This window comes from Streptomyces caelestis (genome assembly GCF_001279005.1).
In the GTDB taxonomy this organism is placed as follows: domain Bacteria; phylum Actinomycetota; class Actinomycetes; order Streptomycetales; family Streptomycetaceae; genus Streptomyces; species Streptomyces heliomycini.
On the sequence record NZ_LGCN01000240.1, the window covers coordinates 173,015 to 230,685 of the forward strand.

Annotated in this window: 44 protein-coding genes (2 of these 44 running past the window's edge); 15 read left to right on the top strand and 29 right to left on the bottom strand. The window is 75.1% G+C overall.

Annotated elements, in window-relative coordinates; translation table 11 throughout:
- The 9 genes in view from ADK41_RS32425 to paaA are tightly spaced (at most 39 nt apart) and all read right to left on the bottom strand, a layout consistent with a single transcriptional unit that may run on beyond the window.
- Positions 1 to 420: the 5' end (the start) of a kynureninase gene (locus ADK41_RS32425; protein WP_030823944.1), read on the bottom strand. Its footprint begins 840 nt before the window's first position; only the first 420 of its 1,260 coding nucleotides appear in the window; the start codon lies at positions 418 to 420; the stop codon falls past the left edge of the window.
- Positions 417 to 1,265: an alpha/beta hydrolase family protein gene (locus ADK41_RS32430; protein ID WP_030823947.1), complete on the bottom strand. Its 849-nt coding sequence runs from the start codon at positions 1,263 to 1,265 to the stop codon at positions 417 to 419. Before ADK41_RS32430 ends, ADK41_RS32425 begins: the two co-directional genes overlap by 4 nt.
- Positions 1,255 to 2,103 (bottom strand): tryptophan 2,3-dioxygenase, encoded by an 849-nt coding sequence (locus tag ADK41_RS32435; RefSeq protein ID WP_030823950.1) that lies wholly within the window; start codon positions 2,101 to 2,103, stop codon positions 1,255 to 1,257. Before ADK41_RS32435 ends, ADK41_RS32430 begins: the two co-directional genes overlap by 11 nt.
- Before the next feature lie 25 nt (positions 2,104 to 2,128).
- Positions 2,129 to 2,905, bottom strand: coding sequence for an SDR family oxidoreductase (locus ADK41_RS32440; RefSeq protein ID WP_030823953.1), 777 nt, complete (start codon positions 2,903 to 2,905; stop codon positions 2,129 to 2,131).
- A gap of 39 nt (positions 2,906 to 2,944) precedes the next feature.
- Positions 2,945 to 4,093: a ferredoxin--NADP reductase gene (locus ADK41_RS43995; RefSeq protein ID WP_106979421.1), complete on the bottom strand. Its 1,149-nt coding sequence runs from the start codon at positions 4,091 to 4,093 to the stop codon at positions 2,945 to 2,947.
- Positions 4,090 to 4,599 carry a 1,2-phenylacetyl-CoA epoxidase subunit PaaD gene (gene paaD, locus ADK41_RS32450; protein ID WP_380957410.1) on the bottom strand — a complete coding sequence of 170 codons (510 nt, stop codon included), beginning with the start codon at positions 4,597 to 4,599 and terminating at the stop codon, positions 4,090 to 4,092. The genes ADK41_RS43995 and paaD overlap by 4 nt, the downstream gene beginning before the upstream one ends.
- Positions 4,593 to 5,381 carry a 1,2-phenylacetyl-CoA epoxidase subunit PaaC gene (gene paaC, locus ADK41_RS32455; RefSeq protein WP_030823962.1) on the bottom strand — a complete coding sequence of 263 codons (789 nt, stop codon included), beginning with the start codon at positions 5,379 to 5,381 and terminating at the stop codon, positions 4,593 to 4,595. Before paaC ends, paaD begins: the two co-directional genes overlap by 7 nt.
- Positions 5,382 to 5,391: 10 nt before the next feature.
- Positions 5,392 to 5,703: a 1,2-phenylacetyl-CoA epoxidase subunit PaaB gene (paaB, locus tag ADK41_RS32460; RefSeq protein ID WP_030823965.1), complete on the bottom strand. Its 312-nt coding sequence runs from the start codon at positions 5,701 to 5,703 to the stop codon at positions 5,392 to 5,394.
- On the bottom strand, positions 5,700 to 6,731 hold the full coding sequence (paaA, locus tag ADK41_RS32465; protein WP_037803824.1) for a 1,2-phenylacetyl-CoA epoxidase subunit PaaA: 1,032 nt from the start codon (positions 6,729 to 6,731) through the stop codon (positions 5,700 to 5,702). The genes paaB and paaA overlap by 4 nt, the downstream gene beginning before the upstream one ends.
- Positions 6,732 to 7,065: 334 nt before the next feature.
- Between paaA and ADK41_RS32470 the strand changes: the two genes are divergently transcribed.
- The 3 genes from ADK41_RS32470 to ADK41_RS32480 are packed head-to-tail and all read left to right on the top strand — an operon-like array spanning position 7,066 to position 9,603.
- Positions 7,066 to 7,314 (top strand): acyl carrier protein, encoded by a 249-nt coding sequence (locus ADK41_RS32470; RefSeq protein ID WP_030823970.1) that lies wholly within the window; start codon positions 7,066 to 7,068, stop codon positions 7,312 to 7,314.
- Complete coding sequence (locus ADK41_RS32475; protein ID WP_030823973.1) at positions 7,314 to 8,798, top strand: class I adenylate-forming enzyme family protein; 1,485 nt, start codon at positions 7,314 to 7,316, stop codon at positions 8,796 to 8,798. Before ADK41_RS32470 ends, ADK41_RS32475 begins: the two co-directional genes overlap by 1 nt.
- 22 nt (positions 8,799 to 8,820) lie before the next feature.
- Positions 8,821 to 9,603, top strand: coding sequence for an enterobactin synthetase (locus ADK41_RS32480; RefSeq protein WP_158717660.1), 783 nt, complete (start codon positions 8,821 to 8,823; stop codon positions 9,601 to 9,603).
- 48 nt (positions 9,604 to 9,651) lie between these two features.
- Here the strand turns inward: ADK41_RS32480 and ADK41_RS32485 are convergent, their stop codons facing one another.
- The 4 genes from ADK41_RS32485 to ADK41_RS32500 all read right to left on the bottom strand — a co-directional run bounded on the left by ADK41_RS32485 (position 9,652) and on the right by ADK41_RS32500 (position 23,762).
- The gene (locus tag ADK41_RS32485; protein WP_030823979.1) at positions 9,652 to 9,846 is read right to left on the bottom strand and encodes an antitoxin; all 195 of its coding nucleotides are present in this window, start codon (positions 9,844 to 9,846) and stop codon (positions 9,652 to 9,654) included.
- Between the two features lie 68 nt (positions 9,847 to 9,914).
- Positions 9,915 to 11,144: a crotonyl-CoA carboxylase/reductase gene (ccrA, locus tag ADK41_RS32490; RefSeq protein ID WP_030823982.1), complete on the bottom strand. Its 1,230-nt coding sequence runs from the start codon at positions 11,142 to 11,144 to the stop codon at positions 9,915 to 9,917.
- A gap of 47 nt (positions 11,145 to 11,191) precedes the next feature.
- A complete protein-coding gene (locus ADK41_RS32495; protein ID WP_199822370.1) occupies positions 11,192 to 15,049 on the bottom strand; it encodes a type I polyketide synthase in 3,858 nt (1,285 codons plus the stop codon).
- Positions 15,050 to 15,083: 34 nt separating this feature from the next.
- Positions 15,084 to 23,762, bottom strand: a complete 8,679-nt coding sequence (locus tag ADK41_RS32500) for a non-ribosomal peptide synthetase (RefSeq protein ID WP_030823987.1) — start codon at positions 23,760 to 23,762, stop codon at positions 15,084 to 15,086.
- 466 nt (positions 23,763 to 24,228) lie between these two features.
- Between ADK41_RS32500 and ADK41_RS32505 the strand changes: the two genes are divergently transcribed.
- Together ADK41_RS32505 and ADK41_RS32510 are read left to right on the top strand one after the other, a co-directional pair.
- Positions 24,229 to 25,548, top strand: a complete 1,320-nt coding sequence (locus ADK41_RS32505) for a phthiocerol/phthiodiolone dimycocerosyl transferase family protein (RefSeq protein ID WP_037803886.1) — start codon at positions 24,229 to 24,231, stop codon at positions 25,546 to 25,548.
- 64 nt (positions 25,549 to 25,612) lie between these two features.
- Positions 25,613 to 26,131, top strand: a complete 519-nt coding sequence (locus ADK41_RS32510; protein WP_030823993.1) for an RNA polymerase sigma factor — start codon at positions 25,613 to 25,615, stop codon at positions 26,129 to 26,131.
- Between the two features lie 96 nt (positions 26,132 to 26,227).
- Here ADK41_RS32510 and ADK41_RS32515 read toward each other — a convergent pair whose 3' ends face one another.
- Positions 26,228 to 26,902 carry a PAS domain-containing protein gene (locus tag ADK41_RS32515; RefSeq protein WP_030823994.1) on the bottom strand — a complete coding sequence of 225 codons (675 nt, stop codon included), beginning with the start codon at positions 26,900 to 26,902 and terminating at the stop codon, positions 26,228 to 26,230.
- 669 nt (positions 26,903 to 27,571) lie between these two features.
- On the opposite strand from ADK41_RS32515, the gene ADK41_RS32520 reads away from it, so the two are divergent.
- Positions 27,572 to 28,840 carry a helix-turn-helix domain-containing protein gene (locus ADK41_RS32520; protein WP_030823996.1) on the top strand — a complete coding sequence of 423 codons (1,269 nt, stop codon included), beginning with the start codon at positions 27,572 to 27,574 and terminating at the stop codon, positions 28,838 to 28,840.
- Positions 28,841 to 29,093: 253 nt separating this feature from the next.
- Here the strand turns inward: ADK41_RS32520 and gap are convergent, their stop codons facing one another.
- From gap to tap, 4 genes are all read right to left on the bottom strand, one after another.
- Entirely contained in the window at positions 29,094 to 30,092 is a 999-nt protein-coding gene (gap, locus tag ADK41_RS32525) for a type I glyceraldehyde-3-phosphate dehydrogenase (RefSeq protein WP_030823998.1), read from the bottom strand.
- Between the two features lie 96 nt (positions 30,093 to 30,188).
- On the bottom strand, positions 30,189 to 31,145 hold the full coding sequence (locus ADK41_RS32530; protein WP_030824000.1) for a GlxA family transcriptional regulator: 957 nt from the start codon (positions 31,143 to 31,145) through the stop codon (positions 30,189 to 30,191).
- A 153-nt stretch (positions 31,146 to 31,298) separates the two neighbouring features.
- Positions 31,299 to 31,856: a telomere-protecting terminal protein Tpg gene (tpg, locus tag ADK41_RS32535; RefSeq protein ID WP_030824002.1), complete on the bottom strand. Its 558-nt coding sequence runs from the start codon at positions 31,854 to 31,856 to the stop codon at positions 31,299 to 31,301.
- 12 nt (positions 31,857 to 31,868) lie between these two features.
- On the bottom strand, positions 31,869 to 34,082 hold the full coding sequence (gene tap, locus ADK41_RS32540) for a telomere-associated protein Tap (protein WP_030824005.1): 2,214 nt from the start codon (positions 34,080 to 34,082) through the stop codon (positions 31,869 to 31,871).
- Between the two features lie 836 nt (positions 34,083 to 34,918).
- Here tap and ADK41_RS32545 point away from each other — a divergent pair.
- Positions 34,919 to 36,226, top strand: coding sequence for a phosphatase PAP2 family protein (locus ADK41_RS32545; protein WP_030824010.1), 1,308 nt, complete (start codon positions 34,919 to 34,921; stop codon positions 36,224 to 36,226).
- 88 nt (positions 36,227 to 36,314) lie between these two features.
- Here ADK41_RS32545 and ADK41_RS32550 read toward each other — a convergent pair whose 3' ends face one another.
- From ADK41_RS32550 to ADK41_RS32565, 4 genes are all read right to left on the bottom strand, one after another.
- Positions 36,315 to 37,319 carry a MerR family transcriptional regulator gene (locus tag ADK41_RS32550; RefSeq protein WP_030824013.1) on the bottom strand — a complete coding sequence of 335 codons (1,005 nt, stop codon included), beginning with the start codon at positions 37,317 to 37,319 and terminating at the stop codon, positions 36,315 to 36,317.
- A 3-nt stretch (positions 37,320 to 37,322) separates the two neighbouring features.
- Entirely contained in the window at positions 37,323 to 37,994 is a 672-nt protein-coding gene (locus tag ADK41_RS32555) for a HEAT repeat domain-containing protein (RefSeq protein ID WP_030824016.1), read from the bottom strand.
- Positions 37,995 to 38,499: 505 nt separating this feature from the next.
- The gene (locus ADK41_RS32560; protein ID WP_030824019.1) at positions 38,500 to 39,096 is read right to left on the bottom strand and encodes a hypothetical protein; all 597 of its coding nucleotides are present in this window, start codon (positions 39,094 to 39,096) and stop codon (positions 38,500 to 38,502) included.
- A 217-nt stretch (positions 39,097 to 39,313) separates the two neighbouring features.
- A complete protein-coding gene (locus tag ADK41_RS32565) occupies positions 39,314 to 39,745 on the bottom strand; it encodes a hypothetical protein (protein ID WP_030824021.1) in 432 nt (143 codons plus the stop codon).
- 180 nt (positions 39,746 to 39,925) lie between these two features.
- Between ADK41_RS32565 and ADK41_RS32570 the strand changes: the two genes are divergently transcribed.
- Positions 39,926 to 40,270, top strand: coding sequence for a hypothetical protein (locus tag ADK41_RS32570; RefSeq protein ID WP_030824023.1), 345 nt, complete (start codon positions 39,926 to 39,928; stop codon positions 40,268 to 40,270).
- Between the two features lie 339 nt (positions 40,271 to 40,609).
- Positions 40,610 to 40,816, top strand: coding sequence for a hypothetical protein (locus ADK41_RS32575; RefSeq protein ID WP_037803827.1), 207 nt, complete (start codon positions 40,610 to 40,612; stop codon positions 40,814 to 40,816).
- Positions 40,817 to 40,955: 139 nt separating this feature from the next.
- Here the strand turns inward: ADK41_RS32575 and ADK41_RS32580 are convergent, their stop codons facing one another.
- On the bottom strand, positions 40,956 to 41,492 hold the full coding sequence (locus ADK41_RS32580) for a 2'-5' RNA ligase family protein (protein WP_037803889.1): 537 nt from the start codon (positions 41,490 to 41,492) through the stop codon (positions 40,956 to 40,958).
- Positions 41,493 to 41,599: 107 nt separating this feature from the next.
- Entirely contained in the window at positions 41,600 to 41,857 is a 258-nt protein-coding gene (locus ADK41_RS32585) for a hypothetical protein (protein ID WP_030824026.1), read from the bottom strand.
- Between the two features lie 431 nt (positions 41,858 to 42,288).
- On the opposite strand from ADK41_RS32585, the gene ADK41_RS32590 reads away from it, so the two are divergent.
- Entirely contained in the window at positions 42,289 to 45,105 is a 2,817-nt protein-coding gene (locus ADK41_RS32590; RefSeq protein ID WP_030824027.1) for a SpoIIE family protein phosphatase, read from the top strand.
- Between the two features lie 117 nt (positions 45,106 to 45,222).
- Here ADK41_RS32590 and ADK41_RS32595 read toward each other — a convergent pair whose 3' ends face one another.
- The gene (locus ADK41_RS32595; RefSeq protein WP_051843087.1) at positions 45,223 to 47,283 is read right to left on the bottom strand and encodes an AfsR/SARP family transcriptional regulator; all 2,061 of its coding nucleotides are present in this window, start codon (positions 47,281 to 47,283) and stop codon (positions 45,223 to 45,225) included.
- A 154-nt stretch (positions 47,284 to 47,437) separates the two neighbouring features.
- On the opposite strand from ADK41_RS32595, the gene ADK41_RS32600 reads away from it, so the two are divergent.
- On the top strand, positions 47,438 to 48,319 hold the full coding sequence (locus ADK41_RS32600; protein ID WP_030824033.1) for an alpha/beta hydrolase: 882 nt from the start codon (positions 47,438 to 47,440) through the stop codon (positions 48,317 to 48,319).
- Positions 48,320 to 48,404: 85 nt separating this feature from the next.
- On the opposite strand, the gene ADK41_RS32605 is transcribed toward ADK41_RS32600, so the two are convergent.
- On the bottom strand, positions 48,405 to 49,649 hold the full coding sequence (locus ADK41_RS32605) for an MFS transporter (protein WP_030824035.1): 1,245 nt from the start codon (positions 49,647 to 49,649) through the stop codon (positions 48,405 to 48,407).
- A gap of 131 nt (positions 49,650 to 49,780) precedes the next feature.
- Between ADK41_RS32605 and ADK41_RS32610 the strand changes: the two genes are divergently transcribed.
- Together ADK41_RS32610 and ADK41_RS32615 are read left to right on the top strand one after the other, a co-directional pair.
- Complete coding sequence (locus ADK41_RS32610; RefSeq protein ID WP_030824037.1) at positions 49,781 to 50,716, top strand: LysR family transcriptional regulator; 936 nt, start codon at positions 49,781 to 49,783, stop codon at positions 50,714 to 50,716.
- 364 nt (positions 50,717 to 51,080) lie between these two features.
- Positions 51,081 to 51,608, top strand: coding sequence for a hypothetical protein (locus tag ADK41_RS32615; RefSeq protein ID WP_030824039.1), 528 nt, complete (start codon positions 51,081 to 51,083; stop codon positions 51,606 to 51,608).
- Between the two features lie 282 nt (positions 51,609 to 51,890).
- On the opposite strand, the gene ADK41_RS32620 is transcribed toward ADK41_RS32615, so the two are convergent.
- From ADK41_RS32620 to ADK41_RS32630, 3 genes are all read right to left on the bottom strand, one after another.
- Positions 51,891 to 52,901 (bottom strand): hypothetical protein, encoded by a 1,011-nt coding sequence (locus ADK41_RS32620; RefSeq protein ID WP_030824040.1) that lies wholly within the window; start codon positions 52,899 to 52,901, stop codon positions 51,891 to 51,893.
- Positions 52,902 to 53,388: 487 nt separating this feature from the next.
- Positions 53,389 to 54,396, bottom strand: coding sequence for a DMT family transporter (locus tag ADK41_RS32625; RefSeq protein WP_199821911.1), 1,008 nt, complete (start codon positions 54,394 to 54,396; stop codon positions 53,389 to 53,391).
- Entirely contained in the window at positions 54,393 to 55,001 is a 609-nt protein-coding gene (locus ADK41_RS32630) for a TetR/AcrR family transcriptional regulator (RefSeq protein WP_030824044.1), read from the bottom strand. Before ADK41_RS32630 ends, ADK41_RS32625 begins: the two co-directional genes overlap by 4 nt.
- Before the next feature lie 171 nt (positions 55,002 to 55,172).
- Here ADK41_RS32630 and ADK41_RS32635 point away from each other — a divergent pair, with 171 nt between their 5' ends.
- Together ADK41_RS32635 and exaC are read left to right on the top strand one after the other, a co-directional pair.
- Complete coding sequence (locus ADK41_RS32635; RefSeq protein ID WP_030824046.1) at positions 55,173 to 56,450, top strand: GAF domain-containing protein; 1,278 nt, start codon at positions 55,173 to 55,175, stop codon at positions 56,448 to 56,450.
- Between the two features lie 102 nt (positions 56,451 to 56,552).
- Positions 56,553 to 57,671, top strand: partial view of an acetaldehyde dehydrogenase ExaC gene (gene exaC, locus ADK41_RS32640; protein ID WP_030824048.1) — the 5' portion only. The gene runs 405 nt beyond the window's last position; only the first 1,119 of its 1,524 coding nucleotides appear in the window; the start codon lies at positions 56,553 to 56,555; its stop codon lies beyond the right edge, outside the window.

Sequence of the window (57,671 nt, forward strand, 5' to 3'; positions counted from 1 at the left end):
CGCGAGGTAGCGGTCGGTGGGGAAGTGCCCGGGGTCGGTGACCAGCAGCGGGCGGCCCGGGCGCAGCGCGACCGCGGCGTCGAGCGCGGTGAACAGCTGCACGCTGGTGGAGTCGCCCGCGACCGTCTGCCCCGGCGCGGCCCCGATGAGCGCGCCGATGGCGTCCCCCACCCGCAGGGGCGCCTCCCACCAGCCGGCCGCGTTCCAGGAGCCGATGAGTCCGGTGCCCCACTGGCGCCGTACGACGTCGTCGAGGGCCGCCGGCACGGCGGCGGGCAGCGGGCCCAGGGAGTTGCCGTCGAGGTGGACGGTGTCCGGCGGGAGCAGGAACCGGGCGCGGAGCGGGGCCAGGGGATCGTCGGCGTCGAGCCGTGCGGCCCGCTCGCGCAGGCCGGCCGGCGCGGAGAGTGCGGTGGTCATCGGTGTGCGGCCTCCTCGCCCGTGCGGCCGGGGTTCCCCGGGGTGGCGGCGGCCGCCATCTCCCGGAGGGTGTCGGCGACCGCCCGGGCGCCGGGTGCGCCCGGTTCGATGAGGGTGTAGTGGCCGGTGCCGGGCAGGACGACCGTCCTGAGGTCCCGGTGCACGGCCGCGTAGTCGCTGAACTGGCTGAGCGGGACCTCCTCGTCGGCGGCCCCGTGCAGCAGCACGGTGGGCACCCCGGTGGTGCCGGCGCCCCGCAGCAGGGTGAGGGGGTCGACCTCGGGCAGCCGCTCCTCGAAGTTCTCTTCTCCACCGAGGAGTTGCAGCGCAGCGCCGTCGCTGAGGTCGTCGCGGCGGGTGGCGGTGAGGTCGGTGATCGGCGCGAGGGCGAGCACGCTCGTCGGCAGGGTGCGCGTGTGCCAGCGCGAGCCGGGCGGCAGCAGCCCCCGGGCGGCGCACCACAGCGCGAGGTGTCCGCCGGAGCAGTGGCCCGCGAGGACGTAGGGCCGCCCCTCGGGCAGGGTGTCCACGATGCGGGCGACGTCGTCGAAGGTCTCGGGGTGGCCGCCCGCACCCCCGGAGCGGCGGAAGCCGGGGAGCAGCACGTCGAAGCCCTGCTCGAAGAGGTAGGCCGCGAACGGGGTCAGGTGCATCCGGTCGTAGCGCCAGTAGCCGCCGTGCAGCAGGATCACCAGCGGGGCGTCGGGGTCGTCGGACGGCCAGGCGTCGTAGGACTGGTGGGGGTGGTCGCCGTAGCGGCCGTGCACCGGTGCCAGCACCGGCTTCAGGCTCAGGACCCGCCGCTCCTCCTCGGCCGCGAAGGCGGAGATCGCCCTAGACGTCACCGCGCACCTCCCACAGTTCGGGGAAGACCGGCCGGGCCGCCCGCTGCTCCAGCCAGGCGAGTCCGGCGGAGCCGGCGCTGCCCGGCTTGGCGCCCATGGCGCGGCGGACCACCAGGACGTGGTCGAACCGCCAGCGGGTGACGAGTTCGGCGATGTCGGTGAGCAGTTCACCGAGCGCCAGGTGGGGGTGGTGCCGCGGTCCGGCGTAGACGTGCCGCCAGGCCTCCACCACCCCGGGGTCGCCGGTGTAGGGGCGGGTCACGTCCCGCTCGCGGACGTGACGCGGGACGGGCAGGCCCTGGCGGTGGAGGTGGGCCAGCACCTCGTCGTACAGGGACGGTTCGCGGTAGGTCTCGGCGAGCGCCTCGTGGACGGCCGGGTCGCCGCGGTGGGCGCGCAGCAGCCCGGCGGACTTGTCGCCGAGGAGGAACTCCATGTGCCGGTACATCGCCGACTGGAAGCCCGACGCCTGACCGAACGCGGCCCGGAAACCGTTGAACCGGGCAGGGGTCAGCGCGGCGATGGGCGCCCAGGCGCCGCCCAGGGCGGTCAGCGCGCGGCGGCTGCGCTCCAGCGCGTCCATGGCCTCGGGCAGGTCGTCCTTGGCGAAGGCCACCCGGGCCGTGCGCCACTCGTGCACGATCAGGGTGAACCACAGTTCCATCACCTGGGTGGTGACGAGGAAGCCCATCTCGTCCGGGGCCTCGGTGAGCGGGTGCTGCAGCGAGTTGAGGACGGACGCGTGCACGTACGTGTCGTAGGGGCTGGCGCCCGCGAAGGGCCGGGTGGGGGCGGCGTCCGTCACCGGCTCGTCGAGGGCGGACGTGCGGTCGTTCATCGCATCTCCTAGGGGTGCGGACGGGTCACACACCGAGGTGGGCGCCGCCGGAGGCGTCGATCCACTGGCCGGTCACCCAGCGGGCGTCGTCGCTCGCGACGAAGGAGACGACGTCGGCGATGTCCACCGGGTCGCCGAGCCGGCCGAACACGGAGGCCTCGGAGTAGCGGCGGCGGATCTCCGGGACGGCGAGGGTGGGGTTGATCTCCGTCTCGGTGTAGCCGGGCGCGACGGCGTTGACGGTGATGCCCCGGGGTCCCAGTTCCTGGGCGAGGGAGAGGGTGAGGTGGTCGAGGGCGGCCTTGGTCATGGTGTACGAGACGATCGCCGGGAGGGCGACGCGGGTCGCGACGGAGGAGATGTTGACGATCCTGCCGCCGTCCCGCAGGCGGTCCAGGCCGCGCTGGATGATGAAGAACGGCGCCTTGGCGTTGATCGCGAAGACGCGGTCGTAGTCGGCCTCGGTCACCTGGGCGATCGGGCGGGGGACGGTGATGCCCGCGTTGTTGACGAGGATGTCCAGGCCCGCCGGCGCGTCCTCCCGGGCCAGGGCCCGGTCGAAGGCGGACCACAGGGCGTCGGCGTCGCCGGGCACACCGAGTTCGGCGTGCACGGGGAAGGCGCGGCCGCCGTCGGCCTCGATCTCCTTGACGGTCCGCTCGGCGGCCGTCAGGTCGTGGCCGTAGTGGACCGCCACCAGGGCGCCCTCGCGGGCGAGGCGGCGGCTGACGGCTCTGCCGATGCCCCGGCTGCCTCCGGTGACCAGGGCGGTCTTCCCCTCGTGTCGGGCGGTGACGGTCATCGTGGGTCTCCTTCGCTGTGCGGTGGCGTGGTGTGCGGGTCAGGCGTCGAAGTCGAGGGTGATCTCGGGGGTGCACGGCCGGGACCGGCAGACGAGGGTGTAGCCGGCGGCGCGGTCCCGCTCGTCCAGGGCGTACTGGCGGTCCGCCGTCACCTGCCCGGACAGGACCTTCGCGCGACAGCTGCCGCACACGCCCTCACGGCAGGCGTACGGCACGTCGGGGTGGGCGCGCAGCAGCGCGTCGAGGAGGGCGGGGTCGTGCGGCAGGGCGGTGGCGGTACGGCGGCGCCCGCCGAGCAGGGCGGTGACCCGCGTCTCCCCCGCCGCCGGCGCCGGTCCGGCCGGCTCCGGCGCCCGCTGTGCCGTGCCGTCGGCCGTGAACAGCTCCCAGCGGACGAGCGACGGATCGGTCCCCCGGCCGGCCAGGACCCGCCGTGCGGTGTCGAGGAGGCCGGGCGGTCCGCACAGGGCGAACGCGGTGTCCGGGCCGGGGCGGGCGTCCACGGCCGCCAGCAGGCGGCGCAGCCCCGCCGCGTCGAGCCGCCGTGCGAGCGGGCCGCCCCCGCTCCCCGCGTCCTCGCGGGTCAGCACGTACAGGACGGTGAAGCGGTCGACGAACTCATCCTTCAGCCAGGCCAGTTCATCGGCCAGCACGGCGTCGGCGGAGGTGCGGACGGAGTGGATGAGGCTGACGCGGCAGGCCGGGTCCCGGCGCAGCGCGTGGGCGGCCATCGGGGCCAGGGGGGTGATGCCGGTGCCGCCCGCGAGGAGGACGTGGTGGGCGCCGGGCAGCTCCGGCAGGGCGAAGGCGCCGGTGGGCGGGGAGAGTTCGAGGCGGTCGCCGGGTGCGAGCCGGGTGGTGGCGTGGTCGCCGAAGCCGCCGGGAGCGGACCGTTTGATCACCAGGCGGAGCGTCCCGGGTGCGTGCGGCGGCGGGCAGATCGAGTAACTGCGGCGCAGTTCGGTGCCGGCGCCGCGGTGCCGGACGGTGACGTGCTGGCCGGGTCGGTGGGTGAAGACGTCGCGCAGCGCGGCGGGCACGTTCAGGGTGACGGCCACCGTGTCGGCGGTCAGGGGACGGACCTCGGTGACGTCGAGCGGGTGCCGGCCGGTGCGGCGGGGCGAGCCGGTCGGCGCCTCGTCCGGGGGTGCGGGCGGGAGGGCGGCGGTGTCCACGGTGTGTCTCACAGTGCGGTCAGGTGGGGGAAGGGCTCGCGGCACGCCGTGCACCACAGCATCGACTGGCAGCGGGCGGGCCCGAAGGGGCTGTGCGGCCGGGTGGCCCGTGAGCCGCAGTGCGGGCAGGGCACCGCGACCGGTTCGACGGGGACCGGGCCGGCGGGGGCCGGGGACACGGGCGGGGCGATGCCGTGCGCGGCGAGCCTGCGCCGTCCCTCGGGAGTGATGCGGTCCGTCGTCCAGGGCGGTGTCAGAACCTGCCGGACGCGGCCGTCGGGGTGGCCGCAGGCTGCCAGGACGTCCCGTACCGCGGCGGTGATCTCGGGCATCGCGGGGCAGCCCAGGTAGGTGGGCGTGATCTCCACCTCCAGTACGCCGTCGGCGCCCGGGGCGACGGAGCCCACCACACCGAGATCGCCCAGGCCGATCACCGGCAGTTCCGGGTCCGGGAGCGCCTCCACCCGCTCGCGCACCTCCTCGGCGCAGCGGCGGGCCGGGACCGGCCCGCTCACCAGGTGCCCCCGGGGAACTGCCGGCGCACCGACTGCAGTTCGGCGATCAGCGGACCGAACTCCTCGGTGTGCAGGCCCGAACGGCCGCCCCTGGCCGTCCAGGTGGGCGTGGGGACGGTGAGTCCCGCCCCGGTGACGACGCCGGTGACCCGGTGGAGCCACGCCTCGCGCAGGGGCGCCGGAGAGGGCACGGTGCCGGACGCGGCCAGGCGGCGCAGCACTTCGTCCTCCTCGAAGAGTTCACCGGTGTACGGCCACACCCGTTCCAGGGCGTGTCGCATGCGGCGGGCGCTCTCCTCGGTGCCGCGTCCCAGCGTCACCGTCCAGCGGTCCGCGTGCAGCCGGTGGAAGGCGACCTCCTTGCGGGCGCGCGCCCCGAACGCGGCGAGTTCGGGGTCGGCGCAGTGCGCGAGCGCCTCGTAGTACAGGACGGCGTAGTGGCTGTAGGCGAGCTGGCGGGCCACGGTCGTCGCGAAGTCCCCGTTGGGGAGTTCGGTCAGCAGGGCGTTGGTGAACCGGCGTTCCGGGCGGGTGTAGGCGAGGTCGTCCTCGGTGCGGCCGGTTCCGTCGAGCCGGCCGGCGCGGGCGAGCAGGGCGCGGGCGTGGCCGATCAGGTCGAGGGCGATGTTGGACAGGGCCAGGTCCTCGTCGACGGTCGGCGCGCGGGTGATCCACTGGCACAGGCGCTGTCCGAGGACCAGGGCGTCGTCGCCGAGGCGCAGGAGGTGCAGGGCCAGGTCGGGGGCCGCGGGCGGCGGGCCGTCCGGCGGGGGGCCCGGACGCACCGCCGGGACGTCACTCGTCGTGCTCACCTTCGGGGCCTTTCTCGGTCAGCGGCGCGTAGTGCTCGGGGTAGCGGTACGGCTTGTGACGGGCGCCCGCGAAGTACGGGTCGCGTTCGTCCGGGGAGGCCGCGTGCACGGCGTCGGAACGGACCACCCACAGCGACAGCGGATCGCCCCGGCGCGTGTACAGGTCGCGGGCGGCGGCCAGCGCCGCGTCCGGGCCGGCCGCGCGCACCGACCCCACGTGCTGGTGGGCCAGGCCCCGGCGGGCCCGCAGGAAGACCTCCCAGGACGCCGGTGCGCCCTCCCGTGCCCCGCTCATGCGTCCTCCCCTCCCGCCGCGTCCGCCCGGGCGGCGTACGCGGCGGCGGCCTCCCGGACCCAGGCGCCGTCCTCGTGCGCGGCCCGGCGGTGCGCGATCCGCTGCCGCGCCCAGTGGGTGTCGTCGCCCAGCGCCTCGCGGTAGGTGTCCCAGTCGACGGGTGTGAAGTCGTAGTGGCCGCGCTCCTCGTTCCAGCGGATCGCGGGGTCGGGCAGCGTCAGGCCGAGGCGTTCGGCCTGCGGGACGCAACTGTCGACGAAGCGCTGGCGCAGTTCGTCGTTGGTGTGGCGCTTGATGCCCCAGGCCATCGCACGGCGGGAGACCGCGGCTCCCGGCGCGGCGGTCCGCGCGTCGGCGCCGCCCGCCCCGGTGTCGGGCGGCCCGAACATCAGCGCCACGGCCGGCAGCCACCAGCGGTTCACCGCGTCCTGCGCCATCTCCTTCTGCTCCGGCGTCCCCTCGCACAGGGCGCGCATCGTGTCGTAGCCCTGCCGCACGTGGAAGGCCTCCTCCTGGCAGACGCGGCGCATGGCCCGGGCGTACGGCCCGTAGGAGGTACGGCACAGGGGCGCCTGGTTGATGACGGCGGCGCCGTCCGTCAGCCAGGCGATGGCACCGGTGTCCGCCCAGGTCAGCGCGGGGTGGTTGAAGGTGGCGGAGGCGCGCTGCCGCCCCTTGTGCAGGGCGTCCAGCAGGTCGGCGCGGTCCACGCCGAGCGTCTCGGCGGCGGAGTACAGGTACAGGCCGTGGCCGGCCTCGTCCTGGACCTTGGCGAGGAGGACCGACTTGCGGTGCAGGGACGGGGCCCGGGTGAGCCAGGCGCCCTCCGGCTGCATGCCGATGATCTCGGAGTGGGCGTGCTGGGCGATCTGGCGGACCAGCATGCGGCGGTACCCGTCGGGCATCCAGTCGCGCGGTTCGATCGTCTCGCCGCCGGCGATGAGCGCGTCGAAGCGGGCGGGCAGCCCGTCGCCGTCCGCGGAGGGGGTGGCACCGGCCGTGGCGCCGGTGGTGGTCCGCGCGGTCACCGGGCACCGCCCGCGCGTCCGGGGTCCGCCGTGGCGGTGCGGCGCTCCGGGCACCGCCCCGGGGCCCGGACCCGTACCGGCTGCCTGGGCACTCGCATCACTCCTTCGGCTCGGATCCGCCCGCGTCCGGCCGGGAGCGGGCCGGGCGGAGCGGATGGCTTCGTTGCGGTAAGAGGGCGGGCGCGCGCTCCGGCTATCCCCGGCGCGCGAGGTTCGGGCACGTGACAAAGGTCACGGGCCGGCCCGGGGAGTGGGACCGGGCCCCGCCGCCTCTTCAGGAGGTGACAGACGTATACCGCGCGGCGGCCGGCACGCCGAGGCGAAAGGGGAAACCATGAGCACCATCAGGGAGTTGCTGGTCGAACTCACCGGTACGGCCGAGTACGCCGACCAGGTCGGCGACGACGTCGACCTGGCCGCCAGCGGCATCGACTCCGGGGACCTGGTGCGCCTCGTCCTCCTGGTCGAGCAGCGGCTCGGCGTGGAGATCACCGCCGAGGACATGGAGGAGCTGCACACCATCGGCGACTACGAGCGCTTCGTGGCCGGGCACGCGGTCGCCGGTGCGAGCGGCGGTGCGTGATGTGGCTGACGCAACTGCTGGAGCGCAACCGCCAGTGCCGGCCCGGCCGGACCGCGCTGGTGGACGAGGAGCGCAGCGTCACCTGGGCCGAGTTCCACGACCGCACCGTCGAGCTGGCGCGAGGGCTGGCGGAACTGGGCATAGGGCGGGGTGACCGGGTGGCCGTGCTCGCCAAGGACCGGATCGAGGTCCTGGAGAGCTACTTCGCGCTGGCCCGGCTCGGCGCGCTGTTCGTGCCGCTGAACCACAGCCTGGCCGGGCCCGAGATCGCCGGGATCGTCGAGCGCGTCGGGGCGGTGGCCGTCATCGGCGAGTCCGAGCTGCTGGACCGGCACCCCGAACTGCCGGCGTCGGTGCGGATCCGGCTGGCCCTCGACAAGCCCGCCTTCGCGGCGCTGGGCACCCTGGCCGCCGAGCGGGACCTGCCGGACGTCGCCGACACCGACCCGATCGCCGTGCTGCACACGTCGGCGACCACCGGGCAGGCCAAGGGAGTCACCGTCGACAGCGCGTCGCTGCGGGCCATCGCCCTCGGCTGGCTGGTGATGGCCCGCCCCACCGACGACATCGTCATGGTCAACTGCTGCCCGCTGTACCACGGCAGCATGGTCGTGTCGCTGACCTACCTGGCGGCCGGCGCGACGGTCGTGCTGATGCCCGGCTTCACCCCGCAGCGGGCGCTGTCCGCGGTGGAACGGCACCGCGCCACGCACATGTGGCTGGTGCCGCAGATGCTGCGCTTCATGCTCCAGGCCCGGGCATCCCACCGTGCCGACCTGTCCACCCTGCGGGAGGTCCTGTACGGGGCCGCCCCCATGCCGCTCGACGTCTACGCCGACGCGGTCGAACGGCTCGGCTGCGGCTTCCGGCAGGTGTACGGCATGACCGAGGTGGGCGGCCCGTTCGTCACGCTCGGCCCCGACGAGCACCCCGCCCCCGGGGACGTCACCGCCCGCATCCCGTGCGGGCGGGTCGTGCCGGGCATGTCCGCCCGCGCGGTGGACGAGGGCGGCCGGGAGCTGCCGTGCGGTGAGATCGGCGAGATCGTGGTGCGCGGACCGGGCGTCATGCGGGGCTACTGGAACGATCCGGAGGCCACCCGTGAGATCACCCTCGACGGCTGGATCAGGACGGGCGACCTCGGCTTCATGGACGACGAGGGCCGCATCAGCCTGGTGGACCGCACGAAGGACGTCATCATCCGCGCGGGCCAGAACGTCTACCCCTCGGAGATCGAGCGCGCCCTGATGACCCACCCTGCGGTCCGGGACGCGGCGGTCGTCGGGACGCCCGACGAGGACTACGGCGAGGTGCCGCTGGCGTACGTGGCCCTGGAGCCGGGTGCGGAAGCGGACACGGCGGCGCTGCTCGCGCATGTCGCGGGACTGCTCGCGCCGTACAAGCGCCCGCGACGGGTGGAGTTCGTCGAGCAGGTCCCGCGCAACCCCGCCGGGAAGATCGTCAAGAAGCTGCTGCGGGTGTGAGCGTGGACGGCGGTGGACGGCGATGACCGGGCGCCCCGTGCAGACCGGGCCGGCCGCGATGGAGACGTCGTGGCCGGCCCGGGTCGGTTGTGAGCCCCCCACGGGCGTGGTGGGCGCCCTGGCGGCACTGGCCCCGCTCGTGGCCGTCGCCGGGCTGGGCCTGGGGGTCGCGGCCGTCTCGGAGCCGTGCCCGCGGCCGGCCGGGCCCGCCGAGGCGGCCGCGGCGGCGTCGATGCCGCCGCGCCGCCGGCTGGAGTTCCTCGCCGGGCGGCGGGCCGCGCGCCGGGCACTGCGCGCGGTGGGGCTGGAGTGCGGCGAGATCCCGCGCTCGGGACGGCTGCCGGTGTTCCCGCCGGGCCGGGCCGCGTCGATCTCGCACAGTGCCGGGATCGCCGTCGCGGTGGCCCGCGCCCCGGGCCGGGAGGTGCCGCTCGGCTGCGACCTGGAGCTGCGGCCCCTCCCCCGCGCGGCGGCCCGCCTGTTCCTGCGCGCGGACGAGGAGGCACTGCTCGCGGACGAGGACGCGCCGGCCGACGCCGGGGAGGAACCGCGGACGCCGTCCGGTGACGGCGCCCGGTGGTCGGTGACGGAGCTGTTCTCCGCCAAGGAGGCGGCGTGGAAGGCCCTGGACGTGCCGGAGGGCGGGCGCCGGACCGGGCCGGCGGGGAGCCTGCGGGACCTGCGGGCGTGCCCGTCCGGGGACGTCCTGCGCGTCTGTCCGCGCGCGGATCCGGACCGCGCCGTACGGGTGCGGGTGGTGCGCCTCGGAGCGGGGGTGTTCAGCTACGTGGTCGGCCGGGCCTGAACAGGCGTCTCCCGCCCCCGGCGCGCCGGGGGCGGGAGACGGGACGGGTCAGCGCCCCGACGGGCCGTCGTCCCGGTAGGAACGCCGCGCCGCGTCGGCCGCCTTGTCGGTCTTGGCGTCGTACTTGTTGCCCGTCCGCTCGTCGACCATGCGCTCGGCGCCCGAGACGCCCTTGTCGGCCTGGTCGGGGTGGCCCTTGGCCATCTGCTTGGCCTTGTTCATCATGTCGCCCAGCTTGCCCATGAGGGGTACCTCCAGGAGGTGCTCGTGCGTCGTACCCCGCCGCAGGTACCCCTCAGACCGGACGCGAATCACCCCCGGTCGCCCACCCGTGCGGCCATGTTCCCCGCCGGGTGCCGGTTGTCGTGGATGAGCTGGTGGGCGAGGCCGATCTCATCGAAATCGAAGGTCTGGGACAGGCACGGGTCGATGACTCCCTGATCGATCAGCCGGGTGACCTCCCGTGCCTCACGGGCGGTGGCGACGTGCGAGCCCTGCAGGCGCTTCTGCCGCATCCACAGGAAACGCAGGTCGACGTCGCCGTTGTAGCCGGTGGTGCCGCCGCACAGGACGACCATGCCGCCGTTGTCGCACAGGTACAGGGAGGTGGGGATGGTGTCGGCGCCGGAGTGCTCCAGCACGATGCGCGGGCTGCGGCGCTCGCCGAGCACCTCCCAGAAGCGCCGGCCGAAGGCGCGGGCGCCCGACAGCCAGCGGCCCATGGCCGCCTCGTCGGAGGTGTCCGGCAGCCGTCCCCAGTGGTCGAACTCCCGCCGGTCGATCCAGCCCTCGGCGCCCAGCTTGAGGCAGAACGCGCCGCGTTCCTCGCTCGAGACGACCGCGACGGGGACACCTCCGACATGCCGGACGAGCTGGATGGCGATGCAGCCCAGTCCGCCGGCGCCGCCCCAGATGAGCACCGGGTCGCCGGGGCGCACCGTGTGCGGCGGCCAGCCGAAGAGCTGACGGTAGGCGGTGGCCGCGGTCGCCATGTAGCAGGCGGCCTCCGGCCAGGACAGCCGGGCGGGCTTGGGGTGGCACATGTAGTCGTCGACGACCGCGAACTGCGCGAAGGAGCCGTAGTTCTCCTCGTAGCCCCACACCCGCTGGCTGGTGGACCAGGTGGGGTCGCCGCCGAGGCGGACGTCCTCGGCCCTCTCGTCCCAGCGGTTGGCGAGGACGACGACCTCGTCGCCGAGCCGCACCCCGCGCACGTCCTCACCGACCGCCCACACGATCCCGGACAGGTCGGAGCCGCCGATGTGGAAGTCCTCGACGGCGCCCGCCTTCTGCCGGGCGGCGATCACGTCGAGCGGCGAGCCCAGCGCCGCCCAGACGTTGTTGTAGTTGATCCCGGCGGCCATCACCTTCACCAGGACCTGTCCGCGCCCCACGGGCGGGACGTCGACCACCTCGGTCCGGAAGGCGTCGACGGGCTGTCCGTAGCGCTCACGGCGGATGAGCGAGGCGTACATCTTCCGGGGGGCGGTGCCGATCTCGGGCGCGTCGCCGAGTTCGTACAGGTCCTGGGTCGCTCTCACGCTGGCTCTCCTCAACGCGTGCTCAAGGGGGAACGGGGAACGGCGGTTCAGCCGTCGAGGCCGCGCAGGGCCTTGGCGACGGTCTCGCCGATGCGGGCGATCGGCTCGGGTTCGGTCATCTCGTAGTGCCCGCAGGGAACGTGGTGGTCGTGGAGCGTGCCGTCGACGTAGGGCCGCCAGCTGTCGGCCTTGCCGGGCAGCACCGCCAGGTCGGCCGGGGAGCCGGCGGGTTCCTCCTCTGCCGCGCTGAAGAACAGCACGTCCCCGCGGTAGACGCCGGGGGCGAACTGCGGTGCGATACGCAGGTTGTTGCGCATGACGGCGGCGATGGCGGCGGCCTCGGCGCGGGTGACGGGCGAACTCGACGGGTCGGCCGTGACCCGCGCGTCGATCCGGTCCAGGACGGTGTCGACGTCCGGGGGCGCCGCGGCGGGGTCGACGGGGAGTCCGGCCACCCTGGACAGCAGGGCCGCCACCTGGCGTTCGGCCGCGTCGGGGTCGTGGGCGGCGCCGTGCGGCTGGGGGGCGTCGAGCATGGCGAGGAGGTCGACGCGTTCGCCGTCGCGCTGGAGCGCGCAGGCCATGGCGTGGGCGACGAACCCGCCGTAGGACCAGCCCAGCAGCCGGTACGGGCCGTGCGGCTGCACCTGGCGCACCAGGTCGAGGTAGTGGCCGACCATGGCGGCGGCGTCCGGCGCGGGCGGGGCGGCGCCGTCGAGGCCGGCCGCCTGGATGCCGTGGACGGGCTGGTCTCCGCCGAGGTGCGGCAGCAGGCCGGTGTAGCGCCAGGACACGCCCGCCCCGGGGTGGACGCAGAACAGGGGCGTGGCGGCGCCCTCGGCGCGCAGCGGCAGCAGCGGGCTCAGCGCGGTGGGGGCCTTCCCCGCTCCGGTCCCGTCCGGCTCGTCGGCGGCGAGGACCCCGGCCACGGTGGGCGCGGCCAGCAGAGCCGCCGCCGGGACGTCGAGGACGCCGGCCTGGCGCAGCCGGCCCGCCAGCAGCACGGCGCGCATCGAGTCGCCGCCGAGGTCGAAGAAGTTGTCGTGCAGGCCGATGCCGCCGATGCCGAGGGTCTCCTCCCAGAGCCGGGTCACCTCCCGTTCGCGGGCGGTGCGCGGCGGTACGTGCTCCGTCGTCAGCCGGGGCCGCGGGGCGAGGCCGGAGCCGGTGTCCGCGGGGGCCGGGGTGTCGTCGGGCGCGGTGGGGTCCGTGCGGGCGCCGGGAGCGTCGATCCAGTGGCGCCGGCGTTCGAAGGCGTACGGGGGCAGCGGCACCCGCCGGGGCGCGCCCGGCACCGGGGGCAGGGCGCCGTCCACGCCCGCGCTCCACAGGCGCCCCAGCGCCTCGGCGAGGACGAACCCGTCGGACGCCTCGGCCTTGGCGTGCCGCATGGTGGTCACGGTCACCGGCGCCTCGTCGGCGAGCCGGCCGGTGGCGAGCTTGGTCAGGGTGTCGCCGGGGCCGATCTCCACGAGGACGGGGTGCAGGCGGTCCCACAGGGCGGTGATGCCGTCGGCGAACCGCACGGTGTCGCGGGTGTGGTCGATCCAGTGCCGCACGGAGGTGGCCTGGGCGTCGGTGACCCAGGTGCCGGTGACGTTGGTGACGTACGGGATGCGCGGCGGGCGCAGGGTGACCCGGCGGAGGTGGCTCTCGTAGGCCGGCAGGACCGGGTCCAGCACATGGGAGTGGGCCGCGACGGGGATGCGCAGGCGGCGGAACGGGACGCCGCGGCGGGTGAGCCGGTCCTCGAAGCGGGTGACGGCGTCGAGGTGTCCGGCGACGGTGCAGGCTCCGGGGCCGTTGACGGCGGCCAGGGACAGTTCGTCGTCGAGCAGCGGCCGGATCTCCTCGGCCGGGGCGGCGACGCCGACCGTGGCTCCGCCGGCGGAGCCGATGAGCCGGATGCGTTCGGCGACCAGTGGCAGCATGTCCGCGAGGTCGATGACGCCGGCCAGGCAGGCGGCCGTGTACTCGCCGAGCGAGTGGCCGATCAGCGCGTCCGGGCGCACGCCCGACTCCATGAGCGTGCGGGCCAGCGCGTACTCGGTGACCACGAGTCCGAGGAACGCGGAGGTGTCGTCGGGCCGCCGCTCCTCGAAGAGGGCGGTGCGCAGGTCGGCGCCGAGGACGGGCCGCAGGATGCGGGCGCACTCGTCGACGGTGTCGCGGTAGACGGTGTGGTCGCGGTACAGCTCCGCGCCCATGCCGGGGTACTGGGTGCCGCCGCCGGGCAGCAGGAACGCCACGCGGGCCGGGTCGTCGGAGAGCGGCGGGGTGGCGGGGACGGCGGAGCGCAGCGCGTCGATCGCCTCGTCGCGGGAGGCCGCCGTGACGGTGAGCCGGTGGCGCAGCGCGGGCCGGTCGGCGCGCAGGGAGTGGGCCACGTCGTCCAGGCGGAGCTCCGGCCGGCGTGCGAGGTGCCGGGCGAGTGCCTCGGCCTGGCCGCGCAGGGCGCCGTCGGTGCGCGCGGACAGCGGCAGCACCAGGCGGTGTCCGTCCGCGGGCGGGCGGGGCGCGGCGGGGACGGCGGACGGGGCCTCCTCCAGGACGACGTGGGCGTTGGTGCCGCCGATGCCGAAGGCGCTGACGGCGGCGCGGCGGGGGTGTTCCCCCGCGGGCCAGTCCTCCAGGGCGGTGGGCACGCGGAAGGGGCTCGCGTCGAAGTCGATGAGCGGGTTGGGCCGGTCGTAGTGCAGGCTCGGCGGGATCTGCCGGTGCTCCAGGGCCAGGACCGCCTTGATGAGACCGGCGATGCCGGCGGCGGCTCCGAGGTGGCCGATGTTGGTCTTGACCGAGCCGAGCGCGCAGAATCCGGTCCGTCGCGTGCTCTGCCGGAACGCCTCCGTCAGGGCGGCCACCTCGATCGGGTCGCCGAGCCTGGTGGCGGTGCCGTGCGCCTCGATCAGGCCGATGGTGCCGGCGTCGACCTCCGCCTGGGCCTGCGCGGCGAGGATCACCTCGGTCTGCCCGGCGGCGCTGGGCGCGCTGAAGCCGACCTTGCGGCGGCCGTCGTTGTTGACGGCGCTGCCGCGGATGACGGCCCGGACGCGGTCCCCGTCGGCGAGGGCGTCCTCCAGCCGTTTGAGCACGACGGCTCCCACGCCGTCGCCGGAGGAGGTGCCGGCGGCGTCCGCGGCGAAGGCGCGGCAGTGGCCGTCGGGCGAGAACGGCCCGTCGGGCACGTGGCGGTAGCCCAGTGCGGCGGAGGGGTTGAGGGAGACGGCGGCGGCGAGCGCGGTGTCGCAGCGGTGGTCCAGCAGGTCCTGGCAGGCGGTGTGCACGGCGACCAGCCCGGTGGAGCAGGCCGTCTGGAGGGAGACGCCGGGCCCGGTGAGGCCGAGTTCGTAGGAGACGCGGGTGGCGAGGGTGCCGAGGGAGTTGGCGGTGGCCGCGTGGACGAGCGCCACCGAGCCGGGCTGCCCGGCGAAGCGGGGGTACACGTGGGCCGGGTAGTAGCGGCTGTCGCCGCCGCCCGCGTACACGCCGAACGCCTCGCCCGCGCGGTCCCCGCCCAGGCAGCCGGCGTCCTCCAGGGCGTGGTACGCCGTCTCCAGCAGCAGCCGCTGCTGCGGGTCGACGACGGCGGCCTCGGCGGGGCTGTAGCCGAAGAAGCCGGAGTCGAAGCGGTCGATGCCCTCGACGACCGACGCCATCCGGATCAGCGTCGGGTCGTCCAGGTCGCGCGGGTCGCCGCCCGCGGCGAGGAACTCCTCGTCGGTGACGGGCCGTACGGACTCCCGGCCGGCCGCGAGGTTCTCCCAGAAGGCGTCGAGGTCGTCGGCGTCGGGGAAGCGGCCCGCCATGCCGATGACGGCGACGGCGGGGAGGTCCTCGTCGTGGGGTGCGGTGGTGTCGTGCACGGCCTGTGCCTCGTCCTCTCCCGGTTCGGTGGTGTCGTGCATGGATGTCGCCTCGTCCTCTCCCGGCCCGGCGGTGTCACGCACGGCCCCGGTCCCTGCCGTGCCGTGCGGATCGGCGGGCGCGTGCCGCGCGCTGGCGCTGTGCCTGGTCCTTGGCCCGGTCCAGGCCGCCGCTCGGCGGCTCGGACTCGCGCCGCGGCGCCTGTCCGACGGCGGTCGTGGCGCCGGCGCGCGCCGACAGGTGGCGGGCCAGGTCCCGGACGGTGGGGTGCGCGAACAGGTCGACCACCGGCAGGTCGGTGCCGAAGGCGCGGTTGACGGCGGTCCGGGCGGTGACCAGGAGCAGGGAGTTGCCGCCCAGGTCGAAGAAGTTCTCGTCCCGGCCCACCCGGTCGCGGCCCAGTACGCCGCACCACACCTCGGCGATCCGGTCCTCCAGCCGCCGCAGCTCCTCCCCCGCCTCCGCCTCGTCCGGGCGTGCGGTGGTGCCCGCCGAGCGCAGCGTCCAGGCGTCGGACAGGCCGGCCGCGCGGGCGCCGTCGGCCGCCGCGCGGTACAGGGCGCCCAGGTCGGTGCCGTCCTCCAGGCCGACGCGCGCGGCCAGGCGCCGCACCTGCCGCACGGGGGCCACGACGTGGCTGCGGACCCAGGGGGCGGTGCGGTCGGCGCCGATCAGCAGGTGCGGCTCGTCCAGGGAGCGGGCCAGGTCGAACGAGCGCAGCGCGGCGGGGACGTCGAGCAGCCGGTAGCCGCGGGCCTCGGTGAGCGCGGTGAGCCCGTAGCCGCGGCTCATGCCGCGCTCGCGCCACATGCTCCAGGCCAGGGACTGCGCGGGCAGGCCGAGGCCGCGGCGGTAGCGGGCGAGGGCGTCCAGGTAGGCGTTGGCGGCGGCGTAGGCGGCGTTCATGGCGCCGCCGAAGAAGCCGTTCACCGAGGAGAAGGTGACGAAGGAGCCGACCGGGTGGTCGGCGGTGATCCTGTGCAGCGTCCACGCGCCGCGCGCCTTCGCCTCCAGCGCCCGGCGCCAGGCGGCGGCGTCCAGCTCGCCCGCGGGGCGTTCCACGAGCGTGCCGGCCAGGTGCAGCACCGACCCCAGGGGCGCGCCCCACGCCTCGGCGGCGGCCTCCACCGCGGCCCGCACCTGGCGTTCGTCGGTGACGTCGGCGCGGGCGTAGCGGACCTCGCCCAGCTCGCTCAGCCGCGCCGAAGCGGGCGCCTCGGGCGCCGGTGTGCGGCCCACGATCAGCAGCCGGGTGCCGGGGGTGCGGAGCAGGTGCGCCGCGATCTCGGCGCCGACACCGCCCAGACCCCCGGTGAGCAGGGTGAAGCCGTCGTGCGCGGACGGCTCGACGCGGGGCGGGGTGTCGGGGAGGGGGGCGAGACGGCGTACGTGCCGGTGCCCGTCGCGGTACGCCACCTCCGCGCCGTCCGCGGTGACCGTCGCCTCGGCCAGCAGGACGGGCAGCGGGTCCGCGTCCTCCTCCGGTGCGAGGTCGAGGTGCGCGCCGCGCAGCCAACGGAACTCCTCGCCCAGCGACTTGAGGAGTGCGCCCGCCATGGCGGGGGCCGGCGAGGGACGGTCGCCGGGGCGCACGGCCTGCGCGCCCGCCGTCACGTACACCAGGTCGACGGGGTACTGCCGGCCCGGCCGGGCGGCGAGGGCCCGGGCGAACGCGAGCAGTTCCTCCGCGCCGGCCGGGTCGTACGCCACCGCCTCCGGTCCCGCCGTGCCGTGCGGTGCCGTCTCCGGCGCCCGGGTGCGGCGCAGCCCGCCGAGGTGCAGGACGGCGTCGACCGGCCGCCGGTCGTGTTGCAACTGACCCAGCAGCGCCGCGTAGTCGCTCTCCTCACCGGGCCGGACCCGGTGCCGTGCGGCGTCGAGCCGGGTGTACGACGTCCCGTCGCCGACCAGCGTGCACAGGCCGCCGGCGGACCGCAGCGCGTCCGCGAGCCGCTCGGCGAGCCGGTGGACCCGCGGGTCGCCGCCCGTCAGCACGAGGGTGTGCCGGCCGCCGGACGCCGCGTCGGCGGCGGGGCGTTCCGCCCGCTGCCACACCGGTCGCAGGAACCAGTCGGGGACGGTGGTCGCGGCGCCCAGCAGCACCTGGGTCCGGCGGACCTCGTCGTCGAAGTCGCCCGCCTCGAAGCCCTTGCGCAGCCTGGTGCGCTGGATCTTGCCGATCTCGGTCTTGGGGACGGTCTCGCGCGCCACCGGGATCAGGAAGGCCGGGCTGACGCCGATCTCCCGGGTGACCTTGCCGGTGATCTCGCGGAGGGCGCCGGCCGGGTCGGCGGCGGCTTCGGGGACGAGGTGGAAGAACAGGGCCAGTTCGTCGGTGGGCGACGACGGGTCGGTGCGCACCGCGACCGCGGCGGTGAAGCTCCGCTCCACGCACGGCAGTTCCTCGACGCAGGCCTCGATCTCGTGGCTGTAGTGGTTGACGCCGTTGACGATGATGACGTCCTTGGCGCGGCCGGTGATGTACAGCTCGCCGCCCCGCAGGAACGCCAGGTCTCCGGTGTCGAACCAGCCGTCCTCGGTGAACGTCTCCGCGTTGGCCGCCGGGTTGTCGTGATAACCGCCGGTCACGGAGGTGCCGCGGACCTGGAGCCGGCCGGCGTCCCCTTCGGCGAGGACCGTGCCGGTGTCGTCGACGATCCGCATGGCGAAGCCGGGGTAGGGCCGGCCGCAGCTGACGAACGTGCCCTCGGCGGCGTCGGGTTCGCCGGGCAGGACGGCGTCGGTGACCACGGAGCAGGTCTCGGACATGCCCCAGCCGGGGTGCATCACGTGCTGCGGCAGGCCGAACGGCTTCAGCGCGTGCAGGAACCGGCGGGCGGCCGAGGCGACGACGACCTCGCCGGCGTTCATCACCAGCCGCATCGGTGACAGGTCCCAGGCGCGGTCGGCGAAGCGGTGGGACTGCTCGGCGAGGAGCCCGAAGGCGAAGTTGGGCGCCCAGGTGACGGTGGTCCGGTGCCGGTCGGCGAGATCCATCCAGCGCAGCGGGTCCTGCAGGATCCAGGAGGTGGGGGCGTGGATCTGGCGGCAGCCCAGGTACACGTCCCGCAGGTGGAACATCACCACGCCGGTGACGTGGTCGAGCGGGATCCAGTTCAGGGAGACGTCGTCCGCGCCGAGCCCGTTCATCTGCTCGGTGGCGGCGGAGCGGGTCAGCACGTTGCGGTGGGTGAGCCGCACCGCCTTGGGCAGGCCGGTGCTGCCGGACGTCATGAGCATCAGCAGGAGGTCGTCCGGCTCGGCGGGGTGCCAGTCGCGGTCCTCGGGCGCCTCGCGCAGCGCGTCGGCCGTGGTGAGCCGTGGTCCGGTCCAGTTCTGCCGGGCGGCGAGGGCGCGCAGCCCGGCCTCGCGGTCGGCGGAGCACACGATCCAGGGCCGGCCGAGCATCCGCCAGATGCCCTCCAGCTTGGTCAGTGCCGCCGAGGGCGTGTCGTAGGAGGCGGGGACGGTCAGCGGGACGGCGACGAAGCCGCCGAGGACGCAGCCCCACAGCACGGCGAGGAAGTCCTCGCTGGCGTCGCACTGGAGGATGACCCGGTCGCCCGGGCGCAGGCCCGCCCGGCGCAGGCCGGCCAGGACGCGGGAGGCCTCGGGGATCAGGGAGGCGTAGCGGCGCCGGTGTTCGCTGCCGTCGGCGTGGACGTGGACGATGTCGCCCCGGTCCCGTTCGGCGGCGCGCCGCAGGGCCTCGGCCCAGCTCGCCACGGACGGCTCGGTCAGGGCGGGGCCCTCGCTGAGCGCCGGGACGGCGGACGCCCGGTCGGTGCGGGCGGGGGCGGGGGCGGGGCCCGTGCCGCGGTCGGGCAGGCCGGTGTGGCGGCGGTCCAGTTCCACGGGGGCGTGCTCCACCGCCACCTCGGCGGAGGTGACGCCGGGGAGGGCGGTCAGGCGTTCCCGCCAGGCGCCGGCCGCGGTGCGGTCGACGGCGGGCAGGGCGCGCAGCGCCGCGGCGTCGACGGCGCCGTCCTGCGCGCGGGGCAGCGCGTTGACCGCCGTGACGCGGACGGTGCCGTGGCCCGCGCGGTCCAGGGCGTCCTCGACGCGTTCGGCGGCGTCCGCCCGTCCCGGCACCACGTACAGACGTGTGGAGGCGCCGTCGGCGCCGGGCAGGGCGCGGGCGTCGCGGATGCCGGGCACGGCGAGGGCCGCGTCCTCCAGTTCCGCGGGGTCGGCCGCGGCCGGGAGGGGGGTGCGCCCGGGGAGCGCGGGCAGTTCCCCGACGCGGACCCCGGGGTCGGCGCCCACCGCGCGCAGGGCGTCGTGCAGGGCGTGGGTGAACGCCTCGGCGGTGCCGGCGTCGTAGAGGTCGGTGGCGTACTCGACGTGCAGGGTCAGGCCGTCGGGGGCGCCCTCGGGGGTGCGGCGTTCCAGGACGTCCACGAAGAGGTCGAACTTGGCGGTGCCGGTGGCGGTGGGCCGCAACTCGGCTCGGAGAGCGTCCAGTTCGAGGACGGCGGGGGCGTTGTTCTGCAGGGCCAGCATCACCTGGAACAGGGGGTGACGGCCGGGTGTGCGGGGCGGGTTGAGTTCGTCCACCAGCCGGTCGAGGGGCAGGTCCTGGTGGTCGAGGGCGGCCAGGTCGGCGGTGCGCAGCCGGGCGAGGAGCTCCCGGAAGGCGGGGTCGCCGGAGGTGTCGGCGCGCAGCACCAGGGTGTTGGTGATCAGGCCGATCAGGGGGTCCAGCGCGGGTTCGGTGCGGCCCGCGACGGGGGTGCCGAGGACGATGTCCTCGCCGGCGCCGCAGCGGGTGAGCAGGGCGCTGACGGCGGCGTGCAGCACCATGAACAGGCTGGCGCCCTCGCGGTCGGCGAGACGCAGCAGGGCGCGGTGCAGGGCGGCGTCGACGGTGGCCTCGACGTGCGCGCCGCCGCCACGCGGTGCGGTGGGCCGCGGCCGGTCGCCGGGCAGGGTGCACTCCTCGGGCAGACCGTCCAGCGCGGTGCGCCAGTGGGCGGTGAGCCGCTCCAGCCGGCCCGGGCCGTCCGGTCCGGGGGCCAGCAGGGCGCGCTGCCACAGCGCGTAGTCCGCGTACTGCACCGGCAGCGGGACCCACGCGGGCGCCCGGCCGGCCCGGCGGGCCGCGTAGGCGGTGCTCAGGTCGTCGGCGAAGGGGCCGAGCGACCAGCCGTCGGCCGCGCTGTGGTGCAGGACGAACAGCAGCGTCCGCTCGGCGCCGGTGCCCAGCAGCCAGGCGGCGAGGGGGCTTTCGGCGGTGAGGTCGAAGCGGTGCCGCAGCGCGGCGGTGACGTGGGCGGCGGTCTCCGCGGCGGGGCAGTCGACGTGCCGCAGCACCGGACGCAGCTCCCCCGGCGGCAGGACGCGCTGGTGGGGGGTTCCGTCGTGCTCGGCGATCACCGTCCGCAGGCTCTCGTGGCGGTCGGCCAGGTCGCCGAGGGCCGACCGCAGCGCCTCGGTGTCGAGGTCGGCGCCGACCGGGACGAGGAGCGGGATGTTGTAGGTGGCCGCTCCCCCGTCGAGCCGGTTCAGGAACCACATGCGTTCCTGGGCGAAGGACAACGGCACCCGCTGCGGGCGCACGGCGCGGGCGAGGGCCGGCCGGGGCGGGGCGTCGTCCGCCCGCACGGCGAGCCGCCGGGCGAGGGCGGCCGGGGTCGGCGCCCCGAACAGGGCGGTGACGGGGATCTCGGCGCCGGTCTCGTGCCGCAGGCGGGCCAGCAGGCGGGTGGCGAGCAGGGAGTCGCCGCCGAGGTCGAAGAAGTTCGCGTCGATGCCCACCGTGTCCCGCGGCAGCTTCAGCACGTCCTCGAACAGCCCGCACACCAGGGCCTGTCCCGGTGTCCCGGGGCGGGCGCCGGACGCGGCGGCGGTGAAGTCGGGGGCGGGCAGGGCCCGGACGTCGAGCTTGCCGTTCGCGGTCAGCGGCAGCCGGTCCACCGGGACGCACACGGCCGGGACCATGTGCTCGGGCAGGTGCGCGGCCGCGTGGACGCGCAGTTCGGCGGAGCCGACGGGTCCGTCGCCCGCGGGGACGGTGTAGGCGACGAGGTGCAGGGCGCCGTTGTCGGCACGGCGGGGCACGACGGCGGCGCGGGCGACGCCCGGGTGGGCGGCGAGGACGGCCTCGATCTCGCCGGGTTCGACGCGGAAGCCGCGCAGCTGCACCTGGGCGTCGGCGCGGCCGAGGTAGTCGAGCGTGCCGTCGGGGCGGCGCCGGGCCAGGTCGCCCGAACGGTACATGCGGGCGCCGGGCGGGCCGTAGGGGTCGTCGAGGAAGCGCTCGGCGGTCAGCTCGGGCCGGTTCAGGTATCCGGCGGCTACGCCGGCGCCGGATACGTACATCTCGCCGGTGGCGCCGGACGGCACCGGGCGCCCGGCGGCGTCCAGCAGGTGGACGCGGAGGTCGGCGAGCGGGGTGCCGATGACGCTGCCGCGACGCGGGTCGTCCAGGTCGGCGCGGGTGAGGCGGTGGTGGGTGACGTGCACGGTGGTCTCGGTGATGCCGTACATGTTCACCAGCGCCGGGCGGTCCAGGCCGTGCCGGTCGGCCCAGGGGCGCAGCCGCGCCGGGCGCAGGGCCTCGCCGCCGAGGACGACGTAGCGCAACGCCCCGGTGTCCCCGTCGCGTTCGAGGTCGGCGTCGACGAGCTGCTCGAAGGCGGAGGGTGTCTGGTTGAGGACGGTGACGCCCTCGCGGTGCAGCAGTTCCAGGAACTCGCGCGGGGAGCGGCTGACGGCGTGCGGCACGACGACGACCCGGCCGCCGTGCAGCAGGGCGCCCCAGATCTCCCAGACGGAGAAGTCGAAGGCGTAGGAGTGGAACAGCGTCCAGACGTCGTCGGCGCCGAAGTCGAAGTGCTCGGCCGCGGCGGCGAAGAGCCGCACCACGTTGGCGTGAGGGACGGGTACGCCCTTGGGGCGGCCGGTGGAGCCGGAGGTGTGGATGAGGTACGCGGTGCCGGACGGGCTCACCGGCCCGTGCCGGTCGGCGTCGGTGAGGTCGGCGCCGGAGCGGCGGGCGAGGTCCGCCTCGATGTGCGGGTCGTCCAGCAGCACGGTGGGGACGGCGTCCCCGGCGAGGTGCGCGTGGGCCTGTTCGGTGACGAAGGCGACGGGGGCCGCGTCCTCGACGACCAGCCGCAGCCGTTCGGCCGGGTGGCCGGGGTCCAAGGGCAGGTAGGCGGCGCCGGTCTTGAGGACGGCCAGCAGGGCGGGCAGCAACCGCACGCCGCGCTCCAGGGCCAGCGCCACCACCCGGCCCGGGCCGGCGCCGTGTTCGGTCAGCAGCCGGGCCAGGCGGTTGGCCTCGGCGTTGAGCGCGGCGTAACTGAGGTGTTCGTCGCCGCAGGTGACGGCGGTCCGCTCGGGTCCGGCCGCCGCCCGCTCCTCGAACACCTCCGTGAGGGTCCGCTCGACCGGATACGTGTGGGCGGCGGTGTCGCGCGGGTGCTCGCCCGGCAACAGGACGTCCAGGTCGCCCAGCGGCGTCGTCGGCTCCGCTTCGGCCAGCCGGCGCAGCACCGTGAGGAACCGGTCCCGGTGCAGGGCGAGTTCGTCCTCCTCGTACAGGGCGGGGTTGGCATCGAGGGCCAGCCACAGTCCGCCGGGGCGGGCGCCAGGGCGCACCGAGATCTGGAGGTCGTCGACGGCTCCGCCGGACAGGTGGTGCCAGGTGGTGGGGTGCCCGCCGAAGACCGGGGACTCGTCGAACGGGACGATGTTGAGCACCGGCCCGTACAGGCGGCGTCCGGTGCCCAGCAGGCCCAGGTCGCGGCGGAGGAGCTCGCCCCGGTAGCGCTGGTGGCGGCGCAGGGCCTTCAGTTCGTCGGCGACGGCCCGCGCCAGCTCCACGACGGGCGTGCCGGGGGCGGCGGCCACGCGCAGCGGGAGGACGTCGGAGGCGGTGCCGGGGGTGCGCAGGGCGGCGCCGCCGAGCCGGCTCATCGTGGCCAGGCCCAGCACCAGGTCCTCGACGCCGGTCATCCGGTGCAGGTAGGCGGCGGTGGCGGCGGTCAGCAGGTCGGTGCGCCGGACGCCGAGGCGGGCCGCCGCGGCGTCGAGGGCATCGGCCTCGGCGGGCGTCAGCTCGGCGGTGCGGCGCAGGAAGGGCGCGGTGGGGGCGGCCGTACGGGAGGTGAGCCGGGCGGGCTCCGGCAGGCCGCTCAGGCGCCGCGCCCAGTGGTCGCGGTCGCGGGCGTACCGCTCGGAGGCGCGGTAGGCCGCCTCCTCCGCCTGGAGCCGGCTCACCGGCGCGAAGCCGCAGGGGGCCGGCTCCCGCCCCTCGGCCAGGGCGTTGTACGTCTCGGCCAGGCGCCGCCCGAGGAGCTTGTAGCCGTAGCCGTCGAGCAGGAGGTGATGGGCCCTCAGCAGCCAGAGGAAGCGGTCGGGGGCCAGGGTCAGCAGGGTGTGCGCGAACAGCGGGCCCTTCTCGAGGTCCACGGGGGTCGCGAGATCGGCGCGGACGTGGGCCCACGCGGCGGCTCCGGGGTCCTCGGCGCCGCTGACGTCGATCCGGTGCAGGGTCCAGTCGTCCGCGTCCGGGGCGAGGTGGCAGCGGGGGCCGTCGTCGGTGTCGGCGAAACGCAGGGCGAAGGTGTCGGCCTCACCGACGGTGCGCCGCAGCGCGGTCTCGAACAGTGCGGTGTCGAGGGGGCCGTGGACCTCCACCGCCTCCGCGGTGTTGTACGCGGCACCGTCCGGTGCGAGCCGCCCGGCGTACCAGAGGCCCTCCTGGGCTCCGGACAGCGGTCGACGTTCGTCCTCCTGGAGTGACATAGCACAACCCTCACGTGGCAAGCCGTAATGTCCCGGCCGGCGAAGGCCCGGCCGGATCGGACGGGTGCGGCCACCGCCCCGTGCCGCCCACGCGTCTGTGCACGCGCCGGGCGGGCCCACGAGGCGGAAAGGACGTCGCACGCCGAGGGCGGGGGAATCACGTCACCCGCCCCGGTTTCACGTCACAGCACGGTGGTGCACCGGAACCGGCCGGGTCAAGGGGAACGGGCCCTCGGGACGCGGGTTAAGGGATTTCCCTGGAGAACGCGGAGCCGGGGAGTGCGCGTCCCGGCTCAACCTTTAGGGAAATCACGCGACTTCCCATGACGCCGGGCTCTCGGCTGGATTCGGCGGCGTTCCGCCGTGCACTCTCGAAAGGCACCCGGCGCCCCGCGGAAAACCGCGGCGGCAGTCCGAACCCGGGCCCTGGAAACCCGGAATGAACGAGGGAAAGAAGGCTGACGGCATGCATCGTGCGCTGTGTCCGGTCGAGACGCTCTATGTGGGCCAGAGGAGCAGGGCCGTTCTGTCCTGCTCCTTGCGCGGGCCCGTGGACGTCGCGGCGCTGTCGGCCGCGTTCGACGCCATGACGGAGGCGAACCCGCCGCTGCGGTCCCGCATCGAACAGGACGGTGCGGGCCACGTGCTGCGCGTTCTCGGTGAGGCCGAGCGGCCCCGGCTGGTCACCCGCACCGGCGCCGAGGAGGAGGCCTACGCGGCGGAGCTGAACAGGCCCCTCCCGGTCGGCGGCCCGCTCAGCCGCGCCGTCCTGGTCAGCGCGCCGGACGGCGAGAGCCACCTGTTCGTGCTGGTGGTGGACCACACCGTCATCGACGGCCACAGCAGCATCGCACTGCACAACGCGCTGTGGGACCGCTACCGGGCCCTGGTCGACGGCGAGTCCACCGCCGAGGGCGCCGGTCCCGGCCTCCCGCGCCTGCCCGAGCCCGTCAGCCGGCTGCTGCCTCCGGCCGACGACGCCGACACGGCGAAGTACCTCGACGGCCGCCTCGAGGAGACACGGCGGCACCCGGTCGAACTGGTGCCCTACGACGTGCGGCGCCCGTCCGCCACCGGCCACGAGGCCGGCCCGGACGGGCACATCGAGGTCCGCAGACTGACCCTGGATCCGGACCTCACCTCGCGGCTGCGCCGGACGGCGCGCGGCTCGGGCGTCTCCGTGCACGCCCTGATCGCCGCGACGCTGCTGGTCACGGCCCGGCGACGCCTGGACGGCGACGGATCCCGCACCCTCGGCTGCCTCTCCCCCGTCGACCTGCGCTCCCGGCTCTCCCCGCCGCTGCCCGCCTCCGCCCCGGTGCCCGCGGTCACCACCCACCTGCAGGCCCTGGGCGTGTCCGAGTCCTCCGAGCCGCTGGAACTGGCGCGTGCCGTGCACGCCCGCCTGAGCGACTTCATCTCCCGCGGCGACCACTTCCACGAGATGCGCATCACGCCGGAGATCCCCCGCACCCCCGCTCTGCAACTGGCCACGGTGATCGCCACCAACATGGGCGTCGTCCCCGGCCCGCGGCTGCCGGACGGGCTGCGGGCGGTCGACGTGCGTCTGGTGCCGGCCCGCGAGCAGTACTTCCCCCAGGCGGGACGCAGCCCCGTCATGGCGTGCGTCGTCTCCTTCGAGGGCCGGCTCTCCATCGAGTTCCCGCACTCCACCGCCTGTTACAGCCCGTCCTTCATGCGGGCGTTCCGCGACGACGTGCGCGCCGGGCTCCTCCGCTTCGCGACCGCGGCGGAACCCGGGCACGCCCGCGCCGCCACGGGCTGAGCACGGCCCCTCCGTCCGTCCCGACCCCCGTCCGCCCGGCTGCCGCGAGGAGTCCCTGCCCGACATGACCACCGTCAGCGAACTCCCCTCTCCCCTGACGCTGCTCCCCCGAGCCCAGGCGGGCGACGAGCACGCGATGAACCACCTGCTCACCGGCATCACGCCCTACGTCGCGCGCATCTGCCGGTCCATCACCCACGACGACGGCGCCGACGCCACGCAGGAGGCGCTGCTCGCCGTCTACCGCGGCCTGGGTTCCCTGCGCGAACCGGCGGCGTTCTACGGCTGGGTGCGCTCGGTGACGGTCCGCGAGGCCCTCCGCACCGCCAAGCGCTACGGCGAGGAACGCTGCTGTTCACAGGTGGAGTCGCGGCAGGAGGCGAACCCGCTGGACGCGGTGCACATCAGCGACGTGCTGGAGCGGCTGTCCCAGGCGCACCGGCAGGTCCTCACTCTGCGTGCCTACGGGCTCAACGAGGAGGAGATGGCCGAGGTGCTCGCCCTGCCCGTGGGCACCGTCCGCTCCCGTCTCTTCCGTGCCCGCCGCCGGTTCCAGGAGGCGTGGCAGCCCTCGGCGGCGTGAGGGCCGGCGCCTCGGGGCCGGACCCGTACGAAGGCGGCCGTGGCGGTGCGTCACCGTCACGGCCGCCGCCCGGGGCCCGGCGGGCCCCGCCGCGCGCTACCGCACGCGTTCCGGGAGGACGCGCGGGGGCCACTGGCCCGCGGCGAACATCCCGAGCGCGTGCGCCCGCGCCACCAGGGCGGGTCGGTTGGGCGCCTCGAAGCGCCGCAGCATCCGCCCGACGCGGTACTCGATCCCCTGACGGCTCAGATAGAGACGGGAGGCCAGCTGCACCGTGGACGCGCCGCTCGCCACGCCTTCCAGGACCTGCGCGTCGAGGGCACTGAGCACGGGCCCGCCGGAAACCGCCTCTTCGGCCCGGCGCAGGAAAACGACGACGCCGACGGTCGCGCCCGAAGGTTTCCTGACCGCGACTGCGGTGACTTCCGCCGGGAAATTCCGGCCGGTTCCGTCCCGGCCCGTCACTCTTTCCTCGAATCGCCGACGGCGTCCTGAGGAAAGCGCGGCGAACTGTTCCCGCAACCGTGCGGGAACGGGTGAACGGAGGAGGTCGAGAAAGCCGTACCCGCATATCTCGTCGGCGCTCAGACCGAATTGGCGGGCGAATTCGGGTTCCGCGGCCGTGACGACCAGGTCCCCGGGGGACACGTGGGCCGTGCAGACACCCGCCGGCGCGGCGCTTCCGGCCGGGTCGCGGCGGGCGGGAGCGGGCGGAGCGGTGGCTCTCTTCTTCTCGCGGGGCGAGGCGTCGGGGAAACTCGTGGTCGCCACGGACGTACCGTCCTTCTTCCTGCGCGTGGGGGGCTGGGAAGGGTGAGCGGACGCGGAGCGCACCGAAGCGCTGTGCCGGGGTGTCGACGAGCGTCCGGTGACGGCACGCCACCTCGTCGGTGGCCGGGCCGGGTGTCCGCGTCGTCCCGGGTCGGCCGGCGGCGGGCGCCGGACTCCCGGGTGGGTCAGGGTGAGCGGAGCGGGCGGCGCCGGGGCGGCCGGCGTCCGACCGACGCGGATAACGTTGTCATGGCCATTCGATCTCGGCGCCTGCCGCCGGGAGGAAGCCGTCGGGCCCTGCTCCCGGCCTTCGCGAGGGGCCCGGTCGAAAGCTGCGCAGCACGAAAACCTCCACATGACGAAGACGGGATCGCATCAAGGGGGCACCTTCGAGATTAAGGGTCGGCAACCCTTGTGGCAAGGGTTTGCCAAGCGGCCTCGACGGCCTGTCACATCCCCTGCGGTCGGGCCGTTCCCGGGCAGCGCGAAGCCCGATCCACACACTCCTCGTGGAGCCGCAAGCCACCTCGGCGATGGCCGGTTGACCTGCGCTTAACGGCTTGTCGCCCCTTGCCGCGCTTCATAGAGTGTGGACGACCCGCGTGCCCGACCGGGCAGGCGGGGACCGCGGACACCCTGCCGATCGCGCCACGGAACCAGAGGGGAGAGATGCTCGAACAGCCGCTTTTCGGCCGCCGGTTGAAGAGACTCCGGCTGGCACGGGGCCTGAGCCAGGCCGGCCTCGTCGGCGACGGCATGTCGACGGGATACCTGTCACGCCTGGAGTCCGGTGAACGGCCTCCCACCGAACGCGCCGTGTCCTACCTCGCCCACCGGCTCGGCGTCGACGCCTCCGCCCTGACCGGCCCGTCGGACGGCAGGTCCCTGACCGGGGTGCTGGCCGCCGTGACCTCGGCGCCGCCCGGCACGGACGACACGGCGGCTCTCAGCCGCGCGGTCGAGGAGGACGCGGGCGAGGACCCCGCCGCCCGCTGGCAGGCCCTGTGGCTGCTGAGCCGCGCCGCCGGCCGCGACGGCGACTACGAGCTGGAGCGCACACGACTGCTGGAACTCATCGACCTGAGCGACCAGTTGGAGGCTCCGGAGCTCCGGGCCCGGTCGCGCGTCCGGTACGCCCGCTGCACACGCGCCCTGGGCGACATGCGCACGGCCGAACCGGCGGCCGTGGAGGCCCTGTCCGTCGCCCGCGCCGCGGAGCTGTGCGTGTCCGACACACTGGCCGCCCTGATGGCGCTGATCAGCATCGAGACGGAACTCGGCAACCTGGAGACGGCCGGCCGGCACGTCGCCGAACTGGAGCGGGACCTGCTGCCCCGGGCCACGGCCGTCCAGGCGGCCGAAGCGTTGTGGACGGCCGCCGTGGTCAGCAACCGTCAGGGCGACGACGCGACCGCCCGGGCCAGGCTGGACACGGCCCTGGGCCTGCTGGAGGGCAAGGACGACCTGGCCCTGTGGACCCGGCTGCGAGCCGCCGCCACCGCCGCCGCGCTGCAGATGTCACCGCCCCGGGTGGCCGCCGCCGAACGCTGGCTGGACGAGGCCGCCTCCGTCCTCAGCCTGATCGGAACCCCTCTGCAGCTCCAGGAGTTGCGGGCGCTCCAGGCCCATCTCGCCTTCCACCAGGGCCGGCTGGACGACGCCCGGGCCCTCGGTCAGGCGCTGCTCGCCGGGGAGGACCTGCGTCTCTCCTACCGTGACCGGGTGCGGCTGTCGGTCCTCGACGGCCGGCTGATGATCCTGGGGGGCCGCGTCGACGAGGGCATCGCCGTCCTGCAACGGCTCGGACGGCAGGCGACGGAGTCCCGGAACCTCGATCTGGCGGCCCATGTCTGGCAGGCCCTGGCCACCACTCTGGCCGACGTCCGCTCCCTCGGGGCGCGGGCAAAGACACCGGCGGGGGGCGACTTCGGCCGCTGAACGGCCCGCGCACGCCCGGCGCCCCGGTGCGCGAAACCGTGTGCGCGAGGTGCGGCCGGGCTGTCCGTGACGGGCCGGGGCGAGCGGGGCGCCGACGGCGGTCCGCTTCGGCCGGGTGCGGGCCGGTGACGCGGAAGAACGGCTCCGCCCGGTCCCTCGCGCTCTCCGTTCGCCCCGGCCGGCCGGCCCGGGGACGCGAGGCGAGTGCCGGGCGGAGCGGTCGCCGGAGGAGGGGCGCCGCCCCGGCCTCCGGTCAGCGGGTGGCGAGGAGCTCGAGCGTGTCGATCACACGGTTCGAGAAACCCCACTCGTTGTCGTACCACGCGACCACCTTGACGTGGCGGCCGTCGACGCGGGTGAGGGCCGAGTCGAAGATCGACGAGGCGGGATTGCCGGTGATGTCGGACGACACGAGCGGGTCGTCCGAGTACTCGAGGACTCCGGCGAGCGGCCCCTGCGCCGCGGCGCGGTACGCCGCCAGCACGTCGTCGCGCGTCACGTCGCGGGCGACGGTCGTGTTGAGTTCGACGATCGAGCCCACCGGCACCGGTACGCGGATCGAGTCGCCCGACAGCTTGCCGTCGAGGTTCGGCAGCACCAGGCCGATCGCCTTGGCGGCGCCGGTCGTGGTCGGCACGATGTTGACGCCGGCGGCCCGGGCGCGCCGGGCGTCGCGGTGCGGACCGTCCTGCAGGTTCTGCTCCTGCGTGTAGGCGTGCACCGTCGTCATGAACCCGTGCTCGATGCCGGCGAGTTCGTCGAGGACCGCGGCCAGCGGCGCGAGCGCGTTGGTGGTGCAGGAGGCGTTCGAGACGATCGTGTGCACGGCCGGGTCGTAGGCGTCGGTGTTGACCCCGAACGCGAGCGTGACGTCGGCGCCGTCCGACGGCGCGCTGACGAGCACCTTCTGCGCGCCCGCGTCGAGGTGGGCGCGGGCGGCCTCGGCCGAGGTGAAGCGGCCGGTGGCCTCCAGGACGATGTCGACCCCGAGGTCGGCCCACGGCAGCTGCGACGGTTCACGCTCGGCCAGCACCGTGATCCGGCGGCCGTCGACGACGAGCGCGTTCCCGTCGACGGTCACCGGACGCCCGAGCCGGCCGGCCGTGCTGTCGTAGGCCAGCAGCCGGGCGAGCGTGGCCGGCTCCGTCAGGTCGTTGACGGCGACGATCTCGAGGACGCTGTCGCGTTCGAGCAGTGCGCGCAGCACATTGCGTCCGATGCGGCCGAATCCGTTGATGGCGATGCGAGTCATGAGTGGTGTCCCTTCCCTTCGCCACCAGGCTCGCCCGCGGCTCGCACCGCGGACAGTGGCGCGATCGCCATCGTTCGAAAGGATCGTGCCACGGTGCTACTCACCGCGGGTGAAGGTGCGCCGGTACTCGCTCGGTGTGGTGCCGAGGACGCGCTGGAAGTGCAGGCGCAGGTTCGCGCCGGTGCCGAGGCCGACGTCGGCGGCGATCTGTTCGACGCTGCGCTGCGACCGCTCGAGCAGTTCGCGGGCCAGGTCGATGCGGGCGCGCATCACCCACTGCATCGGCGTGTAGCCGGTCTCCTCGACGAAGCGTCGGGAGAACGTGCGCGGCGAGACCCCGGCCCGCCGTGCCAGCGTGTCGAGGGTGAGGGGCTCGCCGAGCCGGTGCAGCGCCCACTCGCGGGTGGCGCCGAAGCGCTCGCCGAGCGGCTCGGGGACGCTGCGCGGCACGTACTGGGCCTGGCCGCCGCTGCGGTAGGGGGCCGCGACCAGGCGGCGGGCCGCGTGGTTGGACGCGGCCACCCCGAGGTCGCCGCGCAGGATGTGCAGGCACAGGTCGATGCCGGAGGCGGCGCCGGCCGAGGTGAGCACGCTGCCCTCGTCGACGAACAGCACGTTCTCGTCGACCCGGACGAGCGGGTGCCCGGCCGCGAGCGCCCGCGTGTAGTGCCAGTGCGTCGTGGCGCGTCTGCCGTCGAGCAGGCCCGTGGCGGCGAGCGCGAAGGCGCCCGTCGAGATGGCGGCGAGCCGCGCGCCCCGGGCGTGGGCGGCGATCAGCGCGTCGACGACGGCCCGCGGCGGATCGTCGCGGTCCGGGAAACGGTAGCCGGGGACGAAGACGATGTCGGCCCACGCGAGTGCGTCGAGGCCGTGGGCGACGTGGTACGCGAGGCCGTCGCCGCCGGTCACGGGACCGGGTGTCGCCCCGCACACCCGTACCTCGTACGGCATGCTCGCGCGGGTCGTGAAGACCTGTGCGGGGATTCCGACGTCGAGCGGCTTCGCGCCTTCGAGCACGAGGACGGCGACGCGGTGCAGGCGGGAGGCGGGCATGGGGAAGAGGCTACGGGGGGCGTGACGTCGATCATCCCGGCGCCGTGCCGGGCGTGCCCGGCCGGCGGCCCGCCTCCTCCTCGGAGGCGTGGTCCGCCGTGATCCGCCGCACGGCCGTCGCGCTTCGGCCCGGAGCCGTTCGGGATGCGGCCGCTACAGGTCGAACTCCAGGTGCTCGATGTCGGTGAAGCGGACCTCCTCCAGCTGGCCGGCGCGGCGGCCGCCGTCCTGGAAGTACACCTCCTTGAGCGCTTCGGCGGCGATCTCCTTGAGCCGCTGGTCGCCGGCGCCGGCCTGCTGGGCGTCGAAGAGACGGGCGGCGTACTGCGGGGGCAGGGCGACGGTCAGGTGCCGGACGCGGTCCTGGTCCGTCGACCCGATCGGCGCGGTGTAGCCGAGGCGGGCGCGGGTGTCGAGGACGATGCCGCCGGTGGTGGCCGCCTTCTGCCGGGCCCTGGCCCGGATCTGCGGCTGCCACCGTTTCCTCACCTCGCGCTCCAGGCGCGCGGCGAGGTCCGGGCGGGGCTTTTTGATCTGGTCCTTCACGTACCGCTCGACGGTGCGCTGGGAGATCCGCAGCGTCCGGGCGACCGCTTTGGTGCCCTTGAGCTGTCTGACCAGGTACCGCATCTGCGCGGGCGCGCTCTTGGGCGCCGGGCGGGTGAACGCCTTCTGCACCGCGGCGTCCAGGCCCTCCCCGAACAGGCTCATCGTCGCCTTCTCCTACTCTCCGTTGTCGATGCCGGTGACGGCGCCGTCCTTGATGTACCGGGCGAGGTTGAGCTCCGGCGCGTCGAACCGGTCGCGGACCTCCTCGCCCCACAGGACGGTCTGGGTGCCCTCGTGCTTGACCAGACCGGGGTTGACACCGAGCTTGAAGCCGCCGGGCAGCGGTCTGCCGTCGCGGTAGGGCAGGAAGTCCAGCGGGCCGGTGCCGTCGGTGGCGTAGACGACGCAGTCGGACAGGACCGCGACCGGGTACTGGCCGGTGAACGCCGCGTGCTTGACGATCTTGCGGTGCAGGTTGATCCGGGTGCGGGAGATGACGGCCGCGCGGATGTCCGGCCGCCAGGTCGGGCGGGCCAGGGCGCGCCACGGCCGGCCCGGCCGCCAGCCCTCGCCGCGCGGGCGTTCGCGCAGCTTGCCCAGGCCGCCCTTGACCGTCGCCTTGATCGCCGAGACGACGACGGCCAGCTCCGGATCGCGTTCCCTGTGGCCGTCCATCGCCGTCAGGAAGTCGGCGGGCGTCAGGTCCGCGTGCACGCCGAGGTCGGCCATCGTGGCCAGGTAGGCGTCCCGCAGCCGCTGGTACCAGCCGTCCAGGTAGCGCCCGTTGTCGTAGCGGACGTAGGCCTCGATCGGGCGGACGTCGTAGCCGAGTTCGACCGCGTAGGCGACGGTGGGGGTGGCGTACCAGGCCGGGCCCTTTGGTCGCTCGCCCTTCGGGGTGAACGGGCTGGGCAGCAGGTCGCCGTCCAGCTCCACCCACTCCTTGCCGGCCTTCACTCTCGACAGGTCGACGTGGGAGAGGTCGACCAGCCAGGAGCCGGGCAGCTTCGGGTCGAATGCCGGAGCCTTGACGTGGGTCGGTGCGCCGAGGCCGACGACCAGGCCGTTGGCCCCGGCGGCGAAGGCCATGTTCACGTCGATGCCGACCAGATGGCGGCGCATGCATTCGGCGTCGGTCATCGGCCGCGCCCAGTCGTACGCCTCCTCGAACAGCTTCTCCGCCGGACCGCGGACGTGGAAGCGGGGCAGGTCCGCCAGGAGCGGGTGCCCGTCGGGGGCCTCGCACGGCGCCGGGTCGACCGGGTCCTTGCCGAGGCTGCCGGGGTTGTGCTCGGAGTGCCGCTTCCCGGCCGGGTCCGGCCCGGAGGCGCGGGTCGGCGGGTGCAGGGCGGTCATCAGCTCCAGGCCGGTGACGGCGGTGGAGCCGCGCGGCGTCATCACCCGGGACGCGTACACGCCCAGCACGCGGGCGAGCTCCGCCGGCGGGAGCTGCCCGGCCCCGCCCCAGTGCCGGGCGTCCAGCGCGTGCCACGACGGGATGCACAGCTGCACGCAGGCCCGCTCGGAGCCCTGCGCGGGGCGGTAGATCCTCGCCCACGGGCCGAAGCCGCGCTTGGTCAGCTTCCAGTCGGCGCGGACCAGCTGCTTGACGACCTTGTGGCCCTCCGGGATGCGTCCGGCGAGCCGCTCCTCCTCGGTGAGGGCCACGGGGAGGCCGTAGCGCCTGAGCGCGGCCTCGGTGAGGACGAGCAGCGGGTCGGCGTCCTTGCCCGGGCCGGACAGCCTCGGCTGCCCGAGCCTCGCCTCCTTCAGCGTCCACTCCACCAGGGACGGCAGGGACTTGGCGGGCACCTCCAGGACCAGACCGCCGGTGCAGTACGCCAGGACCTGCCCGTCCGTGTCGACGTCGACGACCGCCAGCGGCCCGTTCTCGAACCGCGGATCGGCGCCGTCCGCCGGGGCGCCGGCCGGCGCCGCCCTCCGCGCGTGCGGCCGATGTGACGTCGACGTGTTTCCGGCGGTGCTCGCCGGATCCGGTGCGGCGGCGGTGACAGGGGCCCGGGTGTCCTCGTGCGCGGTCACGGCCGTGCCCTCGGGCGCCTGCCCCGTGGACGGGGTCCGTTCCGCCGGAGCGGGCTCGTCGGTGGGCATGTCCGGCGCCGCCGCGGGGGCGGCGACGGGCGCGGGGTAGAGCTCCGCGAGCTTGTCCAGCAGCCGTGCGTACGCCTCGCGCTCCGGGCCGCGCGGCTCGGTCGGCTTCTTGACCGATTCCCAGCCGGACACCGTCGCCCGGCGCACCTTCAACGCGCCGGCCACCTCGTCCAGTGTCAGCCCGTGGGCCTGACGCAGCCGCTTGCGCTCCTCCGCCGGCGGCAGCGGAGCACGGGACGCGACCAGCGCGTCGACCGCGTCGAACAACTCGGACATGGAACACCTCCCGTCCGACACCCTATCGCCCTACCGTACAACTGGCGTGCGTTCACCGTACGAACAGCGTACGGAATGCGTAATTCGCTCTCGCTCGGCTCCTCGGCCGCCCCCGGCCACTCGGCTCGACGAGCCGCGCGTCCGAGGGGCCGTCCCGCCCCACGCGCCGGCCGAGCGGGGCACCCCACGGGACGGCGGTGGCCCGGGAAGTGGCGGTTCCCATGTACCCGCATGGCTATTGACCTGCTCGGATTCGCTGTGCTTCCCTCGGCTTTGGTGGGGGCCTAGGGGGTACCGCCGCCGACTGCGACCGACCGTTCCGGGGCACACCCGGGGGCACGGGCGGCATGCCACGGGTGGTACGCAGAGGCGGATCGAGAGGGCGCGAGGTCCCTCGGGGTTTTGGGGGACGCGGTGGGAACGCTGACGAAGTGGTCGTCGCGTCACACCCGCGTGCACCTCGACCGGGCCCGCCCCGGCAGCGGGCGGCACGAGGCCGGTGTCCCCGGCCGGTTCCCGTATCTCCGTCGAGCGAACTCCCCGGCGCCACCGGAGCCGTGGGCGGGACCACCGGGACGACGCGCGGGGCGCCGGCGAACCCGCCGGAACCCGGGCCGCGTTCTTTCCGTCTTGCCCCGACGGACCGCCCCGTGCGCGGGGGAGAGCGACTCCGGCCGGAAGGCGACGAGCAAAACCCGCCCTGACATGACCGACATCTAGCGAAGCAGCCAAAAGTGATACACATACCACCGCAGAACCTTTCGCGAACGAACCGGAGAACCGCGTTCTTCGCGGGGCGCCGACCGCGGACGGCCCTCTGGACCGCGGCGGGTGCCGTGACCCTCGGGTTCCTCGTCGCGCTGGAGTTCGCCGCGCGTCACTACGGCCTGCCGGGGCCGCTCACCAACCAGGTGCGGGAGGTCGTGTACGCCCCCAAGTCGGGCGGCCTGCTGTACGCCGCCATGGCGTTGATGATGGTGGTGCTCACATGGCGGGAACGGTTCGTCGCGGTGGGTACGGCGATCGGTGTCGACGTCGCCTTCCTGGTGGTCCGGTGGGCGGTCGACGCCGGGACGGCCGGCGGCCACCCCTTCGGCAACGGCGCCCTCTGGGTGATCCTGGGCAGTGCGGTCGTCGCCGTCACCCGCCGCACCGGCCGGGAACGGGTCCTGCTCCTGAAAGGCGTCGGGCTGGCCCTGCTGCTGGTGGCCGGCCGCAAGACCGGTGACACCTGGCTGCTCATCACCTCGAAGACCCGCTCGACGGTGCTCGACCAGTACGTGGCCACCGCCGATCACGCGCTGGGCGACCCGTCGTGGCTGGTGGGCCGGATCGTGACGGCCACCGGTCCCGTCGGCTTCAACTTCCTCGACTTCGTCTACGGCAACCTCGCGGTGGCCGCGGTCGTCGCCGCGCTGTACCAACTGCGTCACGTGGCGGTCGAACGACGCTTCCCGCGCCACCACCTGGTACGCACGTTCCTGGTGATCGGCCTCGTCGGACCGGCCTTCTACATGATCTTCCCGGTGGTCGGACCGATCTTCGCCTACGGAACGGGCGCCGAGCACTGGTCGGCCGTCAGCCTGTGGGCGCCGGACATGCCGCCCAGCGAGCCCTGGGCCGTGGCCGACCTGTGGCCGCGGACCCTGCCGCCGACCGGTACCCCGCACCCCATGCCGTTCGACGGGATCACCCCGCGGAACTGCATGCCCAGCCTGCACACGGCGTGGGCCACCGCGATCTTCATCCACTCCCGGAAGGGCCCCCGCGTCCTGCGGTTCGCGGGAACGTTCTGGCTGCTCGCCACGCTCGCCGCGACGCTGGGATTCGGCTACCACTACGGCGCGGACCTCATCGCCGGCGTGGTGTTCACGCTCACGATCGAGGCGGCCCTGCGCTCGTTCGACCGGGGCTGGGACCGATCGGGGATCCTGCTGGTCGCCTACGGCGCGACGGTCTTCACCGCGTTTCTGCTGTCCTACCGGTTCCTGCCGCTGGCGATGGCCGAGCGTCCCTGGCTGGCCGGGCCGCTGCTCGTGCTGGCGACGGCCTCGGTGATCCACGGCTACGTACGGACCACCGCGTCGTGGGAGCCGAGGACCGCACCGGCGCGGCAGCCGGAACCGCAACCCGAACCGATCTGAGGCGTGCCGCACGGTCCCGTCGGTCCACCGGCGCTCCGACGAGGAGCGCCGGTGCGGGGCACGTGCGGATCTCCTCCGAGGGGATCCGTCATCGTGCGCCGCGCAACCGGAGAAGGTACGTCGCGGTCAGCGCGACGGCACGATCCCCCTCGCACGACAGCCGCAGGAGGGCACGTGACGCCGTGGCTCCCGGGATGTCCGCCAGCGCCTGGGTCAGCCGCAGGCGTGCGGGCGCTTCGGTGCTGTCGTCGGTGAGGCGGTCGACGAGCCCGGTGGCGATCCGGTCCGCCGTCGCGGGGTCGCTCGCCAGCGTGCTCAGCGCATCGGCCGCGTCGGTGTCGTTCCTCCCCTCCACGACCATGTCGATGAGCGTGGGGGCCGCGCCGGCCGCTCCACGTGTCCCGAGTGCCAGGGCCGCGTGCCGCCGGACCACGGCGTCGGAGTGCGCGAGGGCGTCCCGCAGCCGGGCGGCGGCCTCCTCACCGGGCATCTCGGCGAGGGACCGGACGGCACGTTCGCGCACCGCGGCCACTGGTGAGCCCAGGCCTTCCGCCAGCAGTACCGTGCCGTCGTCACCGGATCGCGCCAGCGCCCATCGAAGGGCTCCCGCGACGTTCGGGTCCGTCTCGCACAGCACCGCCTCGACCAGGGCCTCCACCGGTGCCGGGACTTCGTCGGCCGAGGAAAGGGCCGCGCGCTGGCGCGCGTCGGCGCTCTTCGACCCGAGTGCCTGAAGGAGTGCGACGCTGCGAAGGACGTCCTCCCAGTCGGCGGGCTCCGCGGCGTCGATCCGGCAGAGCCGCGTGAGCAGCTCGTTCTCGGCCGCGATGCGTTCACGCGTCCGAAGGATGAGGTCGTCGACGAGCGCCGAGGGCGTGAAGCCGGGTTCGTCGAGCACGCGTCCGATCTCACGCAGCGGCAGTCCCAGCGATCGCAGGCTCTCGACATGGAAGATCCGCCGGATGTCCTCGCCGGAGTACTCCCGGTAGCCGGAGCCCGTACGGCCCGAAGGCCGCACCAGACCGAGCGACTCGTAGTGCCTGAGCATGCGGGCGCTGACCCCGGACCGTCGCGCCACCTCACCGATCAACACGCCCTATCGTCCCTCATGACCGGATCCGCCGAGGGCCACGACGCGCTTCGCCTCCTCGATCGCGAACCCGGATCCGGCGTCCGGGTCGCGCAGCAGTCGTTCCGTGGCGAGCGCGTGCGCGCGCACGCGCCGGTCGGGGGACGTCGTGGCGGCACGCAGGGCCGGCAGAACGGCATCGCCCAGCGCGACCAGCGCCCGGCTGAGGCTCAGCCGTGTCTCCCGCTCACCGCGCCCGAGTTGCCTCGTCAGCATCGCGGCCAGCCCGGGCTCCTCGCCTTCCGGTACGAGCACGACCGCGGCCCGCCAGGCGCTTCGCGCCACCTCGTCGTCGGCGTCGGACAGGAGCTCTCGTGTGATCGCCGGCCACGCCCGCCGGTCCCCGATCTTGGACAGCGTGTGCAGCGCCTGACTCCGTGCCCGCGCACGCTCCGAGCGGACTTCGCGAAGCAGCCCGGGGAGCGTCATGGACACCGGATGGCGGGTGAGGGCCCAGGTCAACATATCGCGGACGAAGAAATCGGTCTCGAGCGCGCATCGTTCGACGAGTCTGTCGACGAAGCACGGCGCCGGCGTCGTACCGGCCACCAGAGCAGCCCTCAATCGCACAGACGAACGATCGTCCTCCAGCTCCTGGAGCACGCGTACCGCATCCGTGTCCTGCCCCGTCGTGGTCATCGCGGCCACCTCCTCGGCAAGCAGTGAAGGCCTTGTCACCGTGTCAAGGTCAAACGGGTCCCTGCGCGGTCGCCGGTCACCCGCCGCGTGCCGACGGAACACCGCCGGGCGCCGCGTCGACAGGCCCACACCATGACGCGCGGCCCGAGCACCCGTGACGACGAGATCGCCGCCCTCCGCCTCGGCGTTCCGGATCGTCCGCCGGACCATGCGCTCGTGGACCACCAGGAGGCGGAATCGGCTCCTCAGCTCCTCGGCTCCTCGGGGTGTCCCGACCGCGCTCGTCGCGGCCGTCGGACAGGCCGCGGCCGGGTGACCGCTCCCGCTGACGCGGGTGCTTCCCGCCTTCGCCCACGGGGTGGCGGCGGCGCGGACCGGCCCCGCGACCGCCGTCGAGCGGCTGCGCGGGGCCGGCCGGGGACCGTGGTGACGCGAGGGTGCCGGAGAGCGGTACGGCTGCGGGGTCCTCGTGGAGGCCGGCGCCGCGGGAGCTCAGGGGACGCGCTCAGCGCGTGCAGTACCAGTCGGGGGCCGACGGCATGTGGGAGGACATCGAGCGGACCCGCTGCCACATGCCGTGAGAATGCCCGGCGTGACGCTGCTGTTCGCCGTGCAGGGCGCTGAGTACCACGAGGCAGCCGGTCAGCGCCGGTACCGCCCACTGGGCATAGGCGAGGCGGCGCTGGGCCTTGTCGGTGTCGATGGGGTGCTTGGCCGCCTTCTCGACGTCCTCGGGGGCGTCCGAGGAGGCCCGCTCCACCTGCTTGCCGAGGACGCGGGAGTAGGCGGTGGCGGCCAGTGCCGCACCGGTGACGACGGTCTTGGCGAGCGTGGCGGCGGCCGCGCCCTGCTGGGTGGCGATACGGGGGGCGTCCGCGGCCAGCATGCCGCCGCTGCCGAACAGATGGACACCGATGGCCGCGGCGTTGACCGGCGTCCACTTCGCCCAGCCGGACGAGGCGATCCGGGCGGTGGCCGTCCGTGTTCCGCCCTCGGACTCGGCGGCACCGTTGAGGCCGACGGCGCCCATCAGTGAACCACCGAACCACGCCGCCAGCCCCAGATCGTGCAGGCTCCGCATGAGGGTGTTGCGTTCGGACATCGGGGACTCCTTCACACGGAGTGAACGGGTGGACGCGGCCGGATACCGGCCGTGTCCACCCTCACCCGCGGAAGGACCGGGTGCCATCGCACGTGGTACGAACGGGTTACTCCCGGCGGGCGGGCCGGTCGGCCCAGCGGCTGCCGTCGAGTTGCCGCGCCATGCGGCCGGGACGGCCCTGTGGGAAACGCCGGCGTGCTGGGTCCGGTCCGGCTCGTCATGGACCCTGGGGGCCGGGGAGGGCATCACCACCGCCAAGACCCGCGTGCTCCAGCAGGAGCCCGAGGTCGCCCTCCTTCACCCGGGTGACCCCTTGCGGATGCCTGTTGGACAGGGCGTGCAGCGGGACGGGGTCGCGGTGCAGCCGACGGGTCGCCGCCGGGTCCAGCGTCGCCGTGAAGCGCCACGGTCGGCGCGGGTCGCCGGACACCTCGTACGGCTCGCCCTCGATGCCGGCCACCGCGGCGATCTCCCGCAGCGGCGCGGCGAAGTAGATCCACAGGCGGTCGCCGGGGGCCGTGCGACGCCACCTGGACAGGCACCACTCCCGGCGAGGCGCGGTCTCGGCGAGTTCCAGCATGCGGTCCTTGCTCGAGGAGCCGCCGTCCGAGGCGGTGTCCGCGGGTTTCACGATGAACAGCCAGTCCACGGATGCTCCTCCGCTCCCATGCGTCCGTACCGTGCCGTACTCGGCAAAGTTCTCCTGTGGTGCTGCCCGGTACGGGAGCCACCATGCCCGGCCCCGCGCACGCCCCCACCGGGTCCGGGGCAGCGGTCCGCATAAGCTGACCGGCGCCCCGTCGCGCAGGGGCACCGAGGAGGGCGGATCATGGGGGTCGCGTCGATCGGCGTACGGCTCGTCGCCGACGCCTTCGTCGAGGATGCGGGCGAGGGGTTCGTGTACTCCTGGCTGGTGCCCGACGACGGACGGCGCGGCTGGATGCTGTTCACCCCGGCGGAACGGCTCTTCCGGGAGTGCGACGCGACGGGAGCCGTCCCGGAGGACGGCATGGAGGTGTGCTTCGCGCTCCCCGAGGACGAGGCGGTGCGCAGGCACGCCCGGTGGGAGGGCAGCCGGGAGTGGCGGGTGATGGTGACGGCGGCCTACGGCGTCTGGAAGAAGTTCCAGGAGCACGGGGAGCCGCCGCAGCAGGCCCACCGCACCTTTCACTAGACACGCCCGGCACATCGGCGCAGAGGGTGCTCACCTTCTCGTGGGCGGCCCCGCCCGGGCGCCCTTCACGTCGGACTCCACCGCCCCTCCCGCACGGTCGGGTCCCTCATCCCTTCCTACGGCTGCTCGGCGCACGCCGGGCCGGGCGTGCGCTCCACCATGCCGGGCTCCGGCAATGTGGCGGCGCGCCAGGTTGCCGACCTGCCCGCATGCGACGGGCCGATGCGTCCGCGTACGGTCCACAGCGACCCGCGCGGTACCGCGCCCAGCGTCCCGGTCCGTCGCTTCCGGGCACCCCACGCCCGGACCCTGCCCCCCTCTGCCACGAAATGACCCGTCATGCCGTACCAGGACCGACCTCACGTCCCCTCTCCCCCGCCCCTCGATCTCGTCAACGACGTCGTCACCCGTTTCGACGCCTACGCCCGGGCCCGGGCGACGCGCGACAGCCTGTTGCCGGCGGCGCGCACGACTCCGCGTCACGAACAGCAGGCCTTCGACGATCTGCAGGCCGCCGTGGTCCGGCTGCGCAGCAGTCTCGGCTGACCACGCCCCCGGCGTCCACGTGCGGCGGGTCCGGCTTTCCACCGCTCGGTCGCGCGCCGCGTCGTGGAAGGCCGGCATCCAATGGTCCCCGGGCGGGAAGTTCCGTGCGCAGGGGCCGGCGGTGCGTCCCGCCGCCTTCTCAGCCGGCCGGCGGGTGGTCCTCACCGCCGAGGCCCTCGACCGTACGCGTCGTGGAGTCGTAGCTGCGCGCGCCGGTGAAGGTCGCCTCCCGGGGTTCGCGCAGCGCGGCGGGCAGAAGGTGTTCGGGCCACCGCGCCGAGGCGCGGCGCGACCGGGCCAGCGTCACGTGCGGGATCCAGCGTCCCGGAGCGTGCAGCGGGTTGAGGCGCCCCGTGGTGGAGGCGAGCACCTCCCACACCCGTCGGTGCAGTTCGAGGACCTCCGCGTCCGCGGCGACGCTCCAGGCGAGCACGCGGGTACGTCCGTCGAAGCGCAGCAGTCCGTCCAGCCGGAACGGCGCGGGCAGTCCGCCGTCGAGGAGTGTGGCGAGCTCCGCCCTGGCCGGGGGGCAGAGGTCCTCGCATGTCGCGAGGGTCATGTGGGGCCGATTGGTCGGGTGCCGGTGCTCCGCGAGGCTGGGCAGTCCCGCGGCGGCCATCATGCGCCACATCTCCCGGACGTGCGTCTCGGTGGCGGTGTCGGGCAGCAGTTCCACGGTGCGCACGACGCCAGCCTACGGGGCCGGGGCGGGACCGCGGGTGGCCGGCGCCGGCGTACCGCCCGGGCCCCGTGGCCGGGCCCGGCCGCCGGCGCCGGGCCCGGTCACGGGGCAGTGCCGTGGAGGTACTCGGTCAGGGCCTTGCCCGGCTGGAAGGAGGCGGAGCCCCCGTCGGTGCGGAAGCGACCGAAACTGCCGGCCACCACCGTCTCCTCGCGTTTGAGCGCCTCGGCGATCACGCCCGCCATGTCGACCGTGCCGAACAGGGCGTCGATCAGCTGCTCCGCGTCTTCCTGGCGGATGTCGTGACCCCTCTGCGCGGCCTTGTCCACGCCGGCCCGGGCCAGTTGGGACTTGTCCATGTCACACCTCTGCTCTTCCTGTCCGGCCGCGTCGGGACGGCGGGCCCGGACCTCGGGGCCGGGACGGACACGGGCGCCGCGAGTCCCCGCCCGGGCCACCGTGCGTCGTACCGGAGCACCGCCGTCGGCACGTCGGTTCCGCGCCCATCACAGTCGCCCGCCCGCACGACTGCCAGCGCTTGCGGCCACATGGAGCAGGCACGCCCGCCGCCCGGCATCGGCGTCCGGAGCAGGACGGCGGTCGCGGCCGCCCGCGGCGGCGGACGGAGGAGAAGGAGCGGGCGGCACGACGTGACGGCTGCGCCGGCGCTCCCGCGCAGGACCGGCCGTACGACAGCACGACGGTCCGTGTCCCGGCAGGCCCCCGGCCTTCGACCCCGCACCGCCCGCGACCGAGCGCGTGTCCCATTTGCCCGATTACCCTGAATCCTGTGGACCCGTATCCGACCCCCCCGGGCAGTGGCCACGGCGACCGGACGCAGCCGGTCGCCGGAGTACGTCCGGAGATCCTCGCCTCCTGGCAGCGCTCGCAGTCGCTCGGCATCGACCGCGAGGGGGCGGCTCTGCCGGTCGAGCGGGACCTGGATCCCGACTCCCGGCTGATCAGGGCCGCCGCACCGGTGCTGGACCGCCTCTGCGAACGGTTCTCGGGCGTGCCGGTGACCGTGGCGCTGGTCGACTCACGGGCGAACATCGTGGACCGGCGGGGCGGCCCGGCGGGGCTGGAGCTGATGGACGCCGCCTCCCTGGTGCCGGGCGCCAATGTCGACGAGCGGTTCATGGGGACCAGCAGCGTCAGCATGGTGCTGAGCACCAGGGCGCCGTTCATGGTCGTCGGCCACGAGCACTTCCTGCACCGTCTCCAGGAGCTGACCTGCGTGGCCGCGCCGGTGCGCGACCCGGTGGGGGGCACCGTGCGGGGCGCGGTCAATCTCTCCGTGCCCCGGGCGCTGGCCGACCCCGGCATGGCGCTGGTCCTGCAGAACGCCACCGACCGCATCGGGGAACGCCTGCTGGAGCTGAGCACGTCCCGCGAACTGGAGCTGATGCGCTCCTTCCGCCGGGCCAGGGAGCGCGGCCGGCACGCCGAGCTGGACCTCGGCTCGGGAGAGCTGTCCCGGGGCGGCGGACCACCGCCCCCGCTGGCCTCGCAGGAGCGGCTGATCCTGCTGGAGCGCGCCGTCGAACTGATCTCCTCGGACGGCGAGGCGTTCGCCGAGGTGCCGCTCGCGGGCAGCCGCGTGGCCGTGTTGCGCCGCCGGGAGCTGCACCACGGCGACGCGGAGGGCGCGGCGGTCGAGGTCAGCTTCGAGGACGCCCCGGGCACGGGGGCGCCGGGCCCGGTCACCGCGGTCGCCCCCGATGGTCGTCACGTGCCGCTCCTGGACCGTCCCGCCGCGGGGGCGGACGCGCCCGGTGCGGCGACGGAGCCGCACGCCGCGCCGGGCGACGCATGGCTGCTGCTGGTCGGCGAGCCGGGCGTGGGACGGCTCGCCGCCGAGGCGCGCGGGCGGCTGTCCCTGCTGAACGAGGCGGGCGTACGGCTCGGCACCACCCTGGACATGTGGCGTACCGCCGAGGAACTGGCGGAGATCGCCGTGCCGCGCTTCGCCGACCTGGTCGTCGTCGATCTGCTGGAACGCGTCCTGGCGGGTGAGGAGCCGCCGCCCGGGCGGCCGCGCCCGGACGCGGCACTGCGCCGGGTGGCGATCTGGGCGGGCGAGGACTCCCGCGACACCCCGGCCGGCGGCGTGGACGAGCCGACCGGCTACCCCGCCGGTACGCCCCAGGCCCGGTGCCTGGAGACCGGGCAGCCGGTGACGGACTCGGTGCTGACCGCCGCCCTGTCCGGGTCGCCGGCCGGCCGGGCGCACCCCGTCGACCTGCTCGGCGGGGGCGTGCACTCCTACCTGGGCGCGCCGCTGTCCGCACGGGGCTCCGTCCTGGGCCTGGCGAGCTTCTACCGCCGCGGCAGGACGAAGCCGTACGAGCAGGACGACCTGACGCTGGCGGGCGAACTGGCGGCCCGTGCCGCGATCAGCGTGGACAACGCCCGCCGCTACCGCCGGGAGCACCACGCCTCCCTGACGCTGCAGCGCAGCCTGCTCCCGCATGTCCTGCCACGGCTGGGCGCCGCCGAGCTCGCCTCCCGTTACCTGCCCGCGGACACCAGGGCCGGCGTGGGCGGGGACTGGTTCGACGTGATCCCGCTGTCCGGGTTGCGCGTGGCGCTGGTCGTCGGGGACGTGCCCGGAAACGGTCTGCAGGCGGCGGCGACCATGGGCCGGCTGCGTACGGCGGTGCGGACGCTGGCCGGGCTGGACCTGTTGCCCGAGGAGGTGCTGGCCCACCTGGACGACCTGGTCAGCCGCACTCCCGACGAGTCGGCCGACGAACAGGACCCGGCGACGGGGGCGACCTGCCTGTACGCGGTGTACGACCCGGTGTCGTGCCGCTGCACGGCCGCACGGGCCGGTCATCCGCCGCCCGCCGTGCTGACACCGGGCGGGCGGGCGCGGCTGGTCGACCTGCCCAGCGGTCCCCCGCTCGGGCTCGGCGGGATCCAGCCGTACGAGTCCGCCACCGTCGACCTGCCCGCGGGCAGCCTGCTGGCGATGTACACCGACGGTCTGCTCAAGGAGGATCGCGGCTACGGGGACACCGACGCGCGTACCGGGCAGCTGCTGGCCTCGCTGAGTCGCGGCGGTCCGGCGCTGGAGGACGTCTGCGACCGGGTCGCGGACATCCTCCGGCCCGGCAGCCCGCACGACGACGTGGCCCTCCTGCTGGCCCGTGTGCACGCGTTGCCCGAGGACCGGGTGGCGACCTGGGAGTTTCCGTCCGACCCCTCGGTCGTGGCACGGGCCAGGGCGGTGACCCGCGATCAGCTCGCCGCCTGGGGCATGTCGGAGCTGGATTTCAACACCGGGCTGGTGGTCAGCGAGTTGGTCACCAACGCCGTGCGGTACGGCGGCCGGGGGCCCGTGGGCCTGCGGTTGCTGCGCGACGACTCGCTGATCTGCGAGGTGTCCGACCGCAGCAACACCTCTCCGCGCATCCGACGGGCGGCCATGACCGAGGAAGGCGGGCGCGGCCTGTTCCTGGTGGCGCAGTTCACCAGCAGCTGGGGCGCCCGCTACATGCCGCAGGGCAAAACGGTGTGGGCCGAGCAGATGCCGCAGCCGGGGCGCCCCGCACCGGAGACGGACGAGCAGGCGCTGCTGGCCATGTTCGACGACCTCGGCTGACCTTCCGGATTCAGCGGCGGCGGCCTGGGGCCGTCCGCCGGTGAAGCGGCCGCATCGCCTCGCGCAGCGACCGACGCGGGAGAACGGGAGAAGCCGTCCCGCGCGTCGTGGCCGCTTCTACGCGCCGCCGTCGGCCGATCCCCTGAAGGACGGGTCCCGCGCGCCGAGGGCCGCGTCGGCGGCCCGCAGATGGCGGGCGACCGGACCGAAGGAGACCAGGCCGCTGCCGCCGCCGGCCGACTCGCCGTCGGCGGCGGCGAGTTCGTCACGGGCACGGCACAGGACCTCCTGGTGTCCCACGGCCGCGGCGGTGCGGGCCAGTACGCACCAGAGCGCCTCCTGGAGGAGGTCGTGGGGTGGGCGGGGGACCGTCGTGAGTGCCTGCCGGGCTCGCTCGGTGGCGCCGGAGGCGGCCAGCAGCAGGGGATCGAGCCACGGTCGGTAGGGGCCGGCGTCGAGGCGGGCGAAGTCGTCGGGGTCGGGCGCGGCGTCGCCCCGCATGACCGGGACGAGCGCGACGAGGACGGCCATCCCCCGGGTGAGTCCGGGCATGCCGTGGCCCGCGGTCTCCGCGAGGAGCTGCGCGTACCGGGGGCGGGCCGCGGTCCATCCGTCGGTCTCGCAGGTGCGCAGGGCCCGGTACCAGGAGGTGAACACCGCGGCGAGCGGCCGTTCGTCGCGGTGTGCCAGCCGGTCGATCTCATCGGCCTCCGCGTCCGCCGCCGCGAGGTCGCCGAGACCGGCGAGGGCCTGGAGACGGACGAGGCGGCCCAGGACCTCATGGCCGGGCAGGTGGTGGTCGACGGCCAGCCGGGTCAGCTCGGCGCCGAGAGCGTCCCGGCGGGCGGCCGATCCGCAGGTGGCGAAGGACTGCATGAAGGCGCCGTTGAGGGCGAACGCGAGCACCGCGGGGTCGCCGAGGCGGCGGGCGAGGCGGACGGCCTCCTCGGCGGCGCGTTCGGCCCGCAGCCGCCAGGGTTCCGTGGCGGCCGCGGCGGCCGCCCGGGGAAGCGGTGCGTCCGCCGCGGCGTCACCGCGTGACTCGACGGCGACGACCGACAGCAGCCGGGCCCGCAGCGCCGGCGGTCCGCCGGGGCCGAGCCGGGCGGCGGCGCGGGCGGCGGTCCGGACGAGTTCACCGGCGCCCGCGGGGTCGTCGGCCCGGGTCCAGACCGCCGGCACGTCGTAGGAACCGATGATCCTCGCGGCCAGCTCCGGGTCCCCGGTCGTCTCGGCCGCGGCGACCAGCTCGCGCCGGTGCTCGCGGGCCTCCCGCAGGCCGGCGGCGCCGGTCACCGCGAGGTCCCGCAGCAGGCCTGCGGTGGCGTGCAGCCGGGCCCGGGAGCGGGCGGGCACCGAGCGGTCCCACGCGGCGGCCGTGCGGTTCCAGACGCCGTCCGCCGCCCCGGTCGGCTCGGTCGCGGAGCCGGTGGCGCCGCCGAGGACGCGGGCCTCGGTGCGAGCCAGGGCGGCTCCGGCGTCCGGTCCGTAGGCGCCGGCGAGGGCCTGGCGGGCATGGGCCAGGGTCTCCAGCGCCTCGCCGTGACGGCCGGACCGGTCCAGAGCGGTCACCAGCAGCACCCATCCGTCCTCCCGCCCCGGGTGTGCGGCGACGTGGGCCCGCAGATCGACGACGGCGCTGCGGGCGGCGCCGGTGGCCAGGAGGGCGTCGGCGCGACGCTCGACCGCGTCGAGGCGGAGCGCCTCCAGCCGGGCCCGTTCCGCGGCGGCCCACGCGGCGGCGGGGAAGTCGGCCAGGACCGGCCCGCGCCACTGGGCGAGCGCCCGGTCCCACAGGGCGACCGCCGCGTGCGGCGGCGCCCCGGCGGCCCGCGCGGCCGCGTCCTCGAACCTCCAGGCGTCCACCGCCTCGCGCCCGGCGCGCAGCACGTAGCCGGGGCCGTCGGTGACCAGCAGCCGCGACGGCTGTCGGGAGAGGCGCCCGGGTTCCAGGGCCCGGCGCAGCGCCGCGACGAAGGTGCGGAGTGCGCCGATCCCGCCGGCCGGGGGTTCGTCCTCCCACAGGTCGGCCACGAGCCGACCGACCGGGACCACCCGGTTGCGGGCGACGAGCAACCGTCCGACCACCTCCCGGTGGCGGGGCGCGCCGAGCGGCAGGGGGACCCCGTCGGAGTCCCAGGCGGCGACCGGCCCCAGCAGTCCGAACTGCACACCCACGGCACGGTCCCTTCGAGGGCGGCGCCGTCCCCGGGGGCGCCGCGTCTGCACTCATCGATCGCTGATCCGGAGCCCGCAGCCTGGGTGACGTCCCCGGACGACCCGGACCGCCGGGCCCGGAACGTCCACTCTGCCACGAGCCGCAGGAGCCGCCGTGACCCACCCGAGCATCCCCGGATTCACCGAGCACCGCGTACCGGTCGACGACGGTCTCGCACTGAACGCCGCCGTCGGCGGCAGCGGTGCTCCGGTCGTGCTGCTGCACGGTTTTCCGCAGACCCATCTGATGTGGCGGCACGTCGCCGCCGATCTCGCCGCCGACCACACGGTCATCTGCCCGGACCTGCGCGGCTACGGCGCCAGCGACAAGCCCGCCGAGAGCGGCCCGGACGTCTACTCCAAGCGCACCATGGCCCGGGACGTGGTCCGCCTCGCCGCCGCACTGGGGCACGACCGCTTCACCCTGGCCGGCCACGACCGCGGCGCCCTCGTCGCCTTCCGCGCCGCGATGGACCACCCGGGCGCCGTGTCCCGGGCGCTCTTCCTCGACGTCCTGCCGACCCTCGACATGTGGCACGCCCTGCACGGCGTGTCCGGCGCGGTCGGCTTCCACCTGTACCTGATGGCCCAGGCGCCGGGCCTGCCGGAGCAGATGATCGCGGCATCCGCCGACGCCTTCTTCGGTCACTTCCTCGACACCTGGACCAACACCCCGGACGCGATCCCCGCCGACGTCCGCGACCACTACCTCGCGGCGTCCGCGGCGGCCGTGCCCTCCGTCGTCGCCGACTACCGGGCCTCGGCCGGCGTGGACGTGGACCACGACACCGCCGACCGGGAGGCGGCCAACCGGCTGGCCATGCCCGTCACCGTCCTCCAGCAGGACTGGGGCGCGGCACTCGGCTACCACGCCCAGGGGCTGTGGAGCGCCTGGGCCGGGGACCTGCGGCACCGCACGGTCTCCTGCGGCCACTTCATGGCCGAGGAGGACCCCGGGCTGGTCGCCGGCGAGATCCGGGCCCTCCACGACCGCTGACGCCCACCGCCCCGCCCGCTCCCCCGGCCCCGAGGGCGGGAGCGGGCGCCGCGCCACCGTGCGCGGCGAGGGGTGTGCCGGCCCGTCAGGCGCGCTTCCGCGTCGGCTCCGGCGCGGGGGGAAGAGCTGCGTCGAGGCGGCGGAGCAGCAGGGGCGTCGCCAGCAGGAGCACGCCGGCCAGTCCGACGGCCGTGCGCGGGCCGAGCAGGCTGCCCAGCACGCCCCACAGGGCCGTCAGGAGCGCGGTCGCACCCCTGGTCGTCACCGCCCAGGCGGTCAGGGTGCGGGAGACCCGGTCGGTCACCGTGCGCTGGAGGCGGTAGGTGGCGTGGACGGGGTTGAAGACCCCGCAGCAGAGGATGAGCCCGAACTCGACGCCGATCACCAGCAGCAGCCCGCCGACGCCCGGCCCCAGGAAGACCAGGCCGACGGGCCAGACCGCGCGCAGCGACCCGGCCACGGCCAGGACCCGGTGCTGCCCGAACCGGGTGACGAGCGGCCGGGCCAGCCGCGATCCGAGCAGCCCTCCGATCGAGGGCGCGGCGAAGGCCAGGCCGTACTGCCACGGTGCGAACCCCAACGGTCCGAGCATCAGGACGACCAGCAGCGGTTGGACGGCCATCACCAGGCCGTTGAACAGGGCGGTGTTGAAGAACAGCGGCCGCAGGGCCGCGTCGGAGAGGATGTACCGCCATCCGTCGAGCAGGTCCTCGGCGCGCGTGCGCGTGGCCTCCCGGCGCCCGGGCCGCGGCTCGTGCCCGCCCGTCGCGCGGATGCACAGGGCCGAGAGCAGGTGGCTGACCGCGTCGGCCGCCACCGTCGCCACCGGACCGAGCAGTCCGATCGCCGCGCCGCCCAGCGGCGGTCCGACGATCGTGATCGTCCAGGACGTGGACTCGAACCGGGCGTTGGCGGCGAGCAGGTCCTCGGCCGGCAGCAGGTTCTTCAGGTAGGCGCCGGAGGCGGCGCGGAAGGTGATGTCGGCCGCCGCGACGACGACCGAGACCAGAAGGAGCTGGAGGAAGGTGAGCGCGCCGAGCGCGAACGCGGCGGGGACCGTCAGCAGCGCCGCGAACCGCGTCAGGTCCGTCGCGATCAGCACCTGCCGCTTGCGGCGGAACTCCACCCACGGGCCGAGCGGCACGGCCGCGGCCGCGCCCACCGCGGCCCCCGCGGAGGACAGTGCGGCGACCTCGGCCGGTCCGGCGTGCAGCACCTGGACGGCGATCAGGGGGAACGCGCCGAAGGCGAGCCAGGTGCCGAGCGCGCTGGTCCCGTACGCCGCCCAGAGCCACCCGAACCGCCGCCCCAGCCGGTTTCCGCTCCCCATGCCGACGCTCCCCGCCTTCACCCGTACAACCGATCCGCGACCGGAAGCATCCAAGCGAGGGCCGTGGCCGGGGATCAAACAACCGCGGACCCGCGGACCACAACCACCGGTTGTGGCACTAGGGTGCCGACGTGGACCTCGACGCCGTACGGACCTTCGTCGCCGCCGCGGACGCGGGGCGGTTCCAGGAGGCCGCCGCCGAACTGGCGATCACCCAGCAGGCCGTCTCCAAGCGCGTCGCCGCGCTGGAGCGCGACCTCGGCGTGCGCCTGTTCACCCGCACCGCCCGCGGCGCCCGGCTCAGCATCGACGGGCAGGCCTTCCTGCCGCACGCGCGCGAACTGCTGCGCGTCGCCGAGCGCGCGGAAGCGTCCGTGCGCCCCGGCCGCCGTCCGCTGCGCGTCGACGTGATCGCCTCGCGCGGTGCGGCGTCGGGCCTGATGCGCGCCTTCCACCGCGCCCACCCCGAGATCGAGCTCGACGTGGTGTGGCTGTTCGACATCGAGAAGGCCGTCACCGCCATCCGGTCCGGTGCCGTCGACGCGTCCTTCCGTGCCGTCGCCGCGCCCGGCCGGCCCCTTCCCGAGGACATCGCGTCCGTCAGGGTGCTCGACGAACCGCTCCAGCTCCTCACCGGCCCCGGCCACGCGCTGGCGGGCGCCCGGTCGGTGCCCCTCGCCCGGCTCGCCGGGCACCGGATCTGGATGCCGGGCGTCGTCCCCGGAACCGAATGGGCCGCCTACTACGACGACCTCGTCGCCGAGTTCGGCCTCACCATCGAGGCGACCGGCCCCAACTTCGGTTCCGACGCGCTCCTCGACACCGTCGCCGACACCCCCGCCCTGGCCACCTTCATGGGCGGGCGGACCCGCCTCGTCTGGCCCGCCGGCCACGACCTGCGCCGCATCCCGGTCACCGACCCGACCCCCGTCTACCCGCACTCGCTCCTGTGGCACCGCGACAATCCCCACCCGGCGCTGGACGTGCTCCGCGCCCACCTCGCCGCCGCATCGGCCGGCCACGACAGCGCCGGGACCTGGACGCCCGGCTGGGTGACACCGCGCTGAACGACCGCTTCCCCGGGCCGTGGAAGCCCGGTGCGGACCGCTCCTCCGGAACGGCCGCCGTGCGCACACCCCGGATGAGCGGCCCCGCCGCGAAGCCGCCGACGGTGCGCGGGCCGTCCCGCCGGCCGGACGCCACGGCCCGCTCGGTCACCACCGCCGTGTCCGGACCGGGGACCACGGCCGGGAGGGCGAGCACCCCCGTGTCCGCGAGGGGCTGGACGCACACGGACTCAGTCCCGCACCCGGGCCGTCTCGCGTTCTCGACGGGCGGCCCCGGAGAACGGTCGGGCCTCATCGGCACGGCGCCACCCGTCCGAGCCGTGCCGTGTTGCCGGGTCCGGCGTCCCCGGCGAGGGGGGTGGCGATGCCTCACCGCGCCCACCGCTTCCACCGGCCGGCCACCCCGCGACGGGCGGCGTCTCGGCGACCGTCGGAGACGACGCTGTTCAGCGGCGTCTACGGACTGGTGCCGGCCAGTGCGCTGGCCGCCGCGCTCGATTCTCCCGGTGAGGCGGACGAGCCCGGCTCCGACGCGCTGTGGGTCCTGCTCACCGCCCTCGCCTCCGCGGCCGCCCACGGCTACGCCCATGTTGTCGCGCACCGGATGTCGGCGGACGGCGCCGGGATCGGACTGCGCGCCATGCCCGCCGAGTGGCCCGTCGTCGTGGCGGCCCTCCCCACCGTCGTGCTGCTGCTGACCGCGATGCCCTCCTGGTGGACGGAGAGCCAGGCGGTGAACACCGCCCTGGTGCTCAACACCCTGCTCCTCGCCGGCTGGGGCGCGTGGACGGCGCGCAGGGCGGGCCGCGGGTGGGCGGCCTCAGTCCGGGCCGGGACCGCCGACATGCTGATCGGGCTGGTGATCATCGCGGCGAACGCCCTGATCAAGTAGCGGCCGTGACCGTCGGCGACCGGCTCCGCCGGGGCCGCCGCGGACGTGCTCCGGCTCCCCGGTGAGCCGGGTTTCCAGGCGGTAGTCGACCGTGACGTCACGGTAGTCCCGGCCCGGCACGACCTTCTCGGGAAGATGGTCGCGATCGCTGTGGCTCGTCGACTCCCGCTCCCCGACGCCCGGAAAGCGGACGGCCGTACGGGGCTCCTCCGTGAAACGGAGACGCTCGCTGTGGACCGTCGACCGGAACGAGATGTCGCGCACCGCGCTCTCCGCCGCCGTTCAGGGCGGCTCTTCCCGTTCACCGGTGGTGCGGCGGCGAGCGGGGCGCGGCGGCGGCTTCCCGTCCTCGGCGCGCACCCGACGCTTGCGGGTGCCGCTCTCGCTCCGGGCGGCCCGGTCCCGGCGCCCGTCCCCCGGCCCGCGCGCGCCCCGTGCGTCCGGCTCGGTCCGGCGTACGGTGCCGCCCGTGGCGTCCGCGGCGGCACGGCCGCCCTTCCGGGCGGCTTCGTCCGCCGTCGCCGCCACCTCCCCGGCTTCGCCCACCACGCTCCCGGCGATGTCGCCGGCCTCCTCGCCGACCGGGCCGGCAGCCGCCCGGCCCGCTCCGGCGCCGACGTCCTCCACCGTGCGTCCGACGTCACGGCCCACCTCCCGAACGGCCGCGCCCGCTCCTCGACCGACGTCCTCCGTCACCGAGCCGACACCGCGGCCCACGTCCCGGACGGCGCCCCCGGCGCCCCGGCCGACGTCCTGGACGGCCCGCCCGGCGCCCGTGCCCAGCTCACCCACCGCTTGGCGGGCTCCGCCGCCGACGTCCTGTACGGCGGATCCGACCCCTCGTGTCAGGTCACGCAGGATCTCCGGATTACGGTCGAGCGTGGTGAGCACCCGGTTGATGATCATGGCGACGTTGTCGAGACGCACTCTGAGCTGGGCCTGTGCCTCCACGCCCGAAATGCCCAGGTGCACGCGGCCGAGGGTGACGTCGGCGCCCACGCTCAGCCTCAGCAGATCCAGCACCTCGGTCTGCAGGGAGACGTGCGCCCGCAGGTTCTCGACGTCCAGGTCGATCTCGTCGACCTTCAGCAGGGGAACGTCCAGGAAGACATCGGGGTCCGCGTCGGCCGTCGCGGCGGTCCCGCGGGAGGCGGCCGCGTCCTCCACCTCGTAGGAGCCCGGCTCCTCGTCGTACGGCTCCGGCTGGGTGTACTCCTCGAGGTCCTCGGGGTCGCCGTCGTACGGGTCGCCCTCCTCGACGGGCGCCTCGTCGTTCTCGCCGTGCTCGTCCATCACCGCACCTCCCCGGTTCGCCGGTCCTCTCGTCCCATCTTGCTGCGCCACGAGGATCACCGCGCGGTCAGCACCGCCCGGCGGCGGACCGGGATCGCGGGGCGACCGCCGCCCGGAGCCCGGCACGGCGCCGTCATGACGACCGGACCGGCCGCAGGGCCTCCAGGGCGGGCGAAGCGGTGGGGACGCGCGGCCGCCCGCCGTCGGCCCGGGTGACCGAGGCCGGTACGGCCCCGCGGTCGCGCACGCGGGCCCCGGCCGTCCTCATCGGGCAGGCGCCCGCCCGCCCGGGGAACCTGCGCGGAGACGGTCCGCCGCTTCACCGAACCCGTTCTGCCCGGCCTCACGCTCCTCGCCCCGCGCAGCCGCGTCGAGTCGAACGGTGGCGAGCACCGCCGCGACCCGCGTACGGTCGCGCGCCTTGCCGTTTCGGCAACCGTGGCGTCTCCTCCAGGGCCGCCGGGCGGCCGCCCCGGGCCTCTCGGGCTCAGGGGCTTTCGGCGTGCCCTGCGAGCGCGGCGGTGTCCGGACGGACGGCGCCGTCCGCGCCCGTGGCGGTCGCCCGTGGCCTCGCCGCGGTGCGGGTCGGCACGGTGAGCACGGCGAGACAGCCGACGACCAGGGCGATGCCGGCCCATCCCGACGGGGGCAGGCGTTCGCCGACGACGAGTACGGCCAGGACGGCGGCGACGGCGGGTTCCAGCAGCGAGAGGGTGGTCGCGGTGCTCGCCGGGACGTGCGCGAGGCCCCGGCCGAACAGGACGTAGCCGACGAACATCGGCACCAGGGCCATGTAGACGCCGACGGCCGCGTTGGACCAGGAGGCGAGGAGCGGGCCTCCGGTGGCCAGCAGCACCGGGAGCAGCAGCAGGCCGCCCAGGCCGAAGACCGTCCCCATGGCCGCGCCGGAGGTGACACCGCGGCTGATCAGACGGTGGGCCGCCCAGGAGTACAGGGCGTAGGTGAGCCCGGCCGCCAGGCCGAGTCCCACGCCGAGCACGGTCTCCCCCGCGGTCCCGGCCCCGGGGGCCGAGTGGACGCCGGAGGCTTCGGCCGCGCACAGCACCACCGTCCCGGTCAGCCCCAGTGCCGCGCCGGTCGTCCAGCGGCGCGTGAGGCGGCGTCCGTCGACGACCCGCTCGATCAGGGCCGAGGCGAGCGGGGCCGAGCCGATCGACACCACGGTGCCGACGGCGACCCCGGCCAGGCGCATGGAGGAGTAGAAGGCCAGGGGGTAGGCCCCGACCGACACCAGGCCGAGCAGCACCGCCCCCTTGTGCGCGCGCAGCCGGGGGGCTTCCCGACGGATGCGCGGAGCGGCGACGAGGGCCTGGAGCAGACCGCCCAGACCCATGGCGACGGCCCCGATCGCGAGCGGTCCCACCGCGGGGGCGAAGGTCGCGGCGGTGCCCGTGGTCCCCCACAGCACCGACGCCACCAGGACGCACACCGCCCCGGCGCCCGTCGTGCCACCGTGTGTCCGGCGCCGGGTCACAACCGGTCCAGCAGGTCGGCCGCCATCGCCCGGGCGTGCTCCAGTCGCGTGCCCGCGCCCTCCAGGCCGGCGCGGGCCATCGCGCCCTCCAGCAGGAACGCCAGGTGTTCCGCCACCGCGCGCGCTTCCCCGGGCCGTCCGGGCAGCAGTTCCTCGAGGTGGCCGGCGAGCAGGGACTCGACCTCCTCCTTGTGCCGGCGCACCACGGCCCTGCCCTCGTCCCCGGCGGGCAGCTCGGCGGCCGCGTTCAGCAGCCCGCAGCCCCGGAACCCGTACTCGTAGGCGCGGGCGGCGTGATCGGCGTACGCGTCGAAGACGGCCAGCGCCCCCTCGCGGCCGTCCCGGACCCGCTCCAGGCGGCGCCGGTACAGGTCCAGCCACTCCTCGTGCCGTGCGTCGAGGTAGGCCCTCACCAGGTCGGCCTTGGAGGAGAAGTTGTTGTAGAGGCTCATCTTCGCCACGCCCGCCTCGGCGGTGATCGTGTCGATGCCCGTCGCCGCCACGCCGTCCGCGTAGAAGCGGCGTGCCGCGGCGGCGAGCAGCTTCTCACGCGCGGTCCCCCGTCGCGTGCCGGGGCGCTCCGCCGCCGTTCCGGTCTCGCTCATCGTGGTCCCTCCCTTTTACTAGGTAGGTCAGTCTACCCAAGAGGTGGCGGGGCGCCTTCTCCGGCGGCCGCCTCCCTCGCGCCCCGCGGGGCCGCGCTCGTCGAGACGGTTGTCGCCCCGCGCGCACCGGGCGACGATGTCCCCCAGCGCATCGCCCTGCGGGAGGCCGTGATGACCGATCCCTGGGTGGCCCTGGAGCCAGGAGCCGACCCTGCCGAGCGCGTACGCGTGCTGCACCGGGCGCACGAGACCTTCACCGAGGCCGGTACGGTGCCGCGCCCGGTGCGCGGCGTGGTCGCCGAGTCGTGGCGGCGCTCGGCGCGCGCCGGGGTGCACCCGGACGGCGCCGCCGACGTCGAACTGACGGGCAGTGACCTCGGGGCCCGCCGGGCCGAGCACCCGCTGGCGCATGTGATGCCGCTGTTCCGGGAGTTGCTGGGCACGTTCGCCTCCGACGGCCGGCACCTGCTGGCGGTGTGCGACGCGCGCGGCAGACTGCTGTGGGTCGAGGGGCACGCGTCGACGCTGCGGCAGGCACGGCGGATGAACTTCGTGCCGGGCGCCCGGTGGTCGGAGAGCGCGGTGGGGACGAACGCGCCGGGCACGGCGGTCGCCGTGGGCCGTCCGGTCCAGGTGTTCGCGGCCGAGCACTTCGTGCGGCGCGTGCAGCCGTGGACGTGCGCCGCGGCCCCGGTCCACGACCCCCGCACGGGGCGGCTGCTCGGCGCCGTGGACATCACCGGCGGGAACGGCCTCGCGCATCCGCACAGCCTGGGGTTCGTGCAGGCCGTGGCACGCGCGGCGGAGTACCGGCTGGCGCTGCCCGTCCCCGGACGCCGGGCCGCCGGCGGGCCCGGACTGGCGGCGCTGGGCCGCGACCGGGCGGTGCTGACGACGGAGGGCCGCAGACTCGGGCTCAGCCGTCGGCACAGCGAGATCCTCGTCCTGCTGGCCGGGCGTCCCGACGGCCTGACCGGTGACGAGCTGCTGTGCGCCCTGTACGAGGACGAGTCGGTGACACCGGTGACGCTGCGCGCGGAGCTCGCCCGGCTGCGCCAGGTGCTCGGGCCGGGGCTGCTCGCGTCGCGGCCCTACCGGCTCACGGTGTCCGTGGAGTCGGACCTCGCCGTCGTCGAACGCCGGATGACGGCCGGCGCGGTCACCACCGCTCTGGCCGCCTACCCGGGCCCGCTGCTGCCCGCCTCCCGGGCCCCGGCGGTCGTACGGCTCAGGCGCCGCCTCGCCGACGGCCTGCGCGCGGCGCTGCTCGCCCGCCCGGACCCCGATCTGCTGGCCGACTGGGTCCACGCTCCGTGGGGCGAGGAGGACGTGGACGTGTGGCGGGCGCTGGCCGCGGTCCGGCCGACGGCCGTGAACCGGGCCCGTCTGGCCGCGCTCGAGTCGGAGCTGGGGGCCCCGGGGGGCCGGGCCCGCCGCGAGGACCGGTAGCACCGCCGTTCTCCCGCAACGTGGTTGCAACGTCCGCCTCCTTACGCTCCGGCGCAGAGCTGCCCAACGGCGGGCGGCGCTGACGAAGGAGGCCAGTTCCGCATGACCCGTTACGCGGCGCCCGGGAGCGAGGGCGCGATCGTCTCCTACCAGTCCCGCTACGACCACTTCATCGGCGGCGAGTACGTACCTCCGGTCGCGGGGCGGTACTTCGAGAACCCGAGCCCGGTGAACGGCCTGCCGTTCACCGAGGTGGCGCGCGGCACGGCGGAGGACGTCGAGGCGGCGCTCGACGCGGCGCACGCGGCCGCGCCCGGCTGGGGGCGCAGGCCGGCGACCGAGCGGTCCGACATCCTGCTGAAGATCGCCGACCGCATGGAGGCCGACCTGGAATCACTCGCGGTGGCGGAGAGCTGGGAGAACGGCAAGCCCGTGCGGGAGACCCTGGCGGCCGACATCCCGCTGGCCGTCGACCACTTCCGCTACTTCGCCGGTGCCGTGCGCGCCCAGGAGGGCTCGCTCAGCGAGGTCGACGAGGACACGGTCGCCTATCACTTCCACGAACCGCTGGGCGTGGTCGCCCAGATCATCCCGTGGAACTTCCCGGTCCTGATGGCGACGTGGAAGCTCGCGCCCGCCCTCGCCGCGGGCAACACGGTCGTCCTCAAGCCCGCCGAGCAGACGCCGGTCTCCATCCACTACTGGCTGAGCCTCGTCTCCGACCTGCTGCCGCCGGGGGTGCTGAACATCGTCAACGGCTTCGGCCCGGAGGCCGGCAAGCCGCTCGCGTCGAGTCCGCGGGTGGCGAAGGTGGCCTTCACCGGCGAGACGTCCACGGGGCGGCTGATCATGCGGTACGCGGCGGAGAACCTGAAGCCGGTCACGCTGGAGCTGGGCGGCAAGTCGCCGAACATCTTCTTCGACGACGTGTGGGAGAAGGACGACGAGCTGCGCGACAAGGCCCTCGAAGGGTTCACGATGTTCGCGCTGAACCAGGGCGAGGTGTGCACGTGTCCCTCCCGGGGGCTGATCCAGCGCGGCAACTACCCCGACTTCCTGGCCGCGGCCGTCGCCCGCACCGAGCTGATCAGGCCCGGACACCCGCTCGACACCGACACGATGATCGGCGCGCAGGCCTCCGGCGAGCAGCTGGCCAAGATCCTGTCCTACATCGACATCGGCCGGCAGGAGGGCGCCAAGGTCCTCACGGGCGGCGAACGC

Coding starts and splice junctions, on each gene's coding strand:
- ADK41_RS32435 (WP_030823950.1), bottom strand. CDS start 2,103: ATGAACGACCGCACGTCCGCCCTCGACGAGCCGGTGACGGACGCCGCC.
- ADK41_RS32440 (WP_030823953.1), bottom strand. CDS start 2,905: ATGACCGTCACCGCCCGACACGAGGGGAAGACCGCCCTGGTCACCGGA.
- paaB (WP_030823965.1), bottom strand. CDS start 5,703: ATGAGCGGGGCACGGGAGGGCGCACCGGCGTCCTGGGAGGTCTTCCTG.
- ADK41_RS32470 (WP_030823970.1), top strand. CDS start 7,066: ATGAGCACCATCAGGGAGTTGCTGGTCGAACTCACCGGTACGGCCGAG.
- ADK41_RS32475 (WP_030823973.1), top strand. CDS start 7,314: ATGTGGCTGACGCAACTGCTGGAGCGCAACCGCCAGTGCCGGCCCGGC.
- ADK41_RS32480 (WP_158717660.1), top strand. CDS start 8,821: ATGACCGGGCGCCCCGTGCAGACCGGGCCGGCCGCGATGGAGACGTCG.
- ADK41_RS32485 (WP_030823979.1), bottom strand. CDS start 9,846: ATGGGCAAGCTGGGCGACATGATGAACAAGGCCAAGCAGATGGCCAAG.
- ADK41_RS32495 (WP_199822370.1), bottom strand. CDS start 15,049: ATGCACGACACCACCGAACCGGGAGAGGACGAGGCACAGGCCGTGCAC.
- ADK41_RS32500 (WP_030823987.1), bottom strand. CDS start 23,762: ATGTCACTCCAGGAGGACGAACGTCGACCGCTGTCCGGAGCCCAGGAG.
- ADK41_RS32505 (WP_037803886.1), top strand. CDS start 24,229: ATGCATCGTGCGCTGTGTCCGGTCGAGACGCTCTATGTGGGCCAGAGG.
- ADK41_RS32510 (WP_030823993.1), top strand. CDS start 25,613: ATGACCACCGTCAGCGAACTCCCCTCTCCCCTGACGCTGCTCCCCCGA.
- ADK41_RS32520 (WP_030823996.1), top strand. CDS start 27,572: ATGCTCGAACAGCCGCTTTTCGGCCGCCGGTTGAAGAGACTCCGGCTG.
- gap (WP_030823998.1), bottom strand. CDS start 30,092: ATGACTCGCATCGCCATCAACGGATTCGGCCGCATCGGACGCAATGTG.
- ADK41_RS32530 (WP_030824000.1), bottom strand. CDS start 31,145: ATGCCCGCCTCCCGCCTGCACCGCGTCGCCGTCCTCGTGCTCGAAGGC.
- tpg (WP_030824002.1), bottom strand. CDS start 31,856: ATGAGCCTGTTCGGGGAGGGCCTGGACGCCGCGGTGCAGAAGGCGTTC.
- tap (WP_030824005.1), bottom strand. CDS start 34,082: ATGTCCGAGTTGTTCGACGCGGTCGACGCGCTGGTCGCGTCCCGTGCT.
- ADK41_RS32555 (WP_030824016.1), bottom strand. CDS start 37,994: ATGACCACGACGGGGCAGGACACGGATGCGGTACGCGTGCTCCAGGAG.
- ADK41_RS32560 (WP_030824019.1), bottom strand. CDS start 39,096: ATGTCCGAACGCAACACCCTCATGCGGAGCCTGCACGATCTGGGGCTG.
- ADK41_RS32570 (WP_030824023.1), top strand. CDS start 39,926: ATGGGGGTCGCGTCGATCGGCGTACGGCTCGTCGCCGACGCCTTCGTC.
- ADK41_RS32575 (WP_037803827.1), top strand. CDS start 40,610: ATGCCGTACCAGGACCGACCTCACGTCCCCTCTCCCCCGCCCCTCGAT.
- ADK41_RS32585 (WP_030824026.1), bottom strand. CDS start 41,857: ATGGACAAGTCCCAACTGGCCCGGGCCGGCGTGGACAAGGCCGCGCAG.
- ADK41_RS32605 (WP_030824035.1), bottom strand. CDS start 49,649: ATGGGGAGCGGAAACCGGCTGGGGCGGCGGTTCGGGTGGCTCTGGGCG.
- ADK41_RS32615 (WP_030824039.1), top strand. CDS start 51,081: ATGCCTCACCGCGCCCACCGCTTCCACCGGCCGGCCACCCCGCGACGG.
- ADK41_RS32620 (WP_030824040.1), bottom strand. CDS start 52,901: ATGGACGAGCACGGCGAGAACGACGAGGCGCCCGTCGAGGAGGGCGAC.
- ADK41_RS32630 (WP_030824044.1), bottom strand. CDS start 55,001: ATGAGCGAGACCGGAACGGCGGCGGAGCGCCCCGGCACGCGACGGGGG.
- ADK41_RS32635 (WP_030824046.1), top strand. CDS start 55,173: ATGACCGATCCCTGGGTGGCCCTGGAGCCAGGAGCCGACCCTGCCGAG.